At 40.4% G+C, this 57,671-nt stretch carries 57 protein-coding genes, 1 pseudogene and 1 riboswitch (1 of these 59 cut by a window edge); of the genes and pseudogenes, 22 read left to right on the plus strand and 36 right to left on the minus strand.

What is annotated here, in order from left to right:
• Positions 1-693: pyruvate formate lyase family protein (locus tag HMPREF2987_RS07290; RefSeq protein ID WP_306806754.1), on the minus strand; the 693-nt coding region annotated here is incomplete at its 3' end.
• Positions 694-928: 235 nt separating this feature from the next.
• On the opposite strand from HMPREF2987_RS07290, the gene dinB reads away from it, so the two are divergent.
• Positions 929-1,990 carry a DNA polymerase IV gene (gene dinB, locus HMPREF2987_RS07295; protein WP_075229965.1) on the plus strand — a complete coding sequence of 354 codons (1,062 nt, stop codon included), beginning with the start codon at positions 929-931 and terminating at the stop codon, positions 1,988-1,990.
• 139 nt (positions 1,991-2,129) lie between these two features.
• Here the strand turns inward: dinB and HMPREF2987_RS07300 are convergent, their stop codons facing one another.
• Positions 2,130-2,975, minus strand: coding sequence for an undecaprenyl-diphosphate phosphatase (locus HMPREF2987_RS07300; RefSeq protein WP_075229966.1), 846 nt, complete (start codon positions 2,973-2,975; stop codon positions 2,130-2,132).
• A gap of 61 nt (positions 2,976-3,036) precedes the next feature.
• Positions 3,037-4,929 carry a DUF2207 domain-containing protein gene (locus tag HMPREF2987_RS07305; protein WP_075229967.1) on the minus strand — a complete coding sequence of 631 codons (1,893 nt, stop codon included), beginning with the start codon at positions 4,927-4,929 and terminating at the stop codon, positions 3,037-3,039.
• 131 nt (positions 4,930-5,060) lie between these two features.
• Between HMPREF2987_RS07305 and HMPREF2987_RS07310 the strand changes: the two genes are divergently transcribed.
• Positions 5,061-6,623 (plus strand): ABC transporter substrate-binding protein/permease, encoded by a 1,563-nt coding sequence (locus tag HMPREF2987_RS07310; RefSeq protein ID WP_075229968.1) that lies wholly within the window; start codon positions 5,061-5,063, stop codon positions 6,621-6,623.
• Positions 6,623-7,363 carry an amino acid ABC transporter ATP-binding protein gene (locus tag HMPREF2987_RS07315; RefSeq protein WP_075229969.1) on the plus strand — a complete coding sequence of 247 codons (741 nt, stop codon included), beginning with the start codon at positions 6,623-6,625 and terminating at the stop codon, positions 7,361-7,363. Before HMPREF2987_RS07310 ends, HMPREF2987_RS07315 begins: the two co-directional genes overlap by 1 nt.
• A 585-nt stretch (positions 7,364-7,948) precedes the next feature.
• Here HMPREF2987_RS07315 and HMPREF2987_RS07320 read toward each other — a convergent pair.
• The 13 genes and pseudogenes from HMPREF2987_RS07320 to HMPREF2987_RS07380 all read right to left on the minus strand — a co-directional run bounded on the left by HMPREF2987_RS07320 (position 7,949) and on the right by HMPREF2987_RS07380 (position 18,527).
• The gene (locus HMPREF2987_RS07320) at positions 7,949-8,164 is read right to left on the minus strand and encodes a capsule biosynthesis transcriptional regulator (protein WP_001130043.1); all 216 of its coding nucleotides are present in this window, start codon (positions 8,162-8,164) and stop codon (positions 7,949-7,951) included.
• Between the two features lie 105 nt (positions 8,165-8,269).
• On the minus strand, positions 8,270-9,166 hold the full coding sequence (locus HMPREF2987_RS07325) for an SPFH domain-containing protein (protein WP_075229970.1): 897 nt from the start codon (positions 9,164-9,166) through the stop codon (positions 8,270-8,272).
• Positions 9,167-9,248: 82 nt separating this feature from the next.
• Positions 9,249-10,499 (minus strand): threonine ammonia-lyase IlvA, encoded by a 1,251-nt coding sequence (ilvA, locus tag HMPREF2987_RS07330; protein ID WP_075229971.1) that lies wholly within the window; start codon positions 10,497-10,499, stop codon positions 9,249-9,251.
• Positions 10,500-10,572: 73 nt separating this feature from the next.
• Positions 10,573-11,595, minus strand: a complete 1,023-nt coding sequence (gene ilvC / locus HMPREF2987_RS07335; protein WP_075229972.1) for a ketol-acid reductoisomerase — start codon at positions 11,593-11,595, stop codon at positions 10,573-10,575.
• A gap of 65 nt (positions 11,596-11,660) precedes the next feature.
• Positions 11,661-12,137: an acetolactate synthase small subunit gene (gene ilvN, locus HMPREF2987_RS07340; protein WP_075229973.1), complete on the minus strand. Its 477-nt coding sequence runs from the start codon at positions 12,135-12,137 to the stop codon at positions 11,661-11,663.
• On the minus strand, positions 12,130-13,830 hold the full coding sequence (locus tag HMPREF2987_RS07345) for an acetolactate synthase large subunit (RefSeq protein ID WP_075229974.1): 1,701 nt from the start codon (positions 13,828-13,830) through the stop codon (positions 12,130-12,132). The genes ilvN and HMPREF2987_RS07345 overlap by 8 nt, the downstream gene beginning before the upstream one ends.
• Positions 13,831-14,039: 209 nt before the next feature.
• Positions 14,040-14,729, minus strand: coding sequence for a 50S ribosomal protein L1 (gene rplA / locus HMPREF2987_RS07350; protein ID WP_001085672.1), 690 nt, complete (start codon positions 14,727-14,729; stop codon positions 14,040-14,042).
• A gap of 96 nt (positions 14,730-14,825) precedes the next feature.
• Positions 14,826-15,251 carry a 50S ribosomal protein L11 gene (rplK, locus tag HMPREF2987_RS07355; RefSeq protein WP_001085804.1) on the minus strand — a complete coding sequence of 142 codons (426 nt, stop codon included), beginning with the start codon at positions 15,249-15,251 and terminating at the stop codon, positions 14,826-14,828.
• A gap of 231 nt (positions 15,252-15,482) precedes the next feature.
• Positions 15,483-15,965: a GNAT family N-acetyltransferase gene (locus HMPREF2987_RS07360; protein WP_075229975.1), complete on the minus strand. Its 483-nt coding sequence runs from the start codon at positions 15,963-15,965 to the stop codon at positions 15,483-15,485.
• Positions 15,940-16,360 (minus strand): annotated as a pseudogene (locus HMPREF2987_RS07365) (chromosome partitioning protein ParB). The gene HMPREF2987_RS07360 and the pseudogene HMPREF2987_RS07365 overlap by 26 nt, the downstream one beginning before the upstream one ends.
• 27 nt (positions 16,361-16,387) lie before the next feature.
• Positions 16,388-17,038, minus strand: coding sequence for a phosphatase PAP2 family protein (locus tag HMPREF2987_RS07370; protein WP_075229977.1), 651 nt, complete (start codon positions 17,036-17,038; stop codon positions 16,388-16,390).
• Positions 17,028-17,591 (minus strand): ECF transporter S component, encoded by a 564-nt coding sequence (locus HMPREF2987_RS07375; RefSeq protein ID WP_075229978.1) that lies wholly within the window; start codon positions 17,589-17,591, stop codon positions 17,028-17,030. Before HMPREF2987_RS07375 ends, HMPREF2987_RS07370 begins: the two co-directional genes overlap by 11 nt.
• A gap of 150 nt (positions 17,592-17,741) precedes the next feature.
• Positions 17,742-17,975, minus strand: a riboswitch (FMN riboswitch).
• Positions 17,976-18,023: 48 nt separating this feature from the next.
• Positions 18,024-18,527, minus strand: coding sequence for a tRNA (cytidine(34)-2'-O)-methyltransferase (locus tag HMPREF2987_RS07380; RefSeq protein ID WP_075229979.1), 504 nt, complete (start codon positions 18,525-18,527; stop codon positions 18,024-18,026).
• Between the two features lie 427 nt (positions 18,528-18,954).
• Between HMPREF2987_RS07380 and trkA the strand changes: the two genes are divergently transcribed.
• The 9 genes from trkA to HMPREF2987_RS07425 all read left to right on the plus strand — a co-directional run bounded on the left by trkA (position 18,955) and on the right by HMPREF2987_RS07425 (position 30,290).
• On the plus strand, positions 18,955-20,304 hold the full coding sequence (trkA, locus tag HMPREF2987_RS07385) for a Trk system potassium transporter TrkA (RefSeq protein ID WP_075229980.1): 1,350 nt from the start codon (positions 18,955-18,957) through the stop codon (positions 20,302-20,304).
• A 3-nt stretch (positions 20,305-20,307) separates the two neighbouring features.
• Positions 20,308-21,747, plus strand: a complete 1,440-nt coding sequence (locus tag HMPREF2987_RS07390; protein WP_075229981.1) for a TrkH family potassium uptake protein — start codon at positions 20,308-20,310, stop codon at positions 21,745-21,747.
• 160 nt (positions 21,748-21,907) lie between these two features.
• Positions 21,908-22,540 carry a hypothetical protein gene (locus HMPREF2987_RS07395; protein WP_075229982.1) on the plus strand — a complete coding sequence of 211 codons (633 nt, stop codon included), beginning with the start codon at positions 21,908-21,910 and terminating at the stop codon, positions 22,538-22,540.
• A 61-nt stretch (positions 22,541-22,601) separates the two neighbouring features.
• The gene (locus HMPREF2987_RS07400; RefSeq protein WP_075229983.1) at positions 22,602-23,294 is read left to right on the plus strand and encodes a CPBP family intramembrane glutamic endopeptidase; all 693 of its coding nucleotides are present in this window, start codon (positions 22,602-22,604) and stop codon (positions 23,292-23,294) included.
• A 354-nt stretch (positions 23,295-23,648) separates the two neighbouring features.
• On the plus strand, positions 23,649-24,878 hold the full coding sequence (arcA, locus tag HMPREF2987_RS07405) for an arginine deiminase (protein ID WP_075229984.1): 1,230 nt from the start codon (positions 23,649-23,651) through the stop codon (positions 24,876-24,878).
• Positions 24,879-24,943: 65 nt separating this feature from the next.
• Entirely contained in the window at positions 24,944-25,960 is a 1,017-nt protein-coding gene (argF, locus tag HMPREF2987_RS07410; RefSeq protein ID WP_075229985.1) for an ornithine carbamoyltransferase, read from the plus strand.
• A 434-nt stretch (positions 25,961-26,394) separates the two neighbouring features.
• The gene (gene arcC, locus HMPREF2987_RS07415; protein ID WP_075229986.1) at positions 26,395-27,342 is read left to right on the plus strand and encodes a carbamate kinase; all 948 of its coding nucleotides are present in this window, start codon (positions 26,395-26,397) and stop codon (positions 27,340-27,342) included.
• Positions 27,343-27,435: 93 nt separating this feature from the next.
• Entirely contained in the window at positions 27,436-28,944 is a 1,509-nt protein-coding gene (locus HMPREF2987_RS07420) for a YfcC family protein (RefSeq protein WP_075229987.1), read from the plus strand.
• A gap of 17 nt (positions 28,945-28,961) precedes the next feature.
• The gene (locus HMPREF2987_RS07425; protein ID WP_075229988.1) at positions 28,962-30,290 is read left to right on the plus strand and encodes a dipeptidase; all 1,329 of its coding nucleotides are present in this window, start codon (positions 28,962-28,964) and stop codon (positions 30,288-30,290) included.
• Positions 30,291-30,813: 523 nt separating this feature from the next.
• Here HMPREF2987_RS07425 and HMPREF2987_RS07430 read toward each other — a convergent pair.
• The 3 genes from HMPREF2987_RS07430 to HMPREF2987_RS07440 all read right to left on the minus strand — a co-directional run bounded on the left by HMPREF2987_RS07430 (position 30,814) and on the right by HMPREF2987_RS07440 (position 33,967).
• Positions 30,814-32,358 (minus strand): peptide chain release factor 3, encoded by a 1,545-nt coding sequence (locus HMPREF2987_RS07430; RefSeq protein WP_075229989.1) that lies wholly within the window; start codon positions 32,356-32,358, stop codon positions 30,814-30,816.
• Between the two features lie 207 nt (positions 32,359-32,565).
• Positions 32,566-33,258, minus strand: a complete 693-nt coding sequence (locus tag HMPREF2987_RS07435; protein WP_075229990.1) for a YwaF family protein — start codon at positions 33,256-33,258, stop codon at positions 32,566-32,568.
• Between the two features lie 34 nt (positions 33,259-33,292).
• The gene (locus HMPREF2987_RS07440) at positions 33,293-33,967 is read right to left on the minus strand and encodes a YwaF family protein (protein ID WP_075229991.1); all 675 of its coding nucleotides are present in this window, start codon (positions 33,965-33,967) and stop codon (positions 33,293-33,295) included.
• A gap of 212 nt (positions 33,968-34,179) precedes the next feature.
• On the opposite strand from HMPREF2987_RS07440, the gene gatC reads away from it, so the two are divergent.
• The 7 genes from gatC (at position 34,180) to nusB (ending at position 40,328) form a co-directional block, all read left to right on the plus strand.
• A complete protein-coding gene (gene gatC, locus HMPREF2987_RS07445) occupies positions 34,180-34,482 on the plus strand; it encodes an Asp-tRNA(Asn)/Glu-tRNA(Gln) amidotransferase subunit GatC (RefSeq protein ID WP_004251926.1) in 303 nt (100 codons plus the stop codon).
• Positions 34,482-35,948, plus strand: coding sequence for an Asp-tRNA(Asn)/Glu-tRNA(Gln) amidotransferase subunit GatA (gatA, locus tag HMPREF2987_RS07450; RefSeq protein ID WP_075229992.1), 1,467 nt, complete (start codon positions 34,482-34,484; stop codon positions 35,946-35,948). The genes gatC and gatA overlap by 1 nt, the downstream gene beginning before the upstream one ends.
• The gene (gene gatB, locus HMPREF2987_RS07455; RefSeq protein WP_075229993.1) at positions 35,948-37,390 is read left to right on the plus strand and encodes an Asp-tRNA(Asn)/Glu-tRNA(Gln) amidotransferase subunit GatB; all 1,443 of its coding nucleotides are present in this window, start codon (positions 35,948-35,950) and stop codon (positions 37,388-37,390) included. Before gatA ends, gatB begins: the two co-directional genes overlap by 1 nt.
• A 124-nt stretch (positions 37,391-37,514) precedes the next feature.
• Positions 37,515-38,558, plus strand: coding sequence for a 2,3-butanediol dehydrogenase (locus tag HMPREF2987_RS07460; protein ID WP_000224426.1), 1,044 nt, complete (start codon positions 37,515-37,517; stop codon positions 38,556-38,558).
• 376 nt (positions 38,559-38,934) lie between these two features.
• On the plus strand, positions 38,935-39,495 hold the full coding sequence (gene efp, locus HMPREF2987_RS07470) for an elongation factor P (protein WP_000568646.1): 561 nt from the start codon (positions 38,935-38,937) through the stop codon (positions 39,493-39,495).
• Between the two features lie 28 nt (positions 39,496-39,523).
• Positions 39,524-39,913 carry an Asp23/Gls24 family envelope stress response protein gene (locus HMPREF2987_RS07475; protein ID WP_049503061.1) on the plus strand — a complete coding sequence of 130 codons (390 nt, stop codon included), beginning with the start codon at positions 39,524-39,526 and terminating at the stop codon, positions 39,911-39,913.
• Positions 39,906-40,328 (plus strand): transcription antitermination factor NusB, encoded by a 423-nt coding sequence (gene nusB, locus HMPREF2987_RS07480; protein WP_049503062.1) that lies wholly within the window; start codon positions 39,906-39,908, stop codon positions 40,326-40,328. Before HMPREF2987_RS07475 ends, nusB begins: the two co-directional genes overlap by 8 nt.
• Before the next feature lie 57 nt (positions 40,329-40,385).
• On the opposite strand, the gene HMPREF2987_RS07485 is transcribed toward nusB, so the two are convergent.
• The 16 genes from HMPREF2987_RS07485 to HMPREF2987_RS07565 form a co-directional block, all read right to left on the minus strand.
• The gene (locus HMPREF2987_RS07485; protein ID WP_373878860.1) at positions 40,386-41,099 is read right to left on the minus strand and encodes a CPBP family intramembrane glutamic endopeptidase; all 714 of its coding nucleotides are present in this window, start codon (positions 41,097-41,099) and stop codon (positions 40,386-40,388) included.
• A gap of 361 nt (positions 41,100-41,460) precedes the next feature.
• Complete coding sequence (locus HMPREF2987_RS07490; RefSeq protein WP_075229996.1) at positions 41,461-42,186, minus strand: CPBP family intramembrane glutamic endopeptidase; 726 nt, start codon at positions 42,184-42,186, stop codon at positions 41,461-41,463.
• 496 nt (positions 42,187-42,682) lie between these two features.
• Positions 42,683-43,450 (minus strand): acetyl-CoA carboxylase carboxyl transferase subunit alpha, encoded by a 768-nt coding sequence (locus HMPREF2987_RS07500; RefSeq protein ID WP_075229997.1) that lies wholly within the window; start codon positions 43,448-43,450, stop codon positions 42,683-42,685.
• Complete coding sequence (gene accD / locus HMPREF2987_RS07505) at positions 43,450-44,313, minus strand: acetyl-CoA carboxylase, carboxyltransferase subunit beta (protein ID WP_075229998.1); 864 nt, start codon at positions 44,311-44,313, stop codon at positions 43,450-43,452. Before accD ends, HMPREF2987_RS07500 begins: the two co-directional genes overlap by 1 nt.
• Before the next feature lie 185 nt (positions 44,314-44,498).
• Complete coding sequence (gene accC, locus HMPREF2987_RS07510; protein ID WP_075229999.1) at positions 44,499-45,866, minus strand: acetyl-CoA carboxylase biotin carboxylase subunit; 1,368 nt, start codon at positions 45,864-45,866, stop codon at positions 44,499-44,501.
• A gap of 11 nt (positions 45,867-45,877) precedes the next feature.
• Positions 45,878-46,300: a 3-hydroxyacyl-ACP dehydratase FabZ gene (gene fabZ, locus HMPREF2987_RS07515; RefSeq protein ID WP_075230000.1), complete on the minus strand. Its 423-nt coding sequence runs from the start codon at positions 46,298-46,300 to the stop codon at positions 45,878-45,880.
• A complete protein-coding gene (gene accB / locus HMPREF2987_RS07520) occupies positions 46,297-46,779 on the minus strand; it encodes an acetyl-CoA carboxylase biotin carboxyl carrier protein (RefSeq protein ID WP_075230001.1) in 483 nt (160 codons plus the stop codon). Before accB ends, fabZ begins: the two co-directional genes overlap by 4 nt.
• Before the next feature lie 2 nt (positions 46,780-46,781).
• On the minus strand, positions 46,782-48,017 hold the full coding sequence (gene fabF, locus HMPREF2987_RS07525) for a beta-ketoacyl-ACP synthase II (protein WP_075230002.1): 1,236 nt from the start codon (positions 48,015-48,017) through the stop codon (positions 46,782-46,784).
• Between the two features lie 22 nt (positions 48,018-48,039).
• Positions 48,040-48,774: a 3-oxoacyl-[acyl-carrier-protein] reductase gene (gene fabG / locus HMPREF2987_RS07530; protein WP_075230003.1), complete on the minus strand. Its 735-nt coding sequence runs from the start codon at positions 48,772-48,774 to the stop codon at positions 48,040-48,042.
• A 32-nt stretch (positions 48,775-48,806) separates the two neighbouring features.
• Positions 48,807-49,727: an ACP S-malonyltransferase gene (gene fabD / locus HMPREF2987_RS07535; RefSeq protein ID WP_075230004.1), complete on the minus strand. Its 921-nt coding sequence runs from the start codon at positions 49,725-49,727 to the stop codon at positions 48,807-48,809.
• Positions 49,720-50,694 (minus strand): enoyl-[acyl-carrier-protein] reductase FabK, encoded by a 975-nt coding sequence (gene fabK / locus HMPREF2987_RS07540; RefSeq protein ID WP_075230005.1) that lies wholly within the window; start codon positions 50,692-50,694, stop codon positions 49,720-49,722. The genes fabD and fabK overlap by 8 nt, the downstream gene beginning before the upstream one ends.
• A gap of 221 nt (positions 50,695-50,915) precedes the next feature.
• Positions 50,916-51,140 (minus strand): acyl carrier protein, encoded by a 225-nt coding sequence (locus HMPREF2987_RS07545; RefSeq protein ID WP_060955323.1) that lies wholly within the window; start codon positions 51,138-51,140, stop codon positions 50,916-50,918.
• Positions 51,141-51,196: 56 nt separating this feature from the next.
• Positions 51,197-52,171: a beta-ketoacyl-ACP synthase III gene (locus HMPREF2987_RS07550; protein ID WP_075230006.1), complete on the minus strand. Its 975-nt coding sequence runs from the start codon at positions 52,169-52,171 to the stop codon at positions 51,197-51,199.
• Positions 52,171-52,605, minus strand: a complete 435-nt coding sequence (locus HMPREF2987_RS07555; RefSeq protein ID WP_000386343.1) for a fatty acid biosynthesis transcriptional regulator FabT — start codon at positions 52,603-52,605, stop codon at positions 52,171-52,173. Before HMPREF2987_RS07555 ends, HMPREF2987_RS07550 begins: the two co-directional genes overlap by 1 nt.
• Before the next feature lie 90 nt (positions 52,606-52,695).
• The gene (locus HMPREF2987_RS07560; protein WP_075230007.1) at positions 52,696-53,481 is read right to left on the minus strand and encodes an enoyl-CoA hydratase; all 786 of its coding nucleotides are present in this window, start codon (positions 53,479-53,481) and stop codon (positions 52,696-52,698) included.
• A gap of 110 nt (positions 53,482-53,591) precedes the next feature.
• Complete coding sequence (locus HMPREF2987_RS07565) at positions 53,592-54,152, minus strand: hypothetical protein (protein ID WP_075230008.1); 561 nt, start codon at positions 54,150-54,152, stop codon at positions 53,592-53,594.
• Positions 54,153-54,311: 159 nt separating this feature from the next.
• On the opposite strand from HMPREF2987_RS07565, the gene HMPREF2987_RS07570 reads away from it, so the two are divergent.
• The 3 genes from HMPREF2987_RS07570 to serS all read left to right on the plus strand — a co-directional run bounded on the left by HMPREF2987_RS07570 (position 54,312) and on the right by serS (position 57,538).
• A complete protein-coding gene (locus tag HMPREF2987_RS07570; RefSeq protein WP_075230009.1) occupies positions 54,312-55,676 on the plus strand; it encodes an aspartate kinase in 1,365 nt (454 codons plus the stop codon).
• Positions 55,677-55,678: 2 nt separating this feature from the next.
• Positions 55,679-56,050, plus strand: coding sequence for a DUF956 family protein (locus HMPREF2987_RS07575; protein WP_075230010.1), 372 nt, complete (start codon positions 55,679-55,681; stop codon positions 56,048-56,050).
• A gap of 213 nt (positions 56,051-56,263) precedes the next feature.
• Positions 56,264-57,538: a serine--tRNA ligase gene (gene serS / locus HMPREF2987_RS07580; protein WP_075230011.1), complete on the plus strand. Its 1,275-nt coding sequence runs from the start codon at positions 56,264-56,266 to the stop codon at positions 57,536-57,538.
• Between the two features lie 92 nt (positions 57,539-57,630).
• On the opposite strand, the gene groL is transcribed toward serS, so the two are convergent.
• On the minus strand, positions 57,631-57,671 hold the final stretch of the coding sequence (groL, locus tag HMPREF2987_RS07585; protein ID WP_075230012.1) for a chaperonin GroEL. It continues 1,579 nt past the right edge of the window; 41 of the gene's 1,620 nt are visible here — the last part of the coding sequence; the start codon falls outside the window, past its right edge; it ends in the stop codon at positions 57,631-57,633.

The following is a 57,671-nucleotide window of genomic DNA, read 5'->3' on the forward strand; positions in this document are numbered from 1 at the left end:
TACAACTTGTTGCAATGCTTGATATTGAAGGTTGATTTCTTCACGAAGACGGATTGTTTCTTCATCGATTTCCTCGATTGAGTTCCAATCGTTAACTTTTTCTTGCATCAAGTAGTCTGCACCGTAAAGAGCAAGACGTGCATAAACACCGATGATACGTCCACGTGAGTATGCATCTGGAAGACCAGTTACAGTGTGAGCGTGGCGAGCACGACGGATGTTTGAAGTGTAAGCACGGAAGATACCGTCGTTAACAGTTGTTACATATTTTGTGAAAATTTCGTGAACAGCTGGATCTGGTTCGTATCCATTTTCTTTCAAAGTAGTTTCAGCCATACGGATACCACCTTTTGGCATGAAGTTCAATTTGAAGAGTTCGTCATTTTGGATACCAAAGATAACTTCGTTTTCTTTGTCGATGAATCCTGCAGGGATATCAGCGATAGATGTTGGACGAGTGTCCATTGGGAAACGAGTTTCTTCGTAATGTGCTTTAGTTTCTTCTACGATTTTTTTGATGTGAAGTGAACGTTCTGTTGGGCCTGCAAGGAAGCTTTCATCTCCATCGTAAGGTGTGTAGTTTGCTTGAACGAAACGAGATACACTTGCTTTTTCTTTCCAGTCAACACCCTTAAAGCCTTCCCAGGCTTTGTCAAAAATGTCTTGTGCTTCAACAACTGTCTTAACAACCATGTTAATGTCCTCTTTTTTCTTTCTAGTAACAGTCATCTGTTACATTCATGTACTCAGTATAACATACAGTAAACGATTTCAACAAGTAGAAAATCTCTTTTTTAGCACTTTCTTTTCTAATACAGTTTCAAAAATAAATAAAACTGTATTATAGTTTTGAAAAAACTACTTAGTTTTCATTTTTTCAGAAAAAGAGTATAATGGAAAAGAAGAACACCCTAGCAAAGGAGATAGCATGCTGATTTTTCCTTTAATGAACGACACATCAAGAAAGATCATCCATATTGACATGGATGCCTTTTTTGCTGCGGTAGAAATCAGAGATAATCCAAATCTCCGAGGGGAGCCAGTCATTATTGGAAATGACCCTCGAAAAACAGGGGGCCGAGGTGTTGTTTCAACCTGTAGCTACGAGGCAAGAGCTTTTGGAATCCACTCTGCCATGAGCTCTAAAGAAGCTTACGAACGTTGTCCTCAAGCTGTCTTTATTTCTGGGAATTACGACAAGTATCTGGCAGTTGGCCAGCAAATCCGCTCTATCTTCAGACGCTATACAGACATCATTGAACCCATGAGTATTGATGAAGCCTATCTGGATGTCACTGAAAACAAACTGGGGATCAAGTCTGCAGTCAAAATAGCTCGCTTGATTCAAAATGATATCTGGCAAGAACTTCATCTAACTGCTTCTGCTGGTGTTTCCTACAATAAGTTCCTAGCTAAAATGGCTAGCGATTATCAAAAACCTCATGGTTTGACAGTTATTCTCCCTGATGAGGCAGAAGATTTTCTCAAGGAGATGGATATTGCCAAATTTCATGGTGTTGGTAAAAAGACAGTAGAAAAACTCCACCAGATGGGTGTTTTTACAGGGAGAGACCTACTTGAAATTCCAGAAATCACTCTCATTGATCGTTTCGGCCGACTAGGCTTTGACCTTTATCGAAAGGCTCGTGGTATTCATAATTCTCCTGTCAAGCCCAGTCGCATTCGCAAGTCGATTGGGAAAGAAAAAACCTATCGGAAAAGTCTCCAGTCAGAAGAAGATATTAAAAAAGAGCTGACCATCCTCTCTGGAAAAGTCGCCCTCAGCCTCCAAAAACACGAAAAGTCCGGTAAAATAGTTATTCTAAAAATCCGCTATAATGACTTTTCTACCCTTACCAAACGGAAAAGCTTGTCGGAAAGCACGCAGAATGAGGAAATCATTGCTCAAACCGCTATCCAGCTTTATGAATCTCTAGCCGATAAAGATAAGGGAACCCGCTTATTGGGAGTCACTGTGACTGGATTTTAAAATAGCTTGGACAAAAACTCAATTTCAGGAGTAAATGAAGTAAATCTTTCCACAATAAAACGCATAGTATCAAGGTTTTTCAACATCTGATATTATACGTTTTTTGATTTTAAAGACTTTTTGCCCAGCCTCTTTTTTCTTATACAAATAATCGAACGAAGCTATAAAGTAGTAATACACTACCTAGGACAATACGGTATTTACCAAACATCGTAAAGTCGTGTTTTTTCACATAGCTGGTCAAGAAACGAATGGCAACCATGCTGACTGCAAAAGCCACTACCATTGCTACCAAGAGCAAGAAGAATTGACCAAAACTCAAGACTTCTCCCGCTTTGATAAATTTAAAAATCTTCAAAGCGCTGGCTCCAAACATAACTGGAATTCCTAGATAGAAGGTAAATTCTGTTACCACTGAACGACTAGTCCCATTCAACAAACCACCTACGATAGTTGCTCCGGAACGGCTAGTCCCTGGTAGAAGGGCCAAGACTTGGAAAAGACCGATATAAAGGGCTGTTTTATAAGGTAATTTGTCTAACTCAGTAACTGTTGGCTCAATCGCTTGCGCTTTGTTGCGTTTTTCAAGATAGATAAAGGCAACCCCATAAACAATCAACATAATAGCCACTGACACCATATTATGGAAATGAGTATCAAACCAGTCATCAAACTTAAAGACAAGGAGAAGAGGTAGGGTCGCTACAAAAACCTTGGACCATAACTGCCAAGTTTTACGGACTTGCACCTTATCCTTACCAGCTTTGAAGGGATTAAGCTTGTTAAAGTAGATAACCATAACCGCTAAAATAGCTCCGAGTTGAATAACTACGTTAAACATAGACATGAAGGCTTCACTCTGGTCTTTATACTGGACAAACTCTTCTGCTAGGATCAAGTGACCTGTACTTGAAATCGGCAACCATTCCGTAATTCCTTCAACAATACCAAAAAAGATAGATTTTAAAATTTCAATAAGATACATAGATAACTCCTTTTTCTATCCTCCATTATATCATACTTTTATAAACTGTGTTTAGTTTTCTTTAAAAGGCACCGATGCTACCGCCACCGCCACCGCCTGAGAAGCCGCCTCCAGAACTTCCATTACTAGAAGATACTGAGTAAGTACTTGCCGTATTTGCGACACTGGCATAATGGCTCATTTGCGCTGTTGAATGGTAAAACATGCTATGCCAGCCATAGGCTACATAGAGATTGATATCTGGATTTTCAACTTGGATCTGGTGAACCTTCATCAAATGGCTAACCTTGTCAGCATATCCAAACAAAGTTGCATACACTAATAGACGATTCCAAACAACAATACTTTCCAATTCAGCCTGATCCAGTCGTGCAATCTCACGTAACATATTTTCAAAACTCGTCCAAAGATAATAGACCTCAGCTCCTACTTCATTTAGAACACCATCACGATTATCTAGTCGAATCTTCCAATAATAGAAAGCAGCCAAAACTAAACCTATTAAGCCAAGTATTGGCAAGGGCAGGTAAAGATAGCCATGAACGTCCAAACTATACAAGAACAAACCAAATCCGATGATTAGTGGGAAAATAGTAGAAACACCCATGCTCACTTGCAAGACCTTTTCCCCGCTAGTCAAGGGGCGATAATATTTTGGCAGCCCCAAGAAAGCGACTCGGTCCTTGACCCCTTCTTGCATCTCTTTCAATGCTCTTTCAAAAGAATATTTGAGCTTACGACCTTTTGTTTGAATCCGTCTTTCATCAGCAGCTTTTGCTCCACGGTAAAGACTCTCAGAGACCTTATAATCTGCAAACAAATCAGAAACAGCAACTTCTTTTTTACCTGAAAAGGCCAGATTTAAACAGGTCCTCTCAAAGCTTGCCAAGCCATCTTCTTTTACCAACCTTAAAGTAACTGCATCTCCTTCTGAAATAATAGAGACATTACCACGGTCGATTACATCTAGTAAGGTAGCCTGAATAAGTTGGTTGAAGGTAAATTTGCCTGCTCCTTTAATTAGAGGACTCACTTCCTCCAAGGAAGTAGAGTAAACAGCTTCAGATAAAATCATAGGCTCTAATTCCATCGGCGGTTCATAGAGACGATGATTTTTGGCATATTTGACTGAAGGACTTGTCTTTCTTTTATAAATAAAATAGAAGCAGATACTTAATAACAAGGAAAGTGAAGAAATCAAAGGAACCACCAAAGTAACTAGATATTTACTCTGCTCTTTTTCTCTTACAATCGAGTCTTCTATCTTGTTAAACTCTTCTAAACGATTTCCTTTTAAGCCCTGGTCCATAGCGCTAGCAAAATCGGTTCGAGGCCAGTAGGCATGCAATTCAACTCCACGCTTAGACGGAAGATTATCTAAACGAATAGTATAGTCATGACCACTCTGTTCAATCCTTCCCTCTCTAAAGAGTTGCCCTGTGTGGAAAAAGAGTTTTTCAGCCCCCTTATCTCCCCTTACATGAAACTCAAACTTTTCAATAGATTCTGAACTATCTGTTAAGGGTTGCCAATTTAATTCAGCGATATCATCATATAAGAAAAGAAGATTTTTCAATCGCCAGGTAAGTTCCACTTCGACCCTGTCCCCTTCCTGACCTGGATTATAAACTTTAACAGTATAACCATTCGTTTCTTCTGTCACTTCGCTAGTAAAATTTTCGATTTTATGACCATTTTTAAAGGCCTCAACCTTTGGATCAGGATCAATTTCAAATCCGCTAGGCATCTTGCCTGCACGACCAAGACCCACGATTTGCCCATTAAAATCATCCTCAAACTGGTAAACTATCTTCTGCCTAAATTCAGCGGTATTATCTGCATGAATATACAGTTCTCCTTTATAGGATGGAATGCTAAACTCCACTGCAAAAACCAGTTTGGGAACAATTATCAGACAAGTAAATATAAGTACTATTAACCATCTTTTTTTCATAATATAGCCTCTTTTGACCTTTTTCTCATTATATCATTTTTTTCCAAGTAAGGGTTTACTAGGATTGAAAAACTTGCTAATTTTCGATACAATAGAGAGAAGTCATTTTGAGACTAGAAATAGGAGAACACATGAAGAAATTATTCTTATCTATATTTACAGGTCTAGCATTAACCCTAGGCCTGATGAATCCTGTCCAAGCTGATGAATATTTACGCATCGGGATGGAAGCAGCATACGCTCCCTTCAACTGGACACAAGACGACGATAGCAACGGTGCTGTCAAGATTGACGGAACCAACCAGTACGCCAATGGTTATGACGTTCAGATTGCCAAGAAAATTGCTAAGGATTTAGGAAAAGAACCCCTCATTGTTAAGACAAAATGGGAAGGTCTGGTTCCAGCCCTTACTTCTGGAAAGATCGACATGATCATCGCTGGTATGAGTCCCACTGCTGAGCGTAAGCAAGAAATTGCTTTTTCAAGTAGCTACTACACTAGTGAACCCGTTCTTTTAGTTAAGAAAGACTCTATCTACGCCAACGCTACAACCTTAAACGATTTTGATGGTGCTAAAATCACCTCTCAGCAAGGGGTTTACCTTTATGATTTGATTTCACAAATCCCAGGTGCTAAGAAAGAAACAGCCATGGGTGATTTTGCTCAGATGCGTCAAGCTCTTGAAGCTGGTGTTATTGATGCCTATGTTTCTGAACGACCAGAGGCCCTAACTGCCGAGTCAGCGAACGCTAAGTTCAAAATGATTCAGCCTGAACCTGGTTTTAAAACTGGAGAAGAAGATACTTCTATCGCTATCGGTCTTCGAAAGGATGACGAACGTATCAGTCAAATCAATGCAAGCATCGAAACCATCACTAAAGATGAGCAAGTTGCCCTAATGGATCGTATGATTAAGGAGCAACCTGTTGAAGCTACCAGTAGCGAAGAACAAAGCAGTTTCTTTGCTCAAGTGGCAAAAATTCTTGCAGAAAACTGGCAACAACTCTTGCGAGGAGCTGGTATCACACTTTTGATTTCCATCATCGGTACTATCACAGGTTTGGTTATTGGTCTAGCAATCGGTGTCTTCCGTACTGCCCCACTCTCTGAAAACAACTTTGTAGCAGTCTTGCAAAAAGCACTTGGCTGGTTACTCAGTGTCTATATTGAAATCTTCCGTGGTACACCGATGATCGTACAATCTATGGTTATCTACTATGGAACTGCCCAAGCTTTCGGAATCAATCTTGACCGTACACTTGCTGCAATCTTTATCGTTTCTATCAACACTGGTGCCTACATGACGGAAATCGTCCGTGGTGGTATTCTAGCCGTTGACAAGGGACAATTCGAAGCAGCGACTGCACTTGGTATGACCCACAATCAAACCATGCGTAAGGTTGTCCTACCACAGGTCGTTCGCAACATCCTACCTGCAACTGGTAATGAATTTGTCATCAACATCAAGGATACTTCTGTACTGAATGTTATCTCTGTTGTAGAGCTTTACTTCTCAGGAAATACGGTAGCAACCCAAACCTACCAATACTTCCAAACATTTACCATTATCGCTGTTATCTACTTTGTCCTCACCTTTACCGTAACCCGTATCTTACGCTTTATCGAACGTCGTATGGATATGGATACCTATACGACAGGTGCTAACCAAATGCAAACGGAGGATTTGAAATAATGAGTCAACCAATCCTTGAAATCAAAAACCTCAAAAAATCCTACGGACAAAATGAGGTCCTAAAAGATATCTCTCTCACTGTTCACAAGGGAGAAGTTATTTCTATCATCGGAAGTTCGGGTAGTGGTAAATCAACTTTCCTACGTTCTATCAACCTACTAGAAACACCAACCGAGGGAGAAATCCTCTATCACGGTGATAACGTCCTAGAAAAAGGCTACGACCTCACTCACTACCGTGAAAAACTAGGGATGGTTTTCCAATCCTTTAATCTCTTTGAAAACCTCAACGTTCTTGAAAATACCATTGTCGCTCAGACAACTGTCCTCAAGCGTGAACGTGCAGAAGCTGAAAAAATTGCTAAAGAAAATCTCGATAAAGTTGGTATGGGAGAACGCTACTGGCAGGCTAAACCTAAACAGCTTTCCGGCGGTCAAAAACAACGTGTTGCCATTGCCCGCGCTCTTTCTATGAATCCAGATGCCATTCTCTTTGATGAACCTACATCCGCTCTTGACCCTGAGATGGTTGGTGAAGTTCTTAAAATCATGCAAGATTTGGCTCAAGAAGGCTTGACCATGATTGTCGTAACCCACGAGATGGAATTTGCTCGCGATGTTTCTAACCGCGTCATCTTTATGGACAAGGGTGTCATCGCAGAAGAAGGAAAACCTGAAGTCCTCTTTACCAATCCAAAAGAAGAACGAACACGAGAGTTTTTACAACGTTATTTAGGATAAAAAAGGCGATGGGATTGAAATCCGTAGACAAGGTCTCGATTTCCTAGTCCCAGCCCTCTAGGCTATAACTATCCACTGGATTCTTGAAAGTTGTGGATGAAGATTTGTAAAAAGACTCTTGAAAGTCTCATTGACAAAAAAATCAAAAACTTATTACTCACAAAAATTGAGAGTGGGACAGAAATCGGTAATTCGTTAGAATTCGATTTCGTCGTCCCACCTCCGCACAGTTGAGTAGGGCTGTAAAAGCTGATGAAATCAGCGTAGTAGAGACCACTCAACCACTGCGTCTTGCTCGACAATCCAAAGACAATTGAGAGGCTAGGACTTTTGTCCCAGCCTCTTTTATGTATTTGAAAACTCACTCCTGTGCTCGCTAGCCTCTGTCTCCTGCTTCCTAATCACGAAATGACACTAGTTATATTCCTGATCTTTTCTTAGATTTTTATAACTAAAATCACTCAGTTCCCTATCAAGCTAGTTCATTCTAACAAATAGACTCGTTGAGCAGATCATAGTAAGGCTATTTTATAGTCTCGTAAATAAAAAGCAGACCCTAAAGTAGAGTCTGCTGGTATCCAAAGATTAATCTTCAAATTTTTCATGATTTTTTTCATAGAAATCAATTAATCCAAGGGCTGTTTCAAAGGAAATATTTTTAACTTTTGCACGTCCTTGAGCCAGAGCAATGATAGACATTTCACGTGCATTCGTTTCTTTAGAAATACGATAACCAGTGATCTTCTTATCACGAACCCAGCTAACAACTGATTCTACTTTTTCAAAGTTAGACTTAGCCATGTTTTTCTCCTATTTTATTCTTTACGATATTTAATTGTATATGTTTTTAAGGGATTTGTCAATAAAAAAACATATAGTCAATCAAATAAAACGTTAAGATTATATTTACTTAGCTTTCAAAGCCGATAATATATGGGTTCGTATATCTTCAACTCCATTAGGATTTGCTGGCAAGAAAATTGTATTATTACCTTCTTTTTCTGCAAAATTATTCAATGTATCTAAATACTGGTTGGTTAATAGGATTGACATAATTTGCTCTTCAGTTAATTCAACATTGGCTCCTTTTAATTCGATAATAGAATCAGCAAGTCCATCAACAATTGCTTTACGTTGCTCTGCGATCCCCACACCATGTAGGCGATCTTTTTCTGCCTCTGCTTCGGCCGCTGTTACGATCTTAATTTTATCTGCTTCAGCCAATTCTTGTGCTGCCACTCTTTTACGTTGAGCAGCATTGATCTCGTTCATAGATTGTTTGACTTCGGCATCCGGCTCTACTTTGGTAATGAGCGTCTTAACGATAATGTACCCATACGTTGACATTTCTTCTGCTACTTGTTTTTGAACCTCTAATGCAATTTCATCCTTTTTCTCAAACAATTCATCCAAAGTTAACTTAGGAACAGATGAACGCAATGCATCTTCAATATAAGATTTGATTTGAGCTTCAGGTCTCATTAGTTTATAGTAAGCATCAGTAACGTTTTGCTCATTTACACGGTATTGTGTCGCAACATTCATAGTAACGAATACGTTATCTTGGGTCTTGGTTTCTACTACGATTTCACTTTGCAAGAGTCGTAATTGTACTCGAGCGGCAATCTTATCAATGCCAAAAGGTGCACGTAGATGAATACCACTGTTGCTCAACTTTTGATACTTACCGAACCGTTCAATAATAGCCACCGACTGTTGTCGAACGACATAGATAGAGCTCACTAAAATAGCTCCAACAATAAGCATTAGAATAAATAGAACAAGTATAACTTGTAAAACCATGGGAATCTCCCCCTTTCTTCACTTACATTATAGCACTCGTAAATAGGTTAGGCAAATAATATGATAAAAATTTCATAGGAAATTAAACAAGCATATTATAAAGAGTTTCATTGCCATTCAAATTAATATAGGCTGGGTCAAAACTTTCCATTCTACGAATAAGGCTAGCATAGTCGTGCTTATCAGATAAAGCAATTCCTATTAAAACTGGTCCTGTTCCCTTACTAGCTCGTTTGATATACTCAAAACGAGTAATATCATCATTTGGTCCTAAGATATCATTTACAAACTCTCGAAGTGCTCCCGGACGTTGTGGGAAATTCACTACAAAGTAATGCTTGATACCATCATAAATCAAGGCACGTTCTTCCATCTCTGGCATACGGTTGATGTCATTATTCCCTCCAGAAATGATACAACAAATGGTTTTACCCTTGATGTAGTCGGACAAAACTTCCAAGGCCGCAATGCTGGCAGCTCCTGCAGGCTCTGCTACAATTCCTTGTTTAGAGTAGAGATCGATTAAGGTTTCAGAAATCAATCCTTCATCTACACCAATAAGCGTTTCAACATGTTTACGTGTCGCTTCATAGGTTAATTCCCCAACCTTCTGAACTGCAATGCCGTCAGCAAATTTGTCAATTTCCTTTAGTTTGACAGGCCCACCCGCTTCAAAGGCCGCCTTCATTGATCGGGCTCCATTGGCTTCTACTCCAATGACATCAATCTCTGGATTTGTTTCCTTTATATAAGTAGAAACTCCAGCGATCAAACCACCTCCACCAACAGGTACTAGAACAGTGTCAAAGGCTATAGATTCTTTGCGTGCTACTTCCAAAATTTCATAAGCAACGGTTCCCTGTCCTGCTTGAACATTGGCATCATCAAATGGATCAATAAAAGTACGATTTTCAGCTAGAGTAAACTCTTGTGCTGCTTTAGCGGAAGCATCAAAGGTATCTCCAACCAATTTAATAGTTACAAAGTCTCCTCCAAAGAAACGGACCTGACCAATTTTTTGTTGCGGTGTTGTAATGGGCATGAAAATTGTTGCAGGAATCTTCATTTCATTACAAGTGTAAGCTACTCCTTGAGCATGATTGCCCGCTGATGCACAAACTACTCCACGTTCACGTTCTTCCTTAGTCAGTTGCGAAATGGCATAATAAGCTCCACGAATCTTAAAAGAACGCACTCGTTGGGCATTTTCTTTTTTAAGATAAATCTTGGCACCATATTTTTCCGACAGATAATGATCATATTCTAGTGGAGTTTCAACCACTACACCATTCAAAACTTTATGGGCTTTCACCACATCTTTTGCACTTATCATATTTTCTCTTTCTTGAAAGGATCAAAATGTGAAAGCGAGCTCGGTCCCCCCAACTCGCCTTCATGTTTACATATTAGTTATAGATCTTAAAGGCATCATCGTCATTTTTGCCGACAAATGGCATTGCTTTACGTAATTCAACACCAACTTTTTCAATCTCAAGGTCAGCTGCTTGTTCACGGTAGGCAGTTAATTTTGGACGACCAGCTTTATAGTCGTTTACGAAGTCGTTTGCAAATTTACCATTTTGGATATCAGCAAGAACAGCCTTCATATTTTCTTTCACTTGGTCAGTGATTACACGTGGACCTGAAACATAGTCCCCATACTCGGCAGTGTTAGAAATTGATTGACGCATTTTCTTGAATCCACCTTCGTAGATCAAGTCAACGATGAGTTTCATTTCGTGAAGAACTTCGAAGTAAGCTAATTCTGGGGCATAACCAGCTTCAGTCAAGACTTCGAATCCTGCTTCCATCAAGGCAGTTAAACCACCACAAAGAACTGCTTGTTCACCAAACAAATCTTCTTCAGTTTCTTCTTTAAAGCTTGTTTCAAGAAGACCAACGCGTGCTGAACCAACACCTTTAGCCCAGTCCATAGCGATATCTTTAGCATTTCCAGTCGCGTCTTGGTAAACTGCATAAAGCGCTGGAACACCAAATCCTTCTTCGAAGGTACGACGTACCAAGTGACCTGGCCCTTTAGGAGCACACATGAATACGTCAACACTTTCTGGTGCTTTGATAAATTCAAAGTGGATGTTAAATCCATGTGCGAAACCAAGTGCATTACCAGCTTCCAAGTTTGGAGCTACTTCTTCCGCATAAAGGTCAGCTTGGATTTCATCTGGTGCCAAGATCATGATAACATCAGCCAATTTAGTAGCTTCAGCTACTGTGTAAGTCTCAAATCCATCTTCTTTTGCTTTGTCAAAAGACTTACCTGGGCGCACACCGATGATCACATCATGGCCTGTATCACGCAAGTTTTGAGCGTGAGCATGACCTTGTGAGCCATATCCGATAACGGCGATTTTTTTACCGTCAAGTGCTGCTACTTTAACATCTTTTTCGTATTCCATTTGAACTGCCATAGTTTTTCTCTCTTTTCTATTATTTATTTCCTTTTAGGCTGGTTTAACAAATTTAAGTTGGATTTTTAATCGCGGGTAAATCCAGTTGCACCCGTACGAGCGATATTGCGAATCCCATATGGTCGAATCACTCGTAATAAAGCTTCGCTCTTTTCTGCATTTCCAGTCATTTGAATGGTAATGGAACTTGGAGCCACATCAACTACCGTTGCACGGAAAGGCTGGATAATAGCCAGAATCTCTGCACGTTTTTCAGCAGGTGCTGAAACCTTTACGAGGATAACTTCACGTTCCAAGTGGGGTTTATCTGTGATATCACGAATGCGAATCACATCAATCTGACGATTGAGTTGTTTGATGATTTGCTCAACTTCATCATGTGAAGCGACATCAATGATCAGGGTAATGCGTGATACATTCGGATCTTCCGTTGCTCCAACAGAGATACTTTCAATGTTGACCTGACGGCGAGAAAGCACACCTGTAAAACGGTTTAGCACTCCTGAGCGATTTTGAAGTTTTGCTGTTAACATTCTACGCATTGAACTTCACCCCCAACATCTCATGATTACTCTTACCAGCTGGTACCATCGGTAAAACATGCTCTTTACGAGAAATATCTACCTCGATAAACATTGGTACATCTTCCAAAATGACTTCTAAATCCTTTGCCAAGGTCTCAGGATTGTCAAACTTATAATTTTGAATCCCATAAGCCTGAGCCATAAGCTGAAAATCAGGTAGTGTTTCAAATACAGACTCCGAAGTTCTTCCTTCATAGAAAGACTCCTGCCACTGGCGAACCATCCCAAGCGAATGGTTATTGAGCATAATGACCTTGATTGGAATCTTGTAAACATTCAAGATTGCCAGTTCCTGATTGGTCATCTGGAAACCACCATCTCCAACAAAGAGAACAACTTCCTTATCCGGATTTGCAATCTTGGCTCCGATGGCTGCAGGAACGCCAAATCCCATGGTTCCTAGACCACCTGACGTTACCAGTTGACGCTCATTTTGGTAAGGATAGTATTGGGCTGTCCACATTTGATGTTGCCCAACGTCTGTTACGACAATGGCATCGCCTTTGGTCAGTTCACCCACACGTTCTATAACTGCTTGTGGTTGCACGACACGTTCCTTCTTATCGTAAGAACGAACACGGTTCTTATCTTGAGTGACTTTCTCAATCCATTTCTCTGTGTTATTATGAACAGTTGGTTCAGAGAGCAAGAGCTCTAAGGCCTTCTTGGCATCTCCAACAACAGGGATATCAACAGCTATAATCTTCCCAATCTCAGCTGGGTCAATGTCAATGTGAGCAACTTTAGCATTCTTAGCAAAGGTCTTAGGATTTCCAGTCAAGCGATCATCAAAGCGACAACCAATAGAAATCATAAAGTCAGCTTCAGTCATAGCAATATTTGCTGCAAAGGAACCATGCATTCCGCCCATTCCCAAAAATAGTGGATGACTAGTTGCTATCGTTCCCTGTCCCAAAAGACTGGTAACAACAGGAATTTGATAACGTTCTGCAAATTCATTTAACTCTGTTGCAGCCTCTGCATAGCTAATTCCACCACCAGCTAACAAAACTGGTTTCTTAGCCTTAGACAACTGTTTCAAGATTTTCTTGATTTGCATCTCATTAGGCTCTAGAGTTGGTTGATAACTTGGTAAATCTATCTCCGATGAATAGACGAAATCCGTCTCAAGGGCAGAAACATCTTTTGGTAAGTCAATGACGACCGGCCCAGGACGACCTGTAGTTGCAATATGGACAGCTTCCGTAATAATCCGTGGAATATCCGCTGTTTCGCGCACCTGATAGTTATACTTGGTGATTGGCATGGTGATACCAACGATATCCGCTTCTTGGAAAGCATCCTTACCGATTCCCGCTCTTGCGACTTGCCCTGTGAAGACCAAAAGGGGAACACTATCGCTCATGGCATCTGCAATACCTGTAATGGCATTCGTTGCTCCCGGTCCACTTGTGACGACTGCGACACCAAGTTTTCCTGTTGACTTAGCATAACCTTCAGCTTCATGAAGACAACCTTGTTCATGGCGACCTAGAATATGGCGAATACCTTTAAAATTATAAATAGCATCATACAAAGGCAATACAGCTCCGCCTGGATAACCAAAAATCGTATCGATTCCTAAGTCACGAAGTGTTTCCAAAACGAGTTCTGAACCTGACTTTGGTGAGTCTAAAATGATTTTCTCCATTCTACCCCTTTCTCTTCTCTTAAAAATAGCTTGTTACTATGATACCATTTTTTCAAAAATTTTCAATACAAAAGAGCAAATTTTCTGAATTTTCTATCTAGATGTTTTTTCACATACTTTTGCTTGCTTATCTATACGCTAGATTTCTTTATTTTGAGAAAAATCAAAAGGTTGAGACAAAATGTCCCAACCTTTTGATTATTTACTTATTAAAGTGAGTTAACGTCAACCTTGATACCCACACCTTGAGTAGTTGTGATTGTCAAGCTTGTTACGTAAGTACCTTTAGCAGTAGCTGGTTTAGCTTTTTGGATTGTTTCGTTGAATGCTTTGAAGTTTTCAACCAACTTGTCAGCTTCAAATGAAACTTTACCGATGATCGCTTGTACGATACCTGCACGGTCTGCACGGTAAGTGATTTTACCACCTTTAGACTCTTCAACTGCTTTAGCAACATCCATTGTTACAGTACCAGTTTTAGGGTTTGGCATCAAGTTACGTGGTCCAAGGACACGTCCAAGACGTCCAACAAGAGCCATCATGTCAGGTGTAGCGATAACTACGTCGAAGTCCAACCAACCGTCGTTGATTTTAGCAACAAGGTCGTCTTCACCAACGAAGTCTGCACCAGCAGCTTTAGCTTCTTCAGCTTTTGCACCACGTGCAAATACAAGAACGCGAGCTGTTTTACCAGTACCGTTTGGCAATACCATTGCTCCACGGATTTGTTGGTCAGCTTTTTTCACGTCAATGTTCAAGTTGTAAGCAACTTCTACAGTTGCGTCAAATTTTGCAAAGTTAGTTTCTTTTGCAAGAGCTACAGCTTCTTCTACGCTGTATGCTTTTGTGCTGTCGATTTTCTCAAGAGCAGCACGAAGTTGTTTGCTTTTTTTAGCCATTTTCTATTCTCCTTGTAAGTGGTTCAATCGATTTTCATCTCCCACGTCACTTCTCGAAATGATGAAGTCTTGCGGGTTATCTTGGGATGTTATTGATTAGTCAACAACGTTGAATCCCATAGAACGAGCAGTACCTTCGATCATACGCATTGCAGACTCAAGGTTTGCAGCGTTCAAATCTGGCATCTTAGTTTCAGCAATTTCTTGTACTTGCGCACGAGTAACTGAAGCAACTTTAGTTTTGTTAGGTGTACCTGATCCTTTTTCAACACCTGCAGCTTTTTTCAAAAGAACAGCAGCTGGTGGTGTTTTAGTGATGAAAGTAAATGATTTATCTTCGTAAACTGAGATAACAACTGGAATGATCATACCAGCTTGATCAGCTGTACGAGCGTTGAACTCTTTTGTGAATCCCATGATGTTGATACCAGCTTGACCAAGAGCAGGTCCAACCGGTGGAGCTGGTGTAGCTTTACCAGCAGGGATTTGCAATTTTACAAGTTTTTCGACTTTTTTAGCCATTTTTAAATCCTCCTTTGTGGTTTTGGCGGTAATGTAAGATTTTTACCTCCCACAAGTATGCTTTTCGCATACCTTTCTATTATACACTATTCTATTCCAAATGCAAGAGAAAAATTTTATTTTTAGAGAAATTTTATTACTGGCTTTGACTATCATTTCTTTCGTGAAAGAGTCCTGAACTACAAACAAAAAACCGCTCTGTTTTGAGCGATTAATAAAAAATAATAAAGTTTAGTAGGAGCCCAGCTTTAAGAGCAGGCTTGTCCCTTTTTCAGTACTTCCGCTCTCCACAAATCCAAGGGACTCAAAACATCGTCTGGAGGCATAATTGAAATCATAGATTTCTTGAACTTTCAATTGTTTCCAACCCTTTTTCCGAGCTAGATCAATCAAAGTCTTCAATACCTTGCGTCCAATTCCTTGATGTTGATAAGTCTTGCCAATCACAATAGGAAGATTCTCCTGAGATAAGGTTACATCCCCAATTGGAAGCCACTCTCCCTTTTCTCTAAACTCAATCCAAAACAAATCCCCGTATTTTTCTAAATAGGAATACATATCATTCAATTTTTCTACATTATAGGGGATTCTGACTCCATCTACAAGTTCAACCAAGTCCACATCCTGATACCAAGTCAAAGCTACATCACGATGATCCGCTAAAAAATAAGGAACCAAGCGTAAAGAACTATCTATTTGAATGATTTGTTTCACTTTAACTTCCTTTTCAACAAGAGAGTCGTTGCTTGATTAAAACCATCACACCAGTTATACCATTTTGCTTCATACTCATCTTGGGATAAGATATGATTTTTTAAATCAAGAACAGAGTATATCTTTCTTTCCTCGCAAACTTGCGCATAAAGGGCATATATCTCATCACCACCATCTTTATCCCACTCAGCAGAAATCGTATCTTGACCTAGCAACATAGCCTGATAAGCCCTGTGATGCCCATCTGTAATCAGCAAACGATCTCCAAATGAAAGAACACTGATTGGATCCATATTAAAAGTTTCCGCTGACTGATAAAGATTCTGGATAGCTTTTAACTTCTTCTCTGATAAGTAAAGTTGTGTTGGCTGGAGATTTTTTATGTTGACTTTCATTTTAACCTCCTCAAAAAAGTTTGATTCTCACTTTTGCTTGCCTGTAAAGCGCCATTGAAAGCGAAGTTTGTCATAAAAAGGAAATTCAATGAAGAGAATTCCAAGACCCAGACAGAGACTGGCAAGAACATCAGACGGATAGTGGACGCCCAAATATACTCTGGAAATGATCACACTTACTAGGTAGATTCCCAGTAAAATCTGGAGGATGAGTCTTACAGTCCTATCTTTCACTCTTTGACCCACTATGATAATTAGAGAGCCGATTAAGAGGGTTACTGCCAGTGAGTGTCCACTTGGGAAAGAAAAACCCTTCTCCTCTACTAAATGTAAAATATCTGGTCGCGGACGTTGATAGAGGTGTTTTAGAGACACAATTAAAATTCCAGCCAAGCTAAGATTACCAGCTACCAAGAGGCTTTCGCTCTTCCACTTTTTCAGATAAAAGATTGCAGTCAATAGAATTGCCCAAGAAATAACGATTGGTAAGTCAATCAGACGAGTAATCACACGAAAGACAGTTGTCAATGTAGCAGGTAAATCTCCACGGATAGCTGTCTGAATAGACGTATCAAATGGTATCAATTGTTCTGGATAAAATTTAACGACATAACCCAGAATTACAAAAAGCAAAAGGGCAAAAGAGCCCTTTGTTAAATATGTTTGTTTATCTTTCATAATGTTTTAAAGTTGGTTTCAAGAGGACATAAATCAACCAAAATGCAAGAGCAAAGATAATGCCTTCGATTAGATTAAAAGGCAAAACCATAGTCAGCAGATAGTTGCTCAGTCCTAAAATTTTCTCAATATCAAAGTTGGCAAACTTAGCGTATAAAGGGACAGCATAGACGTAGTTCAGAACTAACATGGCCAAAGTTAGACCAAGTGTGCCAGCTACTGAAGCTAGGACAAAACGCATGGTTGTACGCTCTTTTTTCCAAATCAAACCAAAAGCAATCACAAATACTCCTAAAGCAACAATATTCATCGGTAGGCCGATATAAGTGCTGACTCCTTGATTGTTCAACAGTAATTTCAACAAAGAACGAAGGAAGATGACTCCTAAAGCTGCAGGCAAATCCATCACCACCAAGCCCACAAGAACTGGTAAGATACTGAACTCAATCCTTAAGAAGGACGCCGCAGGTAGAAGCGGAAAGTCAAAGTACATCAACACAAATGAAAGTGCTGATAAAATTGCAATGGTCGAAAGTCGACGTGTGTTTGTCATAACAGGTTCCTCCAATTTTCTATAAAATCAGAAGAAGTTGGAAAGTTTCTCTCTATCTACTCTCTTACCCTATCTCAAAAAACAACCCAATCCTATTAAACAGGTGGTTCTAATTTACTATAAAATGAAGTAGAATAGACAAAGCTATCCTTTCGTCTTCTCCCATCCAGACTATACTGTCGGTTGTGGAATCTCACCACATCAGCTTGCGCTCGCGGACTTCTTTTAGAATATGGAAATGAAGATTTTTCTTTTAGACTAGGCAACAAGCTATAGGCATAACTTTTGGTTAGCAAAGCTTGGCAACAAAGTATAAAAGGAAAAGAACATTTTCGAGTAAAAGTCACCGCCGGTCGGGAATCTCACCCAGCCCTGAAGACCCCTTTATGATAACAAAAAAAGCTTGCAAGCGCAAGCATTTTATCTAAGTGTTTATTTCAATTTATCTGTTTCATAAGTGTGAACCAGTTCGAGGCCCACAAAGTTTTGTTGTCGGAGAGCCTCATAGACAATCATACATACTGTATTGGAAACATTTAGACTACGAACATGCTCATCATTCATGGGAATGCGGAGAGCCTTTTCTGGATGCTCACGCATAAATTCTTCAGGCAAGCCCTTATCTTCCCTCCCAAAGAGAAAATAGTGATCCCCTTTTGTCGTAAAGTCTGCATCTGAATAGACCTTTTCTGCAAACTTAGAAATCAAGTAGACCTGGCCATCCATTTTTTCCATAAATTCATCTAAACTATCATAGAAATAAATTTCAAGTTTGTCCCAATAATCCAAACCAGCTCTCTTCATCTTACGGTCATCAATCGGAAAGCCCATTGGTTTGATAATATGAAGGGGCGCATTTGTTGCTGCGCAGGTACGCGCAATATTGCCTGTGTTTTGTGGTATCTGGGGTTCAAATAATACAATGTGATTTGCCATGCCTTGTTTCCTCTCACTAATGCAAAAAAATAGCCACACTGCCCGGAGTCAAGCTCAGCAAACAGTGTGGTTAAGGCATCGTTAACTTACCTCACAACAGGTTTGAAGTAAATCAGCGAAACTACTTTTTTAGTATATCACTTTCAGCTTGATTGTCAATAGAAATGACTTGATTTTTTTCATTTTTTTTACAAGCATATTTACAAAAGGTAGAAATGCATCAGTCAGACTAAAAATCACAGAAAAACAGTATGAAAATTGTATAATTTTAGACATCCATTCAGTTGCGGGCAAGAAGTTTTTATCAAGTAAAACAAAGAAAACGACAAACTTTGCCTTTTAGTAGGGAAATTGGTCGGTTGCCGAGTGCATTTTTTTCTAAAAAAGAGTATGATAGAGACATCTTGAAAAAGTAGGTTATTTAAAAATGAAGATTATTCTTGTCGGAGGGGGAAAAGTTGGATCTGCCCTCTGTCGTTCGCTTGTCGCTGACAATCATGATGTTGTCCTCATTGAACAAAATGAAACTGTTCTTAACTACATGACAAGCCGTTTTGATATTATGGGAATTGCAGGTAATGGAGCTGATTTTGCTATACTAGAAGTAGCTAATGTCCAAGACTGTGATATTTTTATTGCTATGACTCAGTATGATGAAGTCAACATGGTTTCAGCTCTTCTGGCTAAAAAAATGGGGGCTAAAGAAACTATTGTTCGTGTCCGCAATCCTGAATATTCCAACCCCTATTTCAAAGAAAAAAATATTCTAGGTTTCTCTCTTATTGTCAATCCTGAACTCCTTGCAGCTCGTGCTATCGCTAATATTATCGATTTCCCAAATGCTCTATCTGTTGAGCGTTTTGCAGGTGGTTTGGTTAGTCTAATGGAATTTGTTGTCCGTAAGGATAGCAATATCTGTCAAATGTCTATCGCAGACTTCCGGAAAAAGTTTGGCAATGTTATCGTCTGTGCTATCGAGCGAGACCATAAGCTCATGATTCCAAGTGGAGATATGGTCCTCCAAGATAAGGATCGGATCTTTGTTACAGGTAACCGTGTAGACATGATGCTTTTTCATAACTATGTCAAATCTCGTGTCGTTAAAAGTTTACTCATTATTGGAGCTGGAAAAATCGCTTACTATCTCGTTGGCATTTTGAAGGATAGCCGTATTGATACCAAGGTCATTGAACTCAATCCAGATCGTGCAGCATTTTTCAGCCAAAAATATCCCAAACTCTATATTGTCCAAGGTGACGGAACGGCAAAAGATATTCTCCTAGAAGAAAGTGCCCAACATTACGATGCTGTCGCAACTCTTACTGGCGTTGACGAAGAAAATATCATTACTTCTATGTTCTTAGATAGTGTAGGTGTTCAGAAAAATATCACTAAAGTCAACCGAACCAGCCTTCTAGAGATTATCCATGCTCCAGAGTTTTCTAGTATCATCACACCAAAAACAATCGCTGTCGATACCATTATGCACTTTATCCATGGTCGTGCTAATGCTCAATATTCAGACCTTCAGGCTATGCACCACCTTGCAAATGGACAGCTTGAGACACTCCAATTCCTCATTAAGGAAGCCAATAAAATGACTGGCAAACCTTTGTCTCAACTTAAATTCAAAAAAGATTTATTGATCGCTGCTATTATTCGTAATGGGAAAACCATCTTCCCAACTGGTGAAGATAGCCTTCAAGTCGGTGATAAGCTAGTCGTTATCACGCTACTGTCAAATATCACCAAGATTTACGATTTGCTAGAGAGGTAAGCCATGAACAGAAGTATGATTCGCTTTCTTCTCGCAAAATTACTCTTGATAGAAGCTGTACTACTCTTAGTTCCTGTTAGTGTTGCTCTCTATTATCGAGAATCTAGCCAAGTTTTCACAGCTCTTTTTTCTACTATTGGTATACTTGTAGTTCTAGGAGTTCTCGGTATCATTAGCAAGCCTAAAAAACAACGTATCTATGCAAAAGAAGGGGTCTTGATTGTTGCTCTATGTTGGATCCTCTGGTCTTTCTTTGGAGCTCTTCCTTTTGTCTTTTCTAGACAAATCCCCAATCTCATAGATGCCTTCTTTGAGATTAGTTCTGGCTTTACAACGACAGGAGCAACTATCCTCAACGATGTTTCTGTCTTAAGCCGTTCTCTTCTATTCTGGCGTAGCTTTACCCATCTCATCGGAGGAATGGGGGTGCTGGTGTTTGCTTTAGCGATTATGGACAACGCTAAAAATAGCCACTTAGAAGTTATGAAGGCAGAGGTTCCTGGCCCAGTATTTGGTAAAGTGGTATCTAGGCTTAAAAACACAGCTCAGATCCTCTACATACTCTACCTGGCTATGTTCGCCCTCTTTGTGGTTATTTATTACCTTGCTGGGATGCCACTCTACGATAGTTTTGTTATTGCTATGGGAACCGCTGGAACTGGAGGTTTCACTGTCTATAACGACGGTATTGCCCACTACCAAAGCTCTCTCATCACCTATTTGACAAGTATCGGTGTTTTGATGTTCGGGATCAATTTCAACCTTTACTACTATCTTATGCTCCGTCGTGTCAAGGAATTCTTTTTCGATGAAGAGCTTCGAGCTTATCTCCTAATCGTAGTAACTTCAACAGCCTTAATCACCCTCAATACACTGCATCTCTATAACGGAATGGCTGAAAGTTTTGAGATGGCTTTCTTTCAGGTATCCAACATCATTACCACCACTGGTTTTGGTTATGGCACTATCACTAGCTGGCCTTTATTCTCCCAGTTTATCCTACTCTTGCTCATGGCAATCGGAGGTTCAGCTGGATCAACTGCTGGTGGTCTCAAGATCATTCGTGGGCTCATTTTAGCTAAAATTGCTAAAAATCAGGTCTTATCTACCTTGTCTCCCCATCGTGTCTTGACCCTTCATGTCAACCAAACAGTTATCGACAAGGATACCCAACATAAGATTCTCAAATACTTCGTTATCTACATCATGATACTACTCAGCCTAATCTTCATCATTAGTCTAGATAACAATAATCTGATGATCGTTACCAGTGCTGTTTTTAGTTGTTTTAATAACATCGGGCCTATTTTGGGTACTACAGCTAGCTTCTCTATCTTTAGTCCTTTTTCAAAAATTCTGCTATCATTTGCCATGATTGCGGGACGACTTGAAATTTACCCAATCATCTTGCTCTTTATGAAACGCACTTGGTCTAAACGATAAAACGATTAACTTAAGATTTAATCTCCCTTCAAAAAATGGCTTGAAGGGGGATTTTTTCGTTTTAAAAGACAAGTCAGCCTTAAAATCTGACAATTGGGGAAATGTATCACATTGCCTTCTATCTTTGAGCTATAATGAGAAAAAATATAGGGGATACTTTATGGAAAAAGTCACAAAATCAATTCGACTACTCTTATTCTTTGCCTTAATCCAACTTGGACTTTGTAGTTGCATCTTTTGGTCTGAAACTTCTCTGGCCCTCAAACAATCCTGCTTTTATTTTTTACTGACCTTATTTGCCTTATCAGGAACTTGTGCCTTTATACATTATTTATCTAGTCACAACCAAGAAACAAATAGCATTCTTGATCGCAATCGCTTTATCTTTTTATTGTATAGCATAATGGTTATTATCAATCTCTGTGGAGTTGGACTTGTTCTGTCAGAGAGTATCGTCACTGTCAACTTACTTCAAAAAGAAGCCGTAGACCTCATCCTGCCTTCCTTCTTTTTTCTATTTGGAGTAGACCTTGTTACCTTTCTCCCTTTGAAAAAATGGAGAAGATTACAAAGGAATTCCAGCAGCAAGGAAGTACGTTTTTCCATTCTAGTTATTTCCATTTTAATCTTCCTACGTAATCCAATCACCATTTTGTCCATCGCTTTTTACATCGGTCTTGGGGCTCTCTTTCTCAGTTTTTTATTTCCCAAGAATCTGAGACAGGATGTATCATTTTACGGCCATTTGATTCGGGATATTCTATTTGTCATTTGCATCCTTCTGTTATGGTAGCAGATAGAATCCATCCAGCAATTATGTTATAATTAGATAAAATTTTTTAGGAGACACATCAATGAACTTTTTTAAGGATTTTCGTAAACGACTCGCTTGGTTTGGGATCTTGTTAGTAGCTATCTTTCTCTCTCAAATCCCTATGCAAACTCTAGCTCTACTAGCACTAAGTCAGATCGATCCTATCTGGTCAACACTTATCGTAGCTCTTATTTCGATTCTTGTCATCACCATCTTTTTGTACGGTGCCCATAAGAGCAAGTTGTTGGTATTTAAACCTAAACTCTTAACGATTACTGATGTTCCTCGTATTGTTTTGAGTTATTTGACTATCTTTGTCGGTAATCTTGTCGGGGGTATCTGGTTACAACTCATTAATCAAACTACCACTTCCAACCAACAAATTATTAACAACCTTGTTTCTGAAAGCACTCTGATTGGTAGTTTCTTCATCATTGTTTTAATCGCACCTATCTGTGAGGAAATCATCTGTCGCGGAATTATTCCGACCAAACTCTTCCAAGGCTATGAAAAACTGGGCTATGTTATTGGTTGGTTCCTATTTCTTCTTGCTCACATGCCTTCAAATCTTCCCTCTTTCTTGATTTATGGTTGGATGTCTGCCGTCCTCACTTGGACTGCTTATCGTACACGACGTCTAGAGTTATCCATCTTAGTTCATATGGTACTCAATAGCATCAGTTTCATCTTGCTTGCTCTTGTAACCATTCTTCTCAAAAATGTTGGTATCTAAACAGATCTAATATCCAATTCCCTTTGATTTTTTGCATAATAATCAAAGGGAATTTTTGTTTCTATTTTCCTAGAGCTTATAAAATTTGCCTCTATCTAGCTTCTCTAAAAAATTTTTTAAAAAAATTTAAAAATATTTTTATGCATTAAATTTATAGAATATAAAAATAAGTTAAATTAACATACATGTCTATGAATAATCTTATAAAAAAATGTAAGAAATCCCTTAAAATAGGCTTTTCTAGGACTTTTAGGCTTTATCATTTCCCTTGAAAAGCATATTAAATTGTGTTAATATTAAAATGTAAGCGATACCAAAACAGTTTGGTACACACAAGAAAAAAGGAGGATCCACATGTCTTCACATCCAATTCATGTTTTCTCAGAAATTGGAAAACTGAAAAAAGTTATGTTGCACCGTCCAGGCAGGGAGTTGGAAAACTTGTTGCCGGACTATCTTGAAAGGCTTCTTTTTGATGATATTCCTTTCTTGGAAGATGCTCAAAGAGAACATGATGCATTTGCCCAAGCTCTTCGTGATGAAGGAATCGAAGTTCTCTACCTAGAGCAGCTGGCTGCTGAATCATTGACTTCCCCAGAAATCCGCGATCAATTTATCGAGGAATATTTAAACGAAGCCAACATCCGTGGCCGTCAAACCAAGGCTGCTATTCGTGAGTTGCTTCAAGGCATTACAGACAACCAAGAATTGGTTGAAAAAACGATGGCTGGTGTTCAAAAAGCTGAATTGCCAGAAATTCCTGAAGAAGCAAAAGGTTTAACTGACTTGGTTGAGTCAGACTATCCATTTGCTATTGATCCAATGCCAAACCTCTACTTCACTCGAGACCCATTTGCTACAATCGGTAATGCCGTATCCCTCAACCACATGTATGCAGATACTCGTAACCGTGAAACTCTTTATGGTAAATACATTTTCAAACACCATCCAATCTATGGTGGAAAAGTTGAATTGGTTTACAACCGTGAAGAAGATACACGTATCGAAGGTGGAGATGAGTTAGTTCTTTCTAAAGACGTTCTTGCAGTAGGTATTTCTCAACGTACAGATGCAGCTTCTATTGAAAAACTCTTGGTTAACATCTTCAAGAAAAATGTTGGCTTCAAGAAAGTTATAGCATTCGAATTTGCTAACAACCGTAAATTCATGCACTTGGATACTGTATTCACCATGGTAGACTATGACAAGTTCACTATTCACCCTGAAATCGAAGGTGACCTTCATGTTTACTCTGTTACTTATGAAGATGAAAAACTCAAGATTGTTGAAGAAAAAGGTGATTTGGCTGAACTTCTTGCTCAAAACCTTGGCATAGAAAAAGTTCATTTGATCCGTTGCGGTGGCGGCAATATCGTAGCAGCTGCTCGTGAACAATGGAATGACGGTTCCAACACTTTGACCATCGCACCTGGTGTGGTAGTTGTTTATGCCCGCAATACCGTGACCAATAAGATTTTGGAAGAATACGGACTTCGCTTGATTAAGATTCGCGGAAGTGAATTGGTTCGGGGCCGTGGTGGACCTCGTTGTATGTCTATGCCATTTGAACGCGAAGACATTTAAGCCCTCCCTCTCTCTGTTTAGCGCCTGCTAACAGAATTAAAGCTTGTTAGAAAAGGATTTATAGAATGACACATTCAGTATTTCAAGGAAGAAGTTTTCTAGCTGAAAAAGATTTTACCCGTGCAGAGCTCGAATATTTGATTGGCCTTTCTGCTCATTTGAAAGACCTCAAAAAACGCAACATTGAGCACCACTACCTAGCAGGTAAAAATATTGCTCTTTTATTTGAAAAAACTTCTACCCGTACACGCGCAGCCTTCACAACTGCTGCAATCGATCTTGGAGCACATCCAGAATATTTAGGTGCCAATGATATCCAACTAGGTAAGAAAGAATCTACTGAAGATACAGCAAAAGTTTTGGGACGTATGTTCGATGGTATCGAGTTCCGTGGCTTCAGCCAACGTATGGTTGAAGAATTAGCTGAATTCTCAGGTGTTCCAGTATGGAATGGTCTAACTGACGAATGGCACCCAACTCAAATGCTCGCTGACTATTTGACAGTACAAGAAAACTTCGGACGCCTTGAAGGTTTGACCTTGGTTTACTGTGGTGATGGACGTAACAACGTTGCCAACAGTCTTCTTGTAACAGGAGCTATCCTTGGTGTCAATGTCCACATCTTCTCACCAAAAGAACTCTTCCCAGAAAAAGAAATCGTTGAATTGGCTGAAGGATTTGCTAAAGAAAGTGGCGCTCATGTTCTGATCACTGAAGATGCTGATGAAGCAGTTAAGGGGGCAGATGTTCTTTACACCGACGTTTGGGTATCTATGGGTGAAGAAGATAAATTCGCAGAACGCGTAGCTATGCTTAAACCTTACCAAGTCAATATGGACCTCGTTAAGAAAGCAAATAATGAAAACTTGATTTTCCTACACTGCTTGCCAGCATTCCACGATACTCACACTGTTTATGGTAAAGATGTTGCTGAAAAATTCGGCGTAGAAGAAATGGAAGTAACAGACGAAGTCTTCCGCAGCAAGTACGCTCGTCACTTCGACCAAGCAGAAAACCGTATGCACACTATCAAAGCCGTTATGGCTGCTACACTAGGAAATCTCTATATTCCTAAAGTGTAATACTAACTTTATACTCAATGAAAATCAAAGAGCAAACTAGGAAGCTAGCCGCAGGTTGTTCAAAACACAGTTTTGAGGTTGTGGATAGAACTGACGAAGTCAGTAACAAATATACGGCAAGGCGAAGCTGACGTGGTTTGAATTTGATTTTCGAAGAGTATTAACAAACAGCTTAGGGGCTGAGACTAGTGTTTTAGTCCAGTCCCTTTTTGTAGTAGAAACGAGAATTGAGTTGGAATTTGAAAACAGTCACATTCAAGCTACTAGCTTAACATTCAACCCAAACCTCATAACAAAAAATTAACTGCCTCCCCAGTTATTTACATGTCTAGAATTCCAACTCTGCTCGTTTGTAGAAAGCCTTCTTTCTCAACTACCAAATCCAATCTTTTAACCAAATCTTGGTTTTAGCCCATCTAAAGAAAGGAGCGCTTATGTCACATCGTAAAATCGTTGTCGCTCTTGGAGGGAATGCTATTCTCTCTACCGATCCATCTGCTCAAGCCCAAGAAGCAGCTCTAGCTGAAACAGCTCGCCATCTGGTAAAACTAATCCAAAATGGTGATGAACTCATCATCACACACGGAAATGGACCGCAAGTCGGTAACTTGCTTCTCCAACATCTAGCAGCCGATTCCGAAAAAAATCCAGCCTTCCCTCTAGACTCACTCGTAGCCATGACTGAAGGTAGTATCGGTTTTTGGCTCCAAAATGCTTTAGATAATGCTTTGCTTGATTTGAAATTGGAAAAACCTGTTGCGTCTGTTGTAACGCAAGTAGTCGTGGACAAAGATGATCCTGCATTTCTTAACCCAAGCAAACCAATCGGTCCTTTCTACTCAGAAGAAGATGCCAAAACAGAAAGTGAACGAACTGGAGCTACCTTTAAAGAGGATTCAGGTCGTGGTTGGCGTAAAGTCGTTGCTTCGCCAAAACCTATTCACATCAAAGAAATCGATAGTATCCGAGCATTGCTAAACGCAGGTCAAGTTGTTATCGCTGCAGGCGGTGGAGGTATTCCTGTAATCGAAAATGAAAACGGTTACCTATCGGGAGTCGAAGCCGTTATTGATAAGGACTTTGCATCTCAACGCTTGGCAGAATTGGTTGAAGCCGATCTCTTCATCGTTTTGACTGGCGTAGATTATGCTTATGTCAACTATAACAAACCAAATCAAGAAAAACTGGAGCAGGTAACTGTTAGCCAACTCCAAGAATACATCCAAGAGGGGCAATTTGCTCCTGGTAGTATGCTACCAAAAATCCAAGCTGCCATTGATTTTGTAACCAATCGTCCAGCAGGAAAAGCCGTCATCACTTCCCTCAGCAATTTGGGAGCCTTGATTGAATCTGATAGCGGAACAATCATCGTTAAAGATTAGCTCTTAGTGATACCTTACAAGAAAGTTTAGTCAGCACTCTTGCCACCATCATTCGTTTTTATACTGTGTGACATAGTTTAGGAGGAAAAACAAATGAGTGAAAATAAAAAAAGGTTTCAAATGCCTTCATCATACACTGTTTTGATCATCATCATTGCCATTATGGCATTTTTGACCTGGGTCATTCCTGCAGGTAAGTATGATACCAATGAAGCAGGTAACCTCATCGCAGGTACCTATCAAACTGTTGACTCTAATCCTCAAGGGATTTACGATGTCTTTATGGCACCAATTCGTGCCATGCTCGGTCACGAACCAACTAGCGCAGCAATCGACGTTGCCTTCTTTATCCTTATGGTCGGAGGTTTCCTTGGTGTCGTAAACGCTACTGGTACACTCGATGTAGGGATTGCCTCCATCGTTAAAAAATACAAGGGCCGTGAAAAAATGTTGATTCTCATCCTCATGCCCCTCTTCGCACTTGGAGGAACTACCTATGGTATGGGTGAAGAAACCATGGCCTTCTATCCCCTTCTTGTCCCTGTAATGATGGCAGTTGGTTTTGACAGTATCACTGCCGTAGCCATCATCTTACTAGGTTCTCAAGTTGGTTGTTTGGCATCTACATTGAATCCATTTGCTACTGTTATCGCCTCTGATACTGCGGGAATCTCTTCTATGGATGGGGTTATTCTCCGTGTTATCTTCTGGTTTGTAATGACAGGTATCAGCACTTACTTTGTCTATCGTTATGCAGAAAAGATTCAAAAAGATCCTACTAAATCACTCGTTTACGCTCAACGCGAAGAAGATATCAAACACTTTAATGTTTCAGAAAACGATGATGCACCATCTACCTTGAGCAAGAAACAAAAACATGTCCTCGCTTTATTTGTATTAACCTTTATCATTATGATTGCAAGTTTCATCCCTTGGGTTGATTTGCATGTTACTGTATTTGAAGACTTCAAGAATTGGTTAATCGGCCTTCCTGTAATTGGAGGAGTTATCGGTTCATCTGCTCTACCATTTGGTAGCTGGTACTTCCCAGAAGGCGCTATGCTCTTTGCCGTTATGGGGATTTTGATCGGTGTTGTCTATGGTCTCAAAGAAAGCAAGATTGTCTCAACCTTCCTAAATGGTGCTGCAGATTTGCTTTCAGTAGCCTTGATTTGTGCGGTTGCTCGTGGTATCCAAGTTATCATGAACGATGGTATGATTACTGCAACCATCCTACACTGGGGTGAAGTTGGCCTTCAAGGTCTTTCTCCTCAAATCTTCATCGTATTGACCTATATCTTCTACCTACCTATGTCCTTCCTCATTCCTTCTTCATCTGGTCTTGCTAGTGCAACTATGGGTATCATGGCTCCTCTTGGAGAGTTCGTTAATGTTAAAGCAAGCCTTATCGTCACTGCCTACCAATCTGCATCTGGTGTCCTTAACCTTGTGACTCCTACTTCAGGTATTGTTATGGGTGCTCTTGCTCTTGGTCGTGTCAGCCTTGGAACTTGGTGGAAATTTGTTGGAAAACTCGTCATCGTCATTGTCGTTGCAAGTATTCTACTTCTTATCTTAGGTACATTTGTGCCATTCTTATAATAAAGAGGGAAATACGGATGAAATCCTATATTACAGAATCAATCAAAGAGGATTTTCTTCAAAGTTTGAAAACAATCATCTCTTATCCTTCTGTTCTCAATGAAGGTGAAAATGGCACTCCCTTTGGTCAAGCAATTCAAGATGTCCTGAAAAAAACGCTGGACTTATGTCAAGAACTTGGTTTTAAAACCTACCTTGATCCTCAAGGATATTATGGGTATGCAGAAGTTGGTGAGGGGGATCTCCTTGCCATCCTCTGCCACCTAGATGTAGTTCCTGCAGGTGATTTGACAGACTGGGAAACTCCTCCATTTGAAGCTAGTATCAGAAATGGGAGGGTTTATGGTCGGGGTTCTCAGGATGATAAAGGACCTTCTCTTGCAGCCCTTTATGCAGTCAAAAGCCTGCTTGACCAAGGAATTCAATTCAAAAAACGGGTTCGGTTCATATTTGGCACTGATGAAGAAACACTTTGGCGTTGTATGGCAAGATATAATGCCATTGAAGAGCAAGCCAGCATGGGATTTGCTCCTGATTCATCGTTCCCATTAACCTATGCAGAAAAAGGGCTCCTTCAGGTCAAACTTCATGGACCTGGATCAGAACAACTCGCCTTAGATGTAGGTGGAGCTTTCAATGTCGTCCCTGATAAGGCAACCTATCAAGGACCACTTATGGATCAGATCCAGGCAGGCCTCATATCTGCTGGCTACGATTATCAACAAAATGACCAGAACCTTACTGTTCTAGGACTATCTAAGCATGCCAAGGATGCTAGCCAAGGGATTAATGCAGTCATTCGATTAGCCACCGTCCTTGATTCCATTCAATCCCATCCTGCACTTACATTTCTTGCCAAAGAAGTTGGTCAAGATGGTCAAGGAAAAGGAATCTTTGGTGATATCAGCGACCAGCCTTCTGGACATTTATCCTTTAATGTAGCTGCCTTAACCATTACTCCCGAAAGTTCTGAGATTCGAATTGATATCCGAATCCCAGTCCTTGCAGACAAGGATGCCCTTGTTCATCAGCTGATAGAGTGCGCAAAAGCTTACCAACTTAGCTACCATGAATTTGACTACCTGGCACCACTTTACGTTGCAAGAGATAGTATGCTCGTCACTACTCTCATGCAAGTTTATGAAGAAAAAACTGGTGACAAGAGTCCCGCTCTATCATCTGGCGGTGCAACCTTTGCACGTACGATGCCAAACTGTGTCGCTTTTGGCGCCCTCTTCCCAGGAAGAGAGCAAACAGAACACCAAGCAAATGAATATGCAATCTTAGATGATCTCTATCATGCTATGGATATCTATGCTGAAGCTGTTTACCGATTAGCGACCTAAAAGACCTCCTAAACTCCGTCCCGATTTGGGACGGAGTTTTAAGAAAATTCTAAATAGCGAGCTACAACAAAAGCCAAGGAAGGGATTTTCTTGGCTTTTTGCAATAGTTTTAAGGTAAGTTACCAACTCAGATACTCTTTTTCACTACGACACGGAGTTTGGCAAATCGATTCTATTTGCCAAACGAAGTTAGTAAGGCAGGTAGCTAGACCGCTTTCTAACTATTACGACGAAAAAGTCCACGAATCGAAACTATTCGTGGACTTTGCCTAGTGAAGCGTTTAGGTGAACTGCCATAACGGTTACCGTTTATTAAATTACGACACGAAGTTTGGCAAATCGATTATATTTGCCAAACGAAGTTAGTAAGACAGTTAGCTAGTTCGCTTCCTTTCTGTTACGACGTAAAGTTTTACGAATCGATAATATTCGTAAAACTTTACTAGTGGAGCGCCTAGCCAAGTTCCATAGAAACTTGGCGTTAGTTACTTAGATTGTTACACAATCAAGTAACTTTGGCGATCTACATTTTTTCCTCCAACTCTACATCTGGATACTTGTCCGCAAACCAGCGAAGAGCAAAGTCATTTTCAAAAAGGAAGACTGGTTGGTCAAAGCGGTCTTTGGCCAAGATGTTTCGACTAGAAGACATACGTTCATCTAAATCTTCAGGTTTAATCCAACGCACTGTCTTTTTACCCATTGGTGTCATGACCACTTCTGCGTTATATTCACCTTCCATACGGTGCTTAAAGACTTCAAACTGGAGTTGTCCAACAGCACCTAGCATGTACTCACCTGTTTGGTAATTCTTATAAAGCTGGATGGCTCCTTCTTGCACCAACTGTTCCATTCCCTTGTGGAAGGATTTCTGTTTCATGACGTTCTTAGGAGAAACCTTCATGAAAATCTCTGGAGTAAAGGTTGGCAGTGGTTCAAACTCAAACTTGTTTTTCCCAACAGTTAGCGTATCTCCAACCTGGTAGGTACCTGTATCATAAACCCCGATAATATCTCCTGCTACGGCATTGGTCACATTTTCACGACTTTCCGCCATAAATTGGGTGACATTAGAAAGTTTAGCTCCCTTACCAGTACGAGGGAGATTGACACTCATACCACGCTCAAATTCACCCGATACAATACGAACAAAGGCGATACGGTCACGGTGACGAGGGTCCATGTTGGCTTGGATTTTAAAGACAAATCCTGAGAAGTCCTTATCATAAGGATCAACAATTTCCCCGTCTATTTTCTTGTGTCCATGAGGTTCTGGAGCAAACTTGAGGAAGGTTTCTAAGAAAGTCTGCACCCCAAAATTAGTCAAGGCTGATCCAAAGAATACTGGAGTCAAATCACCTGCAAGAATGGCTTCCTCCGAGAATTCATTTCCTGCTTCATTCAAAAGTTCGATATCCTCTTTCACTTGTTCGTAGAATGGGTTGCTAGCAAAAAGTTTATCGCCATCTTCTAGGCTGGCAAAACGTTCATCCCCTTTGTAGAGTTCCAAACGTTGGTTATAGAGGTCGTAGAGCCCCTCAAAGGCTTTCCCCATCCCGATTGGCCAGTTCATTGGATAACTTGCAATACCCAAGACTTCTTCCAATTCTTGCAAGAGATCTAGCGGTTCACGACCGTCACGGTCCAGCTTGTTCATAAAGGTAAAGACTGGAATCCCGCGGTGTTTGACAACCTCAAATAACTTTTTGGTTTGGGCCTCGATACCCTTGGCAGAGTCCACTACCATGACCGCAGCATCCACCGCCATCAATGTCCGATAAGTATCTTCAGAGAAGTCCTCGTGCCCTGGTGTATCTAGGATATTCACGCGCTTGCCATCATAGTCAAACTGCATGACAGATGAGGTTACCGAAATCCCACGTTGTTTCTCAATATCCATCCAGTCAGATTTGGCAAAAGTCCCTGTTTTCTTTCCTTTTACAGTACCAGCCTCACGAATCTCTCCTCCAAAGTAGAGCAACTGCTCAGTAATGGTTGTCTTCCCCGCATCCGGGTGAGAGATGATGGCAAAGGTACGGCGTTTCTTAATTTCTTCTTGAATAGTCATAAGTTCTCTTTCTTTCTACTTTTTTATTATTTCAATTTATAAGCATTCTTTTTTACATCGGACTCTAACATTCCTTTCAACACTCCATTATATCGGATTTTAGAGAGTTTTTCAATTGCTTATAAAAGAAAAGCAGGCTAAGATACTAGACCTGCTCATAAGATTCTTTTATTCAATATTTATTTTGTATCGCTAGTTACAATCTCTTCAAAATTTAATTTTTTCTAGAGCAATTTTCTTTTCCCAACGTTTTTTAAACAAAATATCAAAGAGCACCAAGACTGAGGAAAGAATGATTGAAACCAGAAGATACTTGATCCATATAGGGGCATCTGGAATAAATGGCGTGGTATTCAAAAGCCCGTAATTCCCACCTGTTACTTGATTGACTCCAACTAGGAAAAGGTTGAGAACAAAAGTGTAGGCGATAATGCGATACTTTTTAAGTAGGTTTTTATCGTAGTGATTCATGAGATAGACCAAGGAATTGACCAAGAGAGCATAATGCCCAATCAGGAATGAAAAACTGGTAATATGCGGGAAATCATATGGATCAAAAACCGGATAGCCCAAAGCAAATACTGCTCCACTAGCTCCCATAAGGGCAAAATACTGCTTGGTTTTCCATTTATCTGGCAAGAAAACTACTGCAAACATGGCCAAACGGCAATGGTAAAGAGGCAGACTATTTGAAAATGGAATGCTAAAACCAATATACCAAGTGTAAAGAGCTAGCAGTTGCGCTATTTGAATCCACTTAAATAATCGAACAAATTTGGGATTTTTGTAGTAAGTAAGAGAAGCATAAATAGACAGGGCAAGAAGGCCTATCATGACACCGTACCAAAAAATCGGAATAGGCGGTGGTGTGGTTTGGGTTCTTGTAATAAAATGATGCATAAAATCTCCTTAAAATAATTAATTCATTTGTTCGCTAACTATTCTTATGTTTCCATTTAACAAGTTGATTAATGAAGACGAGAATCCCTGTCATCAAACTGGTTACGATGAGATAGTTAAGCAAGCTACCATGATCACCAATCACAGGTGGCTTGCTCATAAAGCCATAATTCCCTCCTGTCAAGAGGTTGGCTAGAAAAATGATAGCATTGACTCCAAGAGTCATCTGGCAAATCTTCCAAATATCCCTATTTTGAACTTGATAGTATTTGACAAGATAAATCAAGCAGTTTGCTAAGAGGGCCCAGTGGCCGAAAACATTGTTAACCGAGGAAACATGAGGAAAAGGAAAAGGATAAAAGACTGGATAAACCAAGGCCATGATCGAACCAAAGACTCCGACCAAGGCAAAATATTGTTTAAAAAAAGTCTTATTAGGGGCCAAAAGAATCATCCACATAGCCATACGACTATGGTAAAAAGGGAGGGCCTCAGACAAGGGTAGATGCGCTGAAATATACCAAGCGTTGATAATCAGCAATTGAATCAATTGACCCCAATACCAAAAATCTCGATAAGGTTTAGAGTTTGCATAGCGAATTGATAAAACTGTTATAACTAGCAGAGAAATCGGCAACAAAATGTACCATGGCCCCAAATGAGGAGGGACTGTTTTTTTACTGGTAAAAAGTAATTCCCAAATTGTCATATTTCACCCCTAAAGTGTTTTAATTTGGTCAATCATCAATCTTACTTGCCAACTTAAAACGACTGTTAGTCTTTCCTATAATTTCAACCATTATATCGAATAAAAAACCTTTTTTCAATTTCTATTTCTTTTCAGCTTAGCTCACCTTATTTATAGGAAAATATGGTAAAATAGAACAGATAAATAATCATCATTTCACGAAAGGATACCAGATGAAAATTACGCAAGAAGAGGTAACTCACGTTGCCAATCTTTCAAAATTAAAATTCTCAGAAGAAGAAACTGCTGAGTTTGCGACAACCTTGTCTAAGATTGTTGATATGGTCGAATTGCTCGGTGAAGTCGACACTACTGGTGTTGAACCAACGACTACCATGGCAGATCGTAAGACCGTTCTTCGCCCAGACGTAGCCGAAGAAGGAACTGACCGTGATCGCTTATTTAAAAATGTACCTGAAAAAGATAACTACTATATCAAGGTACCAGCTATCCTGGATGATGGAGGAGATGCCTAATGACTTTTAACAATAAAACGATTGAAGAGTTGCACAACCTCCTTGTATCTAAGGAAATTTCTGCAACCGAACTAACGCAAGCGACGATTGAAGATATCAAGGCGCGTGAAGAGGCTATCAATGCCTTTGTCACTATCGCTGAGGACCAAGCTCTTGCTCAAGCCAAGGCTATTGATGAGACTGGAATTGACGCTGACAATATCCTTTCAGGAATTCCGCTAGCTGTTAAGGATAATATCTCTACAGACGGCATCCTAACAACTGCAGCCTCAAAAATGCTTTATAACTACGAGCCAATCTTTGATGCGACAGCTGTTGCCAATGCAAAAGCTAAGGGCATGATTGTTGTTGGGAAAACTAACATGGACGAGTTTGCCATGGGTGGATCAGGTGAGACTTCTTACTACGGTGCCACTAAAAATGCTTGGGACCAGACCAAGGTTCCTGGTGGATCATCAAGTGGTTCTGCTGCAGCTGTAGCCTCAGGACAAGTCCGCTTGTCACTTGGTTCTGATACTGGTGGTTCTATCCGCCAACCAGCTGCCTTCAACGGGATCGTTGGTCTCAAACCAACCTACGGAACAGTTTCTCGTTTCGGTCTCATTGCCTTTGGTAGCTCATTAGACCAGATTGGACCTTTTGCTCCTACTGTTAAGGAAAATGCCCTCTTGCTCAATGCGATTGCCAGCGAAGATGCCAAAGACTCTACTTCTGCTCCTGTCCGAATTGCCGACTTTACTTCAAAAATCGGTCTAGACATCAAGGGCATGAAAATCGCTTTGCCTAAAGAATATCTTGGCGAAGGGATTGACCCAGAAGTTAAGGAAACCATTCTGAACGCTGCTAAACACTTTGAAAAACTTGGTGCTATCGTTGAAGAAGTGAGCCTTCCTCACTCTAAATACGGTGTGGCAGTCTACTACATCATCGCTTCATCAGAAGCTTCATCAAACTTACAACGTTTTGACGGTATTCGTTACGGCTACCGTGCAGAAGATGCAACTAATCTTGATGAAATCTATGTAAACAGCCGTAGCCAAGGTTTCGGTGAAGAGGTGAAACGCCGTATCATGCTTGGTACTTTCAGTCTTTCATCAGGTTACTATGATGCCTACTACAAGAAAGCTGGACAGGTCCGTACCCTCATCATCCAAGATTTCGAAAAAGTCTTTGCTGATTATGACCTCATCCTTGGTCCATCTGCTCCAAGCGTTGCCTATGACTTAGATTCGCTTAACCATGATCCAGTTGCCATGTACTTGGCTGACCTTTTGACCATCCCTGTCAACTTGGCTGGTCTTCCTGGGATTTCAATTCCTGCAGGATTTGTTCAAGGTCTACCAGTAGGACTCCAATTGATTGGTCCTAAGTATTCAGAAGAAACTATCTACCAAGCTGCTGCTGCTTTTGAAGCAACAACAGACTACCACAGACAACAACCCGTGATTTTTGGAGGTGATAATTAATGAACTTTGAAACAGTCATTGGACTTGAAGTCCACGTAGAGCTCAACACCAATTCAAAAATCTTCTCACCTACTTCTGCTCACTTTGGAAATGACCAAAATGCCAACACTAACGTGATTGACTGGTCTTTCCCAGGCGTACTACCAGTTCTCAATAAAGGTGTTGTCGATGCTGGTATCAAGGCTGCACTCGCTCTTAACATGGACATCCATAAGAAGATGCACTTTGATCGCAAAAACTACTTCTATCCTGATAATCCTAAAGCCTATCAAATTTCTCAATTTGATGAGCCAATTGGTTACAATGGATGGATTGAAGTGGAACTAGAAGACGGAACAACTAAGAAAATCGGTATCGAGCGTGCTCACCTAGAGGAGGACGCTGGTAAGAACACACACGGTACAGATGGTTACTCTTATGTTGACCTCAACCGCCAAGGGGTGCCTTTGATTGAAATCGTATCTGAAGCCGACATGCGTTCACCAGAAGAAGCTTATGCTTATCTAACAGCCCTCAAGGAGGTTATCCAATACGCTGGCATTTCTGACGTTAAGATGGAAGAAGGTTCTATGCGTGTGGATGCCAACATCTCGCTTCGTCCTTATGGTCAAGAAAAATTCGGTACCAAGACTGAATTGAAGAACCTCAACTCCTTCTCAAACGTTCGCAAGGGTCTTGAATACGAAGTCCAACGCCAAGCTGAAATCCTTCGCTCAGGTGGTCAAATCCGCCAAGAAACACGCCGTTATGATGAAGCGAACAAGGCAACCATCCTCATGCGTGTCAAGGAAGGGGCTGCAGACTACCGCTACTTCCCAGAGCCAGACCTACCACTCTTTGAAATCTCTGATGAGTGGATTGAAGAAATTCGTACGGAGTTGCCAGAGTTTCCAAAAGAACGCCGTGCGCGCTACGTCTCTGACCTCGGCTTGTCAGACTACGATGCTAGCCAGTTGACGGCGAACAAGGTCACTTCTGACTTCTTTGAAAAAGCTGTCGCCCTTGGTGGCGATGCTAAGCAAGTCTCTAACTGGCTCCAAGGAGAAGTTGCTCAATTCTTGAATGCCGAAGGCAAGACACTTGAACAAATCGAGTTGACTCCAGAAAACTTGGTTGAAATGATTGCCATCATCGAAGACGGAACTATCTCATCTAAGATTGCCAAGAAAGTCTTTGTCCATCTAGCCAAAAATGGCGGTGGAGCTCGTGAATTCGTTGAAAAAGCAGGCATGGTTCAAATCTCAGATCCTGATGTCTTGATTCCAATCATCCACCAAGTCTTTGCAGATAACGAAGCTGCAGTTGCCGACTTCAAGTCAGGAAAACGTAATGCAGACAAAGCATTTACTGGATTCCTTATGAAAGCAACCAAAGGCCAAGCCAACCCACAAGTCGCCCTCAAGCTACTTGCCCAAGAATTGGCTAAGTTAAAAGAAGATTAATATGTAAAAGAAACCAGCCCTGAGGTTGGTTTTTCTTGACAAATACAAGGAAAGCGTTTACAATGTTACATGTAAAGTTTCCTAAAAGGAAAACTAAAAATCGCAACAATAAGGAGTTATTCATATGGCTACAATGAAAGCAGCTCGCTGGCATGCAGCAAAAGATGTTCGTATTCAAGAAGTAGAAGTCCCTGAGGTACTTCCGCACCAAGTAAAAGTTGCTGTTAAATTCACAGGAATTTGTGGTACTGACCTCCACGAATTTTTAGATGGCCCTATCTTCATCCCAACAGAAGAACATGTCTATTCTGGTCAAAAAGCACCAGTAACACTGGGACACGAATTTTCTGGTGAAATTGTAGAAGTCGGAAGCGATGTTACTCGTGTTAAAGTTGGTGATCGTGTTGCTGTAGAACCAATTCTAGCTAAGAATAACTTAGTTGGTAATTATAATTTGGATCCAAACCTTAATTTTGTCGGTTTGGCTGCAGACGGTGGATTTGCCAAATATTGTGTTTTAGACGGTGACTTAGTACATGTCATTCCAGATAGCTTAAGCTATGAGCAAGCTGCTCTCACTGAGCCAGCTGCTGTTGCAGTTTATGCAGTTCGTCAATCAGCACTAAAAGCTGGTGATACTGCTGCTGTCTTTGGCTTAGGTCCGATTGGTCTCTTAATTGTAGAAGCCCTTCGTGCAGCGGGTGCTTCTAAGATTTATGCTGTTGAACTATCACCTGAACGTCAAGCAAAAGCTGAAGAGTTAGGAGCTATCGTTGTCCGTCCGGAAGAAGGTGAAACAGCTGTTGAAGCTATTCATCGTTTAACAAACGGTGGTGTAGATGTTTCTTATGAAGTAACGGGTGTGCCAGTAGTTTTAGGACAAGCCTTAGCTGCCGTACATAAAGCAGGTGAGTGCATGGTGGTCTCTATCTGGGAACGAGAAGCAAATATTAATCCGAATGAATTTGCAATCCAAGAAAAGACACTAAAAGGAATCATTGCTTATCGTCATATCTTCCCTAAAGTATTAGAATTGATGGAACAAGGCTACTTCTCTGCTGAAAAATTAGTTACTAAGAAAATTAAATTGGAAAATATCGTCGAAGAAGGCTTTATCGAATTAACTCAAGATAAGTCACAAATTAAAATTTTGGTAGAACCAGAATAAAAATCAATCTTTTTAAGACAATACTAACAGGTCGGAGTAAGCTTACTTCGGCCTTTTGAAATATAATACTCTTCGAAAATCTCTTCAAACCACGTCAGCGTCACATTACCGTATATATGGTTACTAACTTCGTCAGTTCTATCCCCAACCTCAAAACAGTGTTTTGAGCAGCCTGCGGCTTGCTTCCTAGTTTGCTCTTTGATTTCCATTGAGTATAAGAAGAAATATAGTGGATACTCTTTAACATTAACCCCTCCACCTGACTAGGCAATATTCTTTTTCTCCTCTACCATCTCCCAATAACTATTTTGGCTTTATTTCCAGAAGATTTTATGGTAAAATGAAGAGTAATAATATTTATAAAAGAGGTAAAAACATGATTGAAGCAAGTAAACTAAAGGCTGGTATGACTTTTGAAACAGCTGAAGGAAAATTGATCCGCGTTTTGGAAGCTAGCCACCACAAACCAGGTAAAGGAAACACTATCATGCGTATGAAATTGCGTGATGTCCGTACTGGTTCAACTTTTGAAACAAGCTACCGCCCAGAAGAAAAATTTGAGCAAGCGATCATTGAAACAGTTCCAGCTCAATACTTGTACAAAATGGACGACACAGCTTACTTCATGAACACAGAAACGTACGACCAATACGAAATTCCTGTTGTGAATGTTGAAAACGAATTGCTTTACATCCTTGAAAACTCAGATGTAAAAATCCAATTCTACGGAACTGAAGTAATCGGTGTGACTGTACCAACTACTGTTGAATTGACAGTTGCTGAAACACAACCATCTATCAAAGGTGCTACTGTTACCGGTTCTGGTAAACCAGCAACAATGGAAACTGGTCTTGTCGTGAACGTTCCAGACTTCATTGAAGCAGGTCAAAAATTGATTATCAACACTGCAGAAGGAACTTACGTTTCTCGCGCCTAATCTCTAGAAACTAGAAAGAGGTCATTCTATGGGAATTGAAGAACAACTTGGCGAAATCGTCATCGCCCCACGTGTACTTGAAAAAATCATTGCTATTGCAACTGCGAAAGTTGAAGGCGTACACTCTTTTTCAAACAAATCAGTATCTGACACCCTTTCAAAACTTTCTCTTGGTCGTGGCGTATATCTAAAAGAAGCAAACGATGAGCTCACAGCTGATATCTATCTCTACCTAGAGTACGGTGTCAAAGTTCCTAAGGTTGCTATGGCTATCCAGAAAGCTGTTAAGGATGCTGTCCGCAATATGGCTGATGTTGAAATCTCTGCTGTCAACATTCACGTTGCAGGTATCGTTCCAGATAAAACACCAAAACCAGAATTGAAAGACTTATTCGACGAGGACTTCCTCAATGACTAGTCCATTATTAGAATCAAGACGTGAGCTACGTAAATGTGCTTTCCAAGCTTTGATGAGTCTTGAATTTGGTTCAGATCTAGAAACTGCTTGTCGCTTCGCCTACACACATGATCGCGAAGATACAGATGTGCAACTTCCTAACTTCCTTGTGGAGCTCGTTTCTGGTGTCCAAGCTAAAAAGGATGATCTGGATAAACAAATCACTCAACATTTGAAAACTGGTTGGACCATCGATCGTCTGACTTTGGTAGAAAAGAATTTACTACGCCTAGGAGTTTTTGAAATTACTTCATTTGACACTCCTCAACTCGTAGCTGTTAACGAAGCCATTGAGCTTGCTAAAAGCTTTTCAGATCAAAAATCAGCCCGTTTTATCAACGGACTCCTCAGTCAATTTGTGACAGAAGAAGATTAAGTATAAAAAAAGTGTTTGATTTGAGTCAAACACTTTTTTATTTTCTTATTACTAGCACTATCTAAAAAACCGATAATAGATAAAATTATAAACAAAAATCCAAATAGGTTTAGCGTGGTTGAAAAAGTTGAACAAACAATGACAAAGAATGGTCAATCGTAGATTAGATGTATAACGATAGACAATAGCGAAAAAGAGACCAATCAGGCTATAATATAATAAACTAATTGGGTCTCGGTGAGTTAGGATCAAATGACTGAGTCCAAAGATAAGAGCTGAGAAGATGACATCCAGATAATACTTGGACTTTGGAAAAAAGGTATTCATAAAATACCCACGATCAAGCGTCTCTTCCAAAATAGGACCAATGATGACTACTAAGATAAAACTAAGAACAGTCGATAAAAAAGTTGGTCGTCCATTAGAAAGCACCATTGTATAAAGGTAATCATGAATATTCTTGTAATCAATCAAATGAGCATAGCGTTCCCAAAAGCGACCTAAAACTTGATTCACCACATAACATGCAAGCAAGTAAAAGATCGTTGACCAGTTCCAACTCTTTTTTTCAAAGACAAAGAGCATTTTTTTCCTTTGTAACCACCAAACTAAAAGAAAAAGACTCAGCACTAACTCCATTGTTAAAATAATAGAATAGCTATCTATACCTAGACCTAAAATGATTGTCATATACAAACCAATCGTTTGTGGTAAATAGGTAGATAGGAAACTAATCAGCAAAAACACTCCAAGTTGTCTTAGTTTGTTCATCATTACTTCTTTCTAATCAACAAAATTACCAAATCTACAGATCTTCTCAATGACTAGTCAACTCTCCAATTTACTACTATACCTCAATAACGCTTTTAAAGTAGTAGAATAGGGCATCTGAAATTTTTTCATTCTTTCTTCCTAGCCTAGTGACTAGTCCATCAGATTATCATTTCTTATTATATAATATACATATTTTTTGACCACACTCATATCTATTTCCTCAACTGCCAATTCTTAATCCCGAAATGTATACCTTACTGTTGAAGCATCTCTTAATCACTTAAAAGAGAGAGCTAACTTTCTTTGGGGAAGAATCAAAAGAGTGCTTGACTTCTGCCAAACACTTTTCTTATTACTACTATCTTAAAAAACGATAATAGATAAAATTATAAACAAAAATCCAGATGGGCTTTGCATAAATAAGAAAGTTGAAAAAACTATGGCATAGGATTGTAATTTTCAGGTTCTTTGTCCAACGGTAGACAAGGGCATAGAAGAGACCGCCTAAACTATAAATGATCAAACTAATAGGATCTCGGTGAGTTAGGATTAAATGACAAAGTCCAAAGATAAGAGCAGATAGGATAACATCCAGATAGTACTTGGACTGGGGGAAAAAGGTATTCATAAAGTACCCTCTATGAATCAGTTCCTCCAATATAGGTCCGACGACTACTGTTAAACTAAAACTGAGAACAGTTGATAGAAAAGTTGCTTGCCCATTGGAGTATAGGACCGAAAGAAGGTCTTGAAAGATATACTTGTTATCAATTAGATGATGAAACTGTAACTGAAAAGCATCGACCAATTGACGATCAAAATAAGTAGCCACTAAACCAACTACAAGGTAAAAGAATCTTGACTTCTTTGAACCCTTATTTTCAAAAATATAGAGCATCTCTTTCTTTTTGAGCCAGTAGATAAATAATAGCAAAAGAGCTGTTACTTCAACTGTTAAAAAGATAGAATAGCCATCTATCCCCCATCCTAAAAACTTAGTCAGATACATAATCCCTAACTCTGGTAGATAAACCGATAGAAATACCAGTAAGACAAAGACTCCCAAATGCCCTAGTTTTTTCATACTCACTCCTTTAACTTATCAATAGCCAACACCAGAACCACGTCTAGTCACATCAGCAAGTATAGTTTTCTGATTTGTTGCTATACTAGGTCAAGTCCAAATTCTTTCATCAAACATCCAAATCATACCACCACCTGAAACTTGCTCTAACTCTTCAAACGAAAGAACTGTAAATATATCTGTCAAGTAGCTTCTTAAATGATATGTTTCTAAGCCTATATGTTCATTATACATATTTTTTTGATTATTTTAGCAGTTATTTCCTCAACTGTCAATTCTTAATCCTGAAATGTCTTTTTTATAGAAACCAAAAAGAGGCTGGGACAAAAGTCCTTGCCTCTCAATTGTCTTTGGATTGTCGAGCAAGACGCAGTGGTTGAGTGGGCTCTTCTACGCTGATTTCATCAGCTTTTACAGCCCTACTCAACTGTGCGGAGGTGGGACGACGAAATCGAATTCTAACGAATTACCGATTTCTGTCCCACTCTCTTTCTTTTTAATATTTTCTAAAGCGTTGGTAACGTTCTTCAATGAGTTGATTTAGCGGAAGTTTACCAAGTACATCGAGTTCTGCTTGGAGTTGTTCCTTCACTTGCTTGATTAAATCTTTGCTTGAAAGACCAACTTCAGAAATGACCTTATCTACAACTTGCATATCCAACAACTCATACGAGGTGATTTTCATCAACTCAGCTGCTTCCATGGCGCGAGTTCCATCTTTCCATAAGATAGAAGCAAATCCTTCAGGACTCAGTACGGCATAGATGGAATTTTCAAGCATCCAAACACGGTCTGCTACAGCAAGGGCAAGGGCACCACCAGATCCACCTTCACCGATAATAATCGCAATGATGGGAACTTTTAAATCACTCATTTCAAAGAGGTTACGGGCAATAGCTTCACCTTGACCCCGTTCTTCTGCTCCTACACCAGGATAGGCTCCCGCAGTGTTGATAAAGGTTACAACTGGTCGGCCAAATTTTTCAGCTTGTTTCATCAAACGAAGTGCCTTGCGATAGCCTTCTGGATGGGGTTGTCCAAAGTTACGGTTAAGATTATCTTGTAAACTTTTACCTTTTTGGATTCCGACAACAGTTACCGCTTGTTCTCCCAACCATCCGATACCACCAATAACAGCACCATCATCTCTGAAAGAGCGATCCCCATGTAGCTCCACAAAGTCATCAAAAATTCCTGTTGCGAAGTCCAAGGAAGTTAAGCGGGTTTGTTCACGTGCTTCTCTGACGATTTTCGCTATATTCATCAACAATCCCCCTTATGCAACCTTACTAATCGAGCAATCATATCTGGCAATTCTCGCCGTTTTACAATTGCATCTACAAAGCCATGCTCTAGAAGAAACTCTGCCTTCTGGAAATCCTCTGGTAAGTCTTCCCTTACCGTATTTTCAATCACACGGCGTCCAGCAAAACCAACCAGACTTTGCGGTTCTGCCAAGATGATATCCCCTTCCATAGCAAAGGAAGCTGTTACACCTCCAGTTGTCGGGTCAGTAAGGATTGTCAGATAAAAGAGACCTGCATTGGAATGGCGTTTGACTGCTGCAGAGATTTTAGCCATCTGCATCAAGCTCATAATTCCTTCTTGCATACGTGCTCCACCAGAAGCCGTAAACAAGACGACTGGCAATTTCTCATCTGTGGCAAATTCGAATAAGCGGGTAATTTTTTCACCAACAACTGTCCCCATGGATGCCATTATAAAGTTAGAATCCATGATACCAAGGGCAACCTTTTCTCCTCTGATGAGGGCAGTTCCTGTAACAACAGCCTCATCAAGACCAGTTTTTTCGCGCATCAAGGCCAACTTTTTACGATAACCTGGAAAATTCAGAGGATCCTGAGTTTCAATCCCTTTAAACATTTCTAAAAAAGTACCCATATCAATGGTCAAGGCTAAACGCTCTTGAGCCGATATACGGAAGGTATAGCCACAGTGAGGGCATATACGCTCACTCCCCAAGTCCTTTTGGTAAATCGTATATTTGCAACCTGGACATTGGGAGAAGAGCTCATCTGGAACCTCTGGCTTGATCTGAGGTTGATTTACAGTCGAACGATTGGGATTAATTCGAATATATTTATCTTTTTTACTAAATAGAGCCATACATCCCCCTTTTCAGTCTTATACTATTTTTATACTCAATGAAAATCAAAGAGCAAACTAGGAAGCTAGCCGCAGGTTGTTCAAAGCACTGCTTTGAGGTTGTAGATAAGACTGACGAAGTCAGTCACATATATAATCCAAGGCGAAGCTGACGCGGTTTGAAGAGATTTTCGAAGAGTATTACATTATTCTTTTTCTTGATAGTGTGGTAAGAAAGTTTCCATCAAGAAGGAAGTATCGTAGTCCCCTGCTATCACACGACGATCTGAAATCAAATCGAGTTGAAAATCAGCATTGGTGACGACCCCTTCAATTTCGAGTTCATAAAGAGCTCTTTGCATTTTCATGAGTGCATCAAAACGATTTTCCCCATGAACAATAATCTTAGCAATCATACTATCATAGTAGGGTGGAATAGTGTAACCTGGATAAACTGCAGAATCTACGCGCAAGCCAACACCACCACTTGGGAGATAAAGATTGGTAATCTTACCAGGACTTGGTGCAAAATTAAAGGCTGGGTTTTCTGCGTTGATACGGCACTCAATAGCATGTCCTTTTAGAACAATATCTTCTTGTTTCAGAGTCAAAGGTTGACCTGCCGCAATACGGATTTGTTCCTTGACAATATCCACACCAGAAACAAATTCGGTTACTGGATGTTCCACTTGGACACGTGTATTCATCTCCATAAAGTAGAATTTACCACTTGCTTCATCTAGTAGGAATTCAATGGTCCCCGCATTTTCATAACCAACAGATTCCGCCGCACGGACTGCCGCTGCACCAATTTCATTACGAAGGGTTTTCCCAATCGCAATGGAAGGACTTTCTTCTAAAACTTTTTGGTTATTCCGCTGAAGCGAACAGTCACGTTCACCTAGGTGAATCACATGTCCCATCTGGTCAGCAAGAATCTGTACCTCAATGTGGCGAGCAGGATAAATCACGCGCTCGAGGTACATAGCCCCGTTACCAAAGTTTGCTTTAGCTTCACTAGAGGCTGTTTCAAAGGCTGATACAAGGTCTTCTGCCTTTTCAACTTTACGAATCCCTTTACCACCACCTCCAGCTGAAGCTTTCAGCATAACTGGATAACCAATTTTTTTGGCAACAACAAGCGCCTCTTCTGCAGTATGAACTTCACCATCTGATCCTGGAATGACAGGCACGTTTGCCTTAATCATTTGAGCACGGGCGTTAATTTTATCCCCCATGACATCCATTACACGAGCTGATGGCCCGATAAATTTGATACCGACTTCTTCACACATAGTTGCAAATTTGGAATTTTCACTTAAAAAACCAAATCCAGGGTGAATAGCTTCAGCTTCAGTCAAGACCGCAGCTGATAGGATGGCATTGATGTTCAGATAAGATTCTGTAGCCTTCCCAGGGCCGATACAGATAGCCTCGTCAGCCAAAAGCGTGTGGAGAGCTTCCTTGTCAGCAGTCGAATAGACAGCGACTGTTGCGATTCCTAACTCTCGTGCCGCACGAATAATACGAACAGCAATTTCACCACGATTGGCAATTAAAATCTTACGAAACATGGAAAACCTCCCTAGTTTCCAATAGCAAAGGTCAGAGTACCACTTGCTGCAAGCTTACCATCTACTTCTGCCTTCGCTTCTACTACGGCGATTGTGCCACGACGTTTGACAAACGTTGCTGTCATGACAAGCTGATCACCAGGAACAACTTGCTTCTTAAATTTAACTTTGTCCATACCAGCATAGAAGACTAACTTCCCTTTGTTTTCAGGTTTAGACAATTCCAAAACACCTGCTGTCTGAGCCAAGGCTTCCATGATTAGTACACCTGGCATCACAGGGTAAGCTGGGAAGTGTCCATTGAAGAAAGGTTCGTTAATCGTTACATTTTTAATGGCAACGATTGTATCTTCACTAACTTCTAAGACACGATCCACTAAGAGCATAGGATAGCGGTGAGGCAAAGCTTCTTTAATTTCTTGAATATCAATCATTTGATACGTACCAAGCCTTTCCCGAACTCAACCATTTCTTCATTTTCAACAAGAATTTCTGTTACGACACCATCTTTAGGTGCTGGAATTTCATTCATGACCTTCATGGCTTCGATGATGACCAAGGTTTGGCCTTTTTTAATAGTATCACCGACTGAAACAAAATTAGATTTGTCTGGTCCGGCAGCCAAGTAAGCAACTCCGACAAGTGGACTTTCTACAAGGTCCCCTTCAGCTTCAGATTCACTAGCACCTGATTCTGAAACTGCTTCTACAACTGGTGTTGTAGTTGGAGTTTGTGGTGCAAGTGTAGATTCACTTACTGAAACCGCTGGTTGAGGTGCTGGACTTGTTTCTGAGATAAATTTTGCTTCATTTTTACTGAAAAGCAACTCATCCGTTCCATTTTTATAAGAAAATTCTCTCAAGCTTGACTGGTCAAATTGCGCCATCAAGTCTTTGATTTCATTTAAATTCATCTTTACTTATTCTCCCAACGTTTGAAAGCAAGGACTGCATTATGCCCACCAAATCCAAAGGTATTTGAGATAGCATAAGGAATTTCACGTTCCACGCCTTGTCCATAAATAACGTTTGCTTCAATATAGTCTGACAATTCAGTAGTTCCAGCTGTCATCGGTACATAGTTGTTACGGATTGCTTCAATTGTTGTAATGGCTTCAACTGCACCAGCTGCACCGAGCAAGTGTCCAGTAAATGACTTGGTTGAAGATACAGGTACTTCCTTACCAAGAACTGCTATGATAGCACCACTCTCTCCTTTTTCATTAGCAGGAGTTGATGTACCATGAGCATTGACATAGGCTACTTGGTCTGGTGTAATCTCAGCTTCGTCCAAGGCAAGTTTGATAGCTTTAATAGCCCCTTGGCCTTCTGGATGTGGTGAAGTCATATGGTAAGCATCACAAGTGTTCCCGTAACCAACAACTTCAGCTAGGATAGTTGCTCCGCGTTTTTCAGCATGTTCTAAGCTCTCAAGAACCAACATCCCTGAACCTTCACCCATGACAAATCCATTACGATCCTTATCAAATGGAATAGAAGCACGAGTTGGGTCCTCTGTTGTTGAAAGAGCTGTTAAGGCTTGGAAACCAGCAATGGCAAATGGAGTGATAGAAGCCTCAGAACCACCAACTAGCATAACATCTTGGTAACCAAACTTGATGGAACGAAAGGCATCCCCAATTGCATCATTTGAAGAAGCACAAGCAGTATTGATAGATTTACAAATACCATTAGCACCAAAGCGCATAGCAACATTTCCTGAGGCCATATTTGGTAAAGCTTTTGGAAGGGTCATCGGTTTCACACGTTTTGGACCTTTTTCATGAAGGCGGATGACTTGATCTTCGATTTCCTTGATTCCACCGATACCTGAAGCAACGATAACACCAAAGCGATCCTTATCCAGAGCTTCTACATCAAGACCTGCATGATTAACGGCTTCTTGTGCTGCATACAAGGCATACAAAGAATAGTCATCAAAACGGTTGGTATCTTTTTTTACAAAATATTTGTCAAAAGGAAAATCTTTGATTTCTGCCGCATTATGCACCGCAAATTCACTATGATCAAACTTAGTAATTTCACCAATTCCAATCTTACCAGTTTTTAAGCTGTTCCAAAATTCTTCTGGTGTGTTTCCGATTGGAGATGTCACTCCATAACCTGTCACTACTACTCGATTCAGTTTCATTCTTCTACCTCTATTTTAACTCTTATTGCATGGTTAGTCCACCATCAATTGCAATTACTTGTCCTGTTAGATAATCTTGACTAGCAAGAAAGGCTGTCACATCAGCCACCTGCTCTGCTTGTCCAAACTGTTTCATCGGAATTTGTGCCAACATGGCATCCTTTACTTTATCTGTCAAGACAGCGGTCATATCCGATTCAATCATCCCTGGCGCAATAGCATTTACTCTCACATTACGATTAGCAACCTCACGCGCTACTGATTTGGTAAATCCAATTAGACCAGCCTTAGAAGCGGCGTAGTTTGCTTGACCGATATTACCCATCAAACCAACGACACTGGACATATTGATAACGGCCCCTTCGCGAGCTTTTAGCATCTGCTTCAATACTGCTTGCGTCATGTTGAAGGCACCCGTTAGATTGACTTTTAAGACCTTCTCAAAGTCTACTTCTGTCATCTTGAGCAGGAGAGTGTCTTGGGTAATCCCAGCATTGTTGACTAAAACATCAACTGAACCCAGCTCTTCAATGGCTTGGTCCACCATACGCTTTGCGTCCGCAAAATCAGAAACGTCACCAGAAATAGCAAGAACCTTCACTCCGTATGGTTTAAATCCGGCTAGAAGCTCCTCGGAGATTTCACCACGACTATTCAAGACAACATTGGCTCCCAAGCTGGCAAATTTATGAGCAATGGCAAGACCAATTCCTCGACTTGAGCCTGTAATAAAGACATTTTTCTGTTCTAGTTTCATTTTTCTCCTTTCAGAACTTCTACCAGTTTGGTCTAATTTTCTAAGAGTGCTAGTAAACTTGCTTGATCTTCCACATTAGCAAGTTGAGCTGTTTTATCAATCTTTTTGACGAATCCTGACAAGACTTTTCCAGGACCAATCTCGATAAAACGAGTGACTCCCGCTTCTTGCATGATTGCAATACTTTCATAAAAACGGACAGGCTCCTTAACTTGACGAGTCAAGAGTTCTGTAATTCGTTCTTTTTCCATGACCTTTGCTTCTGTATTGCCAACAAGTGGACAAGCAAAGTCACTAAACTCAACATCTTCTAGGACTTGAGCTAATTTTTGACTAGCAGATTCCAATAAAGCTGTATGGAAAGGTCCCGAAACATTGAGCGGAATTAAACGTTTTGCTCCTGCTTCTTGCAAGAGTTGAACCGCACGATCTACCGCCACTACCTCACCACCAATAACAATTTGACTCGGCGTATTGTAGTTAGCTGGAGTAACAACACCAAGTTGAGAAGCTTCTTGACAAGCTTTTTCAATTACTTCAACCGGTGTATTAAGCACAGCTACCATTTTCCCTGATCCTGCTGGTGCCACTTCTTCCATATAAGCTCCACGTTTAGCAACTAGAGCCACTGCATCTTCGAAATCCAAGGCACCACTAGCTACAAGGGCAGAATATTCTCCAAGAGACAGACCTGCCACCATATCAGGTTGGTAACCTTTTTCCTTTAAAAGGCGATAGATAGCAACGGATGTAGCTAGAATAGCTGGTTGCGTGTAACGAGTCTGATTTAGCTTTGTTTCATCGTTGTCAATCAAGTCCCGAAGGTCATAACCTAAGACTTGACTCGCTTTGTCGATTGTTTCCTTGACGATAGCATATTGGTCGTATAGCTCACGTCCCATTCCTAGGTACTGGGCTCCTTGACCTGCAAATAGAAAGGCTGTTTTAGTCATTTCTTGTAACTCCTGCCCAACGAGCAGCTTCTGCTTGAATCTTTTCAGCTGCACCGTAGTAAATATCTTTTAAGATTTCTTCAACAGTTTCTTCTTTCGAAACTAGACCTGCAATCTGACCAGCCATCACTGAACCGCCATCTACATCACCATGGACAACAGCCTTAGCTAAGGCTCCAGCGCCCATTTGTTCAAAGATTTCTAAGTCTGGATTTTCTTGTTTAAAGGCATCTTTTTCAGCTTGTTCAAAATCACGAGTCAATTTGTTTTTAATGGCACGAACTGCGTGTCCAAAATGTTGTGCTGAGATCGTTGTGTCGATATCACGAGCTTTTAAAATCTTAGCCTTATAGTTTGAATGAGCATTCGATTCTTTAGCAACTACAAAACGAGTTCCTACTTGCACAGCTTCTGCACCAAGCATAAAGCCAGCAGCTGCACCCTCACCGTCTGCAATACCACCAGCAGCGATAACAGGAATTGAAACAGCAGCTACAACTTGACGAACCAAGGTCATAGTTGTTAACTTGCCAATGTGTCCCCCAGCTTCCATACCTTCAGCAATGACGGCATCCGCACCAATTTTTTCCATGCGTTTTGCCAAAGCCACACTTGGGACAACTGGAATAACAGTAATCCCTGCCTCATGGAATCGTTCCATGTATTTACTTGGATTCCCTGCGCCAGTTGTAACAACCTTAACCCCTTCTTCAATCACAAGATCAACGATATCTTCAACAAATGGAGACAAAAGCATAATGTTGACACCAAATGGCTTGTCTGTTAATGATTTAATCTTATCGATATTGGCCTTAACCACTTCCTTGGGAGCATTTCCTCCACCGATGATACCCAGACCACCTGCCTTTGAAACAGCACCCGCTAGGTCACCATCAGCAACCCAGGCCATTCCTCCCTGAAAGATAGGATATTTAATATTCAATAATTCTGTAATACGTGTTTTCATAGCACCTCCATGAGTCTTGCTTAGGTAATAGTTCGACCATATTATACTTTGACTGTCAAACTATTACCTGAACAAGAGGGAGCGGGTTTCCCTACTCCTTCTCCGTTTATTTAATACTCAATGAAAATCAAAGAGCAAACTAGGAAGCTAGCCGCAGGTTGTACTTGAGTACGGCAAGGCGAAGCTGACGTGGTTTGAATTTGATTTTTGAAGAGTATAAATTATTTTGTTTGCTCTTCAACATAAGCAACCAAGTCACCAACTGTTTTCAAGTTGTCTTCTGCTTCGATTTGGATATCAAAAGCATCTTCGATTTCAGAGATTACTTGGAACAAGTCCAATGAATCTGCTTCCAAATCATCAAAAGTAGATTCAAGTGTTACTTCTGATGCGTCTTTTCCAAGTTCTTCAACGATAATTTCTTGTACTTTTTCAAATACTGCCATGATAGACTCCTTTAAAATAAATAGTTTTTATAACAATGTGTTCACCACATGATTACCTAAATTGTAACAACAAGCGTGCCCCATGTCAAACCTCCACCGAAGCCTGACAAGAGTATTTTTTGGCTACCATCCAAATGGATGAGCCCTTCTTCTACACACTCTGAAAGTAAAATCGGAATACTTGCCGCACTAGTATTGCCATACTTGGTCATATTTGCGGGAAGCTTATCTCGATCTACACCGATTTTTCTAGCCATCTTATCCAAGATACGGTTATTGGCCTGATGAAGCAGGAGATAGTCTAGCTCTTCTGCAGATACAGGACTCATTTCTATGGTCTCCTTGATAGACTTAGCAACATCTCGAATTGCAAAATCAAAAACTGCTCGTCCATCCATTTTCAAGAAAGCATCTGGCTTTTCTTGAACTGAAAATGGGGAAGTCAAGCCTGTCTGCCCATAGGTCAAGCACTCACTACGTGAACCATCGCTATTGAGACTCTCCGCTAGGAAATGTTGCTTATCGCTTGCTTCTAACAAGACGCCACCAGCTCCATCTCCAAATAGGACAGCTGTTGAACGATCTGTCCAGTCTAAGGCTTTGGACATAGTTTCACTACCGATGACCAAGCCCTTTCTAAATCGTCCAGATGATATGAATTTCTCAGCAGTTGAAAGGGCAAAGGTGAAACCACTACAAGCGGCGGTTAGATCAAATGCAAAGGCCTTACGAGCACCAATACGAGCCTGTACACGTGCTGCAGTAGAAGGCATCATTGAGTCAGGTGTCATCGTAGCTAGGATGATAAAATCCAACTCTTCAGCAGAAATCCCTGACTTCTCTAGAAGTTGTTTTGCAACTGCCGTTGCCAAATCTCCTGTTGATTCTGTCTTAGAAATGCGGCGTTCTTTGATTCCAGTTCGACTTGAAATCCATTCATCACTCGTATCCATAACCTGAGCTAAATCCTCATTTGTGACAATCTGCTCTGGAACATAATGAGCAACCTGGCTTATTTTCGCAAAAGCCATTATTTCAAATCCTCCAAAAATTGATAAAGATTGGTCAAACCTTTACTCATGACGTCCATTTCCTCTGGGCTCATGCCTTCGATAATTCTTTCGACCATGGCCTTATGGAAACGTTTATGGAGACGATGTACGAGTCGACCTTTCTTGGTCAAATGCAGATGTACTACACGACGATCCTGATCTGAACGTAAGCGTTCGATGTAACCTTTTCGTTCCAAGTTGTTTAAGCTAGTTGTCACGGTTCCTAGAGTTACCATCAACTCTTTGGACACTTGACTTGGAGTCACATCTGGAAACTTGCCAATCACATCAATCGTGTGCATTTCCTTGATGGAGATATCCTTGAAACGACTACCTCTCAAACTCACTTCCTCAATCACCAGGACGTTATTAAAAATAGATGTTAAATAGTCATTGATCCGTTGGTAGTCCAATTTTCTTCCCTCCCTCATCAAAAAGTTTAACTATCAAAACATTTGACAAAAAAAGTATATCAAACTTCAAAGAATTGCGCAAGTATTTTATTATTTCCCCAAAAATTTTGGACGTCTTCTTTCAGAATGTGCACGAACACCTTCCTTGAAATCTTCGGTATAAGATAGAGTTTCCTGTAGCTCCAGTTCCAATTTGGCATATTCATGCCACTGCTTAAACTCGCTCTCCCAGACCAATTTCTTAATGGCTGCGTAAGAGTTAGTAGAACCTCTTCTCAACTTCTTCAATAGTTGCTCTCTTGTCTTTTCCAGTTGATCACTAGCACACAGACGATAGACAGCTCCTGCTTCTAAAGCCTTCTCAGCTGTAAAAGCTTCACCGGTCATAGCCAGCTGCGTTGCCCGAGTCGCTCCTAGAGATCGTGTCAGCAAGAATATACCACCCGCATCTGGAGCCAAGCCTACGCCTACAAAGGCTTGAATAAATTTAGCCTTGTCCGATGCAATACAGAAATCAACAGCCAAGGCCATATTAGCAGCTGCACCAGCAACTGCTCCATCTACTTCCATGATGACAGGCTTAGGAATTTGCTTTATTTTATAAGAAATGGCATTGACTAATTCTGCAATCTGAGTCAAGGAGGCAATATCATCCTCATCGACAGCTCGTTTCATCTCTACCAAGTCTCCTCCGACAGAAAAAACCTTGCCTGCTGCATTGATGAGAATATAGGAAACAGCACTATCTTTTTCAGCCAATTCCAAGGCTTCTAAAATTTCCTGACACATAGGAATATGAAAACCATTTGCTACCTCAGGACGATTCAGAGTAAGCATCGCTAGATCGTCCTGAATTTGATAGATAATATGATTCATAGCCACTCCTTTCAAATTACAACGATGTTTAAATTATTTTATTTTCAAATTATATCTTTTTCCGGCTTTTTAGACAAGAGAAAAATCGACCGAAAGTGTCTCGGCCGATTTTAAAACCTTAGTTTGGTCTCTAAAAATACAGGAAAACCAGTACTTGTATCATCCATGAAATCATAAATCACTTCAAGCATCCGCCCTCCTTCTCTCTGATAGAGCTGTGCTTGGTTGGATCCTTTATAGTAGAATTCTCCTGAAACCATGTAAAAAATACGATTTGGATCTTCAAGGTAGGCAAAAAGATTGCCTGTAAAAGGAGCTTCCTTGTCTCCGTCCTTGTTGACCAGACTTGTCGCTAAGAGTTTCGTGATTCCTCTAAATTGTCCACTTTCATCTGTTCGACAATAAAACTTGACTCTAGCTTCATAGTTAGGATTGACGATAAGTTTTTCAGAGAGAATTCGATAGGTCCTTGCCTTACTATCTGACAAGCCGATAGATAAGATAATTTTTGCCCTCTCAACTGAAATCTGACGCTCCTGCGCATACTCCATCGCTAATTCTTCTCCGGTCAAACGACCACTGGGAAGAGCTTGAGACCTTGCTCCGATATTTGTAGGAATCATCACGAAGGTAAGGACTAGTATGATTAAACAAACTACTCTTTTAATCATCTTCCCCCAACTCCTTTCATTAGAAGAGTCTTTCCTCCTACACCTTTATTATAAGCTTTTCTGATGAGACTTTCAAACAATTGTATAGGATATTTTTCAGTTTGAAAAAAGCCCCTCTTTCTGCTATAATCGTATAAAATACTTACTTTAGGAGTTCTTATGAAGGTTGTTAAATTTGGTGGAAGCTCGCTTGCCTCTGCTAGTCAGTTAGAAAAAGTTTTAAACATTGTAAAAAGTGACCCTGAACGTCGTTTCGTAGTTGTATCTGCTCCAGGCAAACGTGACGCCGAGGATACTAAGGTGACAGATGCCTTAATTAAATACTACCGCGACTATGTAGCTGGTAACGATATCAGTAAACGTCAAAACTGGATTATTGATCGTTATGCTGCCATGGTTAGTGAGCTAAAACTCAAACCCACAGTTCTAGAAAAAATCTCAAAAAGCATCCGTGCTCTCGCAACTCTTCCAATTGAAGACAATGAATTTCTCTACGATACCTTCTTAGCAGCAGGAGAAAATAACAATGCCAAGTTGATTGCAGCCTACTTCAACCAAAATGGCTTGGAAGCACGTTATGTTCATCCTAGAGAAGCTGGTATCGTCGTTACGAGCGAACCTGGAAATGCGCGAATCATCCCATCAAGTTATGATAAAATCGAGGAATTGACAAATTCAACTGAAGTTCTTGTTATCCCTGGTTTCTTCGGTGTTACGAAAGAAGATCAAATTTGTACCTTCTCACGTGGAGGATCAGATATTACTGGTTCTATCATTGCTGCTGGTGTCAAAGCTGACCTCTATGAAAACTTTACTGATGTAGATGGAATCTTTGCAGCTCACCCTGGTATTATCCATAAGCCACACTCTATCCCTGAATTGACCTACCGTGAAATGCGTGAATTGGCCTATGCAGGATTCTCTGTACTACACGATGAAGCCCTTCTTCCTGCCTACCGTGGTAAAATTCCTCTCGTTATCAAAAATACTAACAATCCTGACCATCCAGGTACCCGCATTGTTCTCAAACATAGCAGTGATAAATTCCCTGTGGTAGGTATTGCCAGTGATGCTGGTTTTGTCAGCATCAATATGTCTAAATACCTCATGAACCGTGAAGTTGGTTTTGGTCGTAAAGCCCTTCAAATCTTGGAAGACCTTAATATCGGCTGGGAACACATGCCTACAGGTATCGATGATCTCTCTATCATCCTTCGTGAACGTGAGCTGACTCCTATCAAAGAGGAAGAAATTCTCCGCCAACTTGTCCAAAAGGCTGAAGTCGACCATGCTGAAATTGAACACGGCCTCTCTATCATCATGATTGTAGGGGAAAAAATGAAGAGCCACATCGGGGTAACTGCTACAGCCACTCGTGCCCTATCTGAAAACAACATTAACATCCAAATGATGTCACAAGGTTCTAGTGAGGTTTCTATCATGTTCGTTGTCCAAAAAGACCAAGAAAAAGCTGCTATCAAGGCGCTCTACCAGGCCTTTTTCGGAGAAAGTAAGGAAGACTAAGTATGGCACAATCTCTCAACAAGGTCATTGACCTACAAACTACTGGAACTTCTTACCTTTCTATACAAGGTAAAGTTGGAAAATTTCTGGTAGGAGACCAAGCCTTAGAGTTTTACTCGGATCGCAATATTGAGGATTATATCCAAATTCCTTGGACCAGTGTCAATCAAATTGGAGCCAATGTTTCAGGTCGCAAGGTTAGTCGGCATTTTGAAGTCTTTACAGATCAAGGAAAATTTCTCTTCGCCTCAAAAGACTCTGGAAAAATCCTTAAGATTGCTCGAGAAAAAATCGGAAACAACAAGGTTGTCAAACTTCCCACCTTACTCCAAATCATTGGCAAAAAAATAAAAAATCTATTTGCAAAAAAATAGAAAGTTTAGTATAATCATAGCAACGGATAAGTAGGTTATCCTCTTCTTTCAGAAAGTCTGCGGATGCTGCGAGCAGATAGGAGAGATAGGTGAAATTCTACCGTTGTTTTAAATCAAATACAGAATCAAGTGCACACCTGTGAAGTTGGATGGAACCGTGGCTCTGCCACTCCAACGCTTTGTCAGATGTGCTTTTTTCATAAAGGAGTTTATATGCTAGATATCAAACGTATTCGTACAGACTTTGATGCTGTCGCAGAAAAATTGGCTACACGTGGTGTAGATGCTGCTATCTTGAACGAGATGAAAGAAATCGATGCTAAACGTCGTGACATCTTGGTTAAGGTTGAAACCCTCAAGGCAGAGCGTAACACGGTTTCTGCTGAAATTGCTCAAGCTAAGCGCAACAAGGAAAATGCCGATGATAAGATTGCTGCCATGCAAACCCTATCTGCCGAAGTCAAAGCACTCGATGCAGAATTAGCTGAAATCGATGCTAAATTGACAGAATTTACCACTACTCTTCCAAACATCCCAGCTGACAGTGTTCCAATTGGTGCTGATGAAGATGATAATGTAGAAGTTCGCCGTTGGGGAACTCCTCGCGAGTTTGACTTCGAACCAAAAGCCCACTGGGATCTCGGAGAAGACCTTGGTATTCTTGACTGGGAACGTGGTGGAAAAGTCACTGGAGCTCGTTTCCTCTTCTATAAAGGCCTTGGAGCTCGCTTAGAACGCGCTATTTACAACTTTATGTTGGATGAACATGGTAAGGAAGGTTATACTGAAGTCATTACCCCTTACATGGTTAACCACGATTCTATGTTTGGTACTGGTCAATATCCAAAATTCAAGGAAGATACGTTTGAATTGAAAGATACGAACTACGTCCTCATTCCTACCGCTGAAGTACCTTTAACTAACTACTACCGTGATGAAATCATCGATGGCAAAGATCTACCAATCTACTTTACTGCTATGAGCCCATCTTTCCGTTCAGAAGCTGGTTCTGCTGGTCGCGATACTCGCGGCTTGATCCGTTTACATCAATTCCACAAAGTTGAAATGGTGAAATTTGCCAAACCTGAGGAATCATACGAAGAATTGGAGAAAATGACAGCCAACGCTGAAAACATTCTTCAAAAACTAAACTTGCCATACCGTGTAGTTGCTCTTTCTACAGGAGATATGGGCTTCTCAGCTGCTAAGACTTACGACTTGGAAGTTTGGATTCCTGCACAAAATACCTACCGAGAAATCTCAAGCTGTTCAAATACAGAAGATTTCCAAGCACGTCGTGCCCAAATCCGTTACCGTGATGAAGCAGATGGTAAAGTTAAACTTCTTCACACCTTGAACGGTTCTGGACTTGCTGTTGGACGTACCGTCGCTGCTATCCTTGAAAACTATCAAAATGAAGATGGTTCTGTAACTATTCCTGAAGTTCTTCGTCCATACATGGGTGGAGCTGAAGTTATCAAACCATAAAATAAACAAGAGGAAGCATAACTTCCTCTTTTGCATTTCATGTAAGAAAACAGGTAGAAAATCTTTCATTCTACCTGTTATTTTTATATTCTCTAGTAACCACCCATCATTGAAGGATCCATAGCTGGAGCTG

Origin of the sequence: Streptococcus sp. HMSC067H01, assembly GCF_001814775.1 — a bacterium.
Taxonomy (GTDB): Bacteria; Bacillota; Bacilli; order Lactobacillales; family Streptococcaceae; genus Streptococcus.

Excerpts from the sequence above, each read along its gene's own strand:
- HMPREF2987_RS07435 (WP_075229990.1), bottom strand. The coding sequence starts at position 33,258 with ATGCATCATTTTATTACAAGAACCCAAACCACACCACCGCCTATTCCG.
- gatC (WP_004251926.1), top strand. The coding sequence starts at position 34,180 with ATGAAAATTACGCAAGAAGAGGTAACTCACGTTGCCAATCTTTCAAAA.
- nusB (WP_049503062.1), top strand. The coding sequence starts at position 39,906 with ATGACTAGTCCATTATTAGAATCAAGACGTGAGCTACGTAAATGTGCT.
- HMPREF2987_RS07550 (WP_075230006.1), bottom strand. The coding sequence starts at position 52,171 with ATGGCTTTTGCGAAAATAAGCCAGGTTGCTCATTATGTTCCAGAGCAG.
- HMPREF2987_RS07460 (WP_000224426.1), top strand. The coding sequence starts at position 37,515 with ATGGCTACAATGAAAGCAGCTCGCTGGCATGCAGCAAAAGATGTTCGT.
- HMPREF2987_RS07420 (WP_075229987.1), top strand. The coding sequence starts at position 27,436 with ATGAGTGAAAATAAAAAAAGGTTTCAAATGCCTTCATCATACACTGTT.
- accB (WP_075230001.1), bottom strand. The coding sequence starts at position 46,779 with ATGAATTTAAATGAAATCAAAGACTTGATGGCGCAATTTGACCAGTCA.
- HMPREF2987_RS07430 (WP_075229989.1), bottom strand. The coding sequence starts at position 32,358 with ATGACTATTCAAGAAGAAATTAAGAAACGCCGTACCTTTGCCATCATC.
- HMPREF2987_RS07345 (WP_075229974.1), bottom strand. The coding sequence starts at position 13,830 with ATGGAGAAAATCATTTTAGACTCACCAAAGTCAGGTTCAGAACTCGTT.
- rplA (WP_001085672.1), bottom strand. The coding sequence starts at position 14,729 with ATGGCTAAAAAAAGCAAACAACTTCGTGCTGCTCTTGAGAAAATCGAC.
- HMPREF2987_RS07475 (WP_049503061.1), top strand. The coding sequence starts at position 39,524 with ATGGGAATTGAAGAACAACTTGGCGAAATCGTCATCGCCCCACGTGTA.
- dinB (WP_075229965.1), top strand. The coding sequence starts at position 929 with ATGCTGATTTTTCCTTTAATGAACGACACATCAAGAAAGATCATCCAT.
- arcA (WP_075229984.1), top strand. The coding sequence starts at position 23,649 with ATGTCTTCACATCCAATTCATGTTTTCTCAGAAATTGGAAAACTGAAA.
- ilvN (WP_075229973.1), bottom strand. The coding sequence starts at position 12,137 with ATGCGTAGAATGTTAACAGCAAAACTTCAAAATCGCTCAGGAGTGCTA.
- arcC (WP_075229986.1), top strand. The coding sequence starts at position 26,395 with ATGTCACATCGTAAAATCGTTGTCGCTCTTGGAGGGAATGCTATTCTC.
- trkA (WP_075229980.1), top strand. The coding sequence starts at position 18,955 with ATGAAGATTATTCTTGTCGGAGGGGGAAAAGTTGGATCTGCCCTCTGT.
- HMPREF2987_RS07490 (WP_075229996.1), bottom strand. The coding sequence starts at position 42,186 with ATGAAAAAACTAGGGCATTTGGGAGTCTTTGTCTTACTGGTATTTCTA.
- efp (WP_000568646.1), top strand. The coding sequence starts at position 38,935 with ATGATTGAAGCAAGTAAACTAAAGGCTGGTATGACTTTTGAAACAGCT.
- HMPREF2987_RS07570 (WP_075230009.1), top strand. The coding sequence starts at position 54,312 with ATGAAGGTTGTTAAATTTGGTGGAAGCTCGCTTGCCTCTGCTAGTCAG.
- accD (WP_075229998.1), bottom strand. The coding sequence starts at position 44,313 with ATGGCTCTATTTAGTAAAAAAGATAAATATATTCGAATTAATCCCAAT.
- HMPREF2987_RS07310 (WP_075229968.1), top strand. The coding sequence starts at position 5,061 with ATGAAGAAATTATTCTTATCTATATTTACAGGTCTAGCATTAACCCTA.
- rplK (WP_001085804.1), bottom strand. The coding sequence starts at position 15,251 with ATGGCTAAAAAAGTCGAAAAACTTGTAAAATTGCAAATCCCTGCTGGT.
- HMPREF2987_RS07325 (WP_075229970.1), bottom strand. The coding sequence starts at position 9,166 with ATGGTTTTACAAGTTATACTTGTTCTATTTATTCTAATGCTTATTGTT.
- fabD (WP_075230004.1), bottom strand. The coding sequence starts at position 49,727 with ATGACTAAAACAGCCTTTCTATTTGCAGGTCAAGGAGCCCAGTACCTA.
- HMPREF2987_RS07400 (WP_075229983.1), top strand. The coding sequence starts at position 22,602 with ATGAACTTTTTTAAGGATTTTCGTAAACGACTCGCTTGGTTTGGGATC.
- HMPREF2987_RS07565 (WP_075230008.1), bottom strand. The coding sequence starts at position 54,152 with ATGATTAAAAGAGTAGTTTGTTTAATCATACTAGTCCTTACCTTCGTG.
- HMPREF2987_RS07300 (WP_075229966.1), bottom strand. The coding sequence starts at position 2,975 with ATGTATCTTATTGAAATTTTAAAATCTATCTTTTTTGGTATTGTTGAA.
- ilvA (WP_075229971.1), bottom strand. The coding sequence starts at position 10,499 with ATGATAAGTGCAAAAGATGTGGTGAAAGCCCATAAAGTTTTGAATGGT.
- accC (WP_075229999.1), bottom strand. The coding sequence starts at position 45,866 with ATGTTTCGTAAGATTTTAATTGCCAATCGTGGTGAAATTGCTGTTCGT.
- fabK (WP_075230005.1), bottom strand. The coding sequence starts at position 50,694 with ATGAAAACACGTATTACAGAATTATTGAATATTAAATATCCTATCTTT.
- HMPREF2987_RS07560 (WP_075230007.1), bottom strand. The coding sequence starts at position 53,481 with ATGAATCATATTATCTATCAAATTCAGGACGATCTAGCGATGCTTACT.
- HMPREF2987_RS07440 (WP_075229991.1), bottom strand. The coding sequence starts at position 33,967 with ATGACAATTTGGGAATTACTTTTTACCAGTAAAAAAACAGTCCCTCCT.
- argF (WP_075229985.1), top strand. The coding sequence starts at position 24,944 with ATGACACATTCAGTATTTCAAGGAAGAAGTTTTCTAGCTGAAAAAGAT.
- HMPREF2987_RS07545 (WP_060955323.1), bottom strand. The coding sequence starts at position 51,140 with ATGGCAGTATTTGAAAAAGTACAAGAAATTATCGTTGAAGAACTTGGA.
- fabZ (WP_075230000.1), bottom strand. The coding sequence starts at position 46,300 with ATGATTGATATTCAAGAAATTAAAGAAGCTTTGCCTCACCGCTATCCT.
- HMPREF2987_RS07375 (WP_075229978.1), bottom strand. The coding sequence starts at position 17,591 with ATGACAAACACACGTCGACTTTCGACCATTGCAATTTTATCAGCACTT.
- HMPREF2987_RS07305 (WP_075229967.1), bottom strand. The coding sequence starts at position 4,929 with ATGAAAAAAAGATGGTTAATAGTACTTATATTTACTTGTCTGATAATT.
- ilvC (WP_075229972.1), bottom strand. The coding sequence starts at position 11,595 with ATGGCAGTTCAAATGGAATACGAAAAAGATGTTAAAGTAGCAGCACTT.
- HMPREF2987_RS07395 (WP_075229982.1), top strand. The coding sequence starts at position 21,908 with ATGGAAAAAGTCACAAAATCAATTCGACTACTCTTATTCTTTGCCTTA.
- HMPREF2987_RS07485 (WP_373878860.1), bottom strand. The coding sequence starts at position 41,099 with ATGAACAAACTAAGACAACTTGGAGTGTTTTTGCTGATTAGTTTCCTA.
- HMPREF2987_RS07380 (WP_075229979.1), bottom strand. The coding sequence starts at position 18,527 with ATGGCAAATCACATTGTATTATTTGAACCCCAGATACCACAAAACACA.
- HMPREF2987_RS07575 (WP_075230010.1), top strand. The coding sequence starts at position 55,679 with ATGGCACAATCTCTCAACAAGGTCATTGACCTACAAACTACTGGAACT.
- serS (WP_075230011.1), top strand. The coding sequence starts at position 56,264 with ATGCTAGATATCAAACGTATTCGTACAGACTTTGATGCTGTCGCAGAA.
- fabG (WP_075230003.1), bottom strand. The coding sequence starts at position 48,774 with ATGAAACTAGAACAGAAAAATGTCTTTATTACAGGCTCAAGTCGAGGA.
- fabF (WP_075230002.1), bottom strand. The coding sequence starts at position 48,017 with ATGAAACTGAATCGAGTAGTAGTGACAGGTTATGGAGTGACATCTCCA.
- HMPREF2987_RS07390 (WP_075229981.1), top strand. The coding sequence starts at position 20,308 with ATGAACAGAAGTATGATTCGCTTTCTTCTCGCAAAATTACTCTTGATA.
- HMPREF2987_RS07320 (WP_001130043.1), bottom strand. The coding sequence starts at position 8,164 with ATGGCTAAGTCTAACTTTGAAAAAGTAGAATCAGTTGTTAGCTGGGTT.
- gatB (WP_075229993.1), top strand. The coding sequence starts at position 35,948 with ATGAACTTTGAAACAGTCATTGGACTTGAAGTCCACGTAGAGCTCAAC.
- gatA (WP_075229992.1), top strand. The coding sequence starts at position 34,482 with ATGACTTTTAACAATAAAACGATTGAAGAGTTGCACAACCTCCTTGTA.
- HMPREF2987_RS07370 (WP_075229977.1), bottom strand. The coding sequence starts at position 17,038 with ATGAAAGATAAACAAACATATTTAACAAAGGGCTCTTTTGCCCTTTTG.
- HMPREF2987_RS07315 (WP_075229969.1), top strand. The coding sequence starts at position 6,623 with ATGAGTCAACCAATCCTTGAAATCAAAAACCTCAAAAAATCCTACGGA.
- HMPREF2987_RS07500 (WP_075229997.1), bottom strand. The coding sequence starts at position 43,450 with ATGAATATAGCGAAAATCGTCAGAGAAGCACGTGAACAAACCCGCTTA.
- HMPREF2987_RS07425 (WP_075229988.1), top strand. The coding sequence starts at position 28,962 with ATGAAATCCTATATTACAGAATCAATCAAAGAGGATTTTCTTCAAAGT.